General features: G+C 62.6%; 53 protein-coding genes (1 of these 53 cut by a window edge). 32 read left to right on the top strand and 21 right to left on the bottom strand.

Translation table 11 applies throughout. From position 1 onward, the window contains the following. A protein-coding gene (locus ACQ7C1_RS10490) for an alpha/beta fold hydrolase (protein WP_430958224.1) crosses the window boundary here: on the bottom strand, positions 1–141 show its 5' end (the start). Its footprint begins 738 nt before the window's first position; only the first 141 of its 879 coding nucleotides appear in the window; its start codon is at positions 139–141; its stop codon lies off the left edge, out of view. Between the two features lie 213 nt (positions 142–354). On the opposite strand from ACQ7C1_RS10490, the gene ACQ7C1_RS10485 reads away from it, so the two are divergent. Further along, positions 355–909 carry a methyltransferase family protein gene (locus tag ACQ7C1_RS10485; RefSeq protein WP_430958223.1) on the top strand — a complete coding sequence of 185 codons (555 nt, stop codon included), beginning with the start codon at positions 355–357 and terminating at the stop codon, positions 907–909. An 87-nt stretch (positions 910–996) separates the two neighbouring features. Here the strand turns inward: ACQ7C1_RS10485 and ACQ7C1_RS10480 are convergent, their stop codons facing one another. Both ACQ7C1_RS10480 and ACQ7C1_RS10475 read right to left on the bottom strand, forming a co-directional pair. Beyond that, the gene (locus ACQ7C1_RS10480; RefSeq protein ID WP_008524631.1) at positions 997–1,254 is read right to left on the bottom strand and encodes a DUF1150 family protein; all 258 of its coding nucleotides are present in this window, start codon (positions 1,252–1,254) and stop codon (positions 997–999) included. A gap of 47 nt (positions 1,255–1,301) precedes the next feature. Further along, a complete protein-coding gene (locus ACQ7C1_RS10475) occupies positions 1,302–1,727 on the bottom strand; it encodes an Hsp20 family protein (protein WP_221113132.1) in 426 nt (141 codons plus the stop codon). A 281-nt stretch (positions 1,728–2,008) separates the two neighbouring features. Between ACQ7C1_RS10475 and ACQ7C1_RS10470 the strand changes: the two genes are divergently transcribed. After that, positions 2,009–2,953, top strand: coding sequence for a nucleoside hydrolase (locus tag ACQ7C1_RS10470; RefSeq protein WP_097599457.1), 945 nt, complete (start codon positions 2,009–2,011; stop codon positions 2,951–2,953). Positions 2,954–2,986: 33 nt separating this feature from the next. Here ACQ7C1_RS10470 and grpE read toward each other — a convergent pair whose 3' ends face one another. Both grpE and hrcA read right to left on the bottom strand, forming a co-directional pair. After that, on the bottom strand, positions 2,987–3,622 hold the full coding sequence (gene grpE, locus ACQ7C1_RS10465) for a nucleotide exchange factor GrpE (protein WP_085776712.1): 636 nt from the start codon (positions 3,620–3,622) through the stop codon (positions 2,987–2,989). Between the two features lie 110 nt (positions 3,623–3,732). Then, positions 3,733–4,821, bottom strand: a complete 1,089-nt coding sequence (gene hrcA, locus ACQ7C1_RS10460) for a heat-inducible transcriptional repressor HrcA (protein ID WP_085776711.1) — start codon at positions 4,819–4,821, stop codon at positions 3,733–3,735. A 125-nt stretch (positions 4,822–4,946) separates the two neighbouring features. On the opposite strand from hrcA, the gene rph reads away from it, so the two are divergent. Genes rph through hemW form a run of 4 tightly spaced genes read left to right on the top strand, consistent with a single transcriptional unit; the run spans position 4,947 to position 7,945 of the window. Beyond that, positions 4,947–5,666: a ribonuclease PH gene (gene rph, locus ACQ7C1_RS10455; protein ID WP_085776710.1), complete on the top strand. Its 720-nt coding sequence runs from the start codon at positions 4,947–4,949 to the stop codon at positions 5,664–5,666. Continuing rightward, positions 5,663–6,088, top strand: coding sequence for a VOC family protein (locus ACQ7C1_RS10450; protein ID WP_430958222.1), 426 nt, complete (start codon positions 5,663–5,665; stop codon positions 6,086–6,088). Before rph ends, ACQ7C1_RS10450 begins: the two co-directional genes overlap by 4 nt. Then, on the top strand, positions 6,089–6,733 hold the full coding sequence (rdgB, locus tag ACQ7C1_RS10445; protein WP_085776708.1) for an RdgB/HAM1 family non-canonical purine NTP pyrophosphatase: 645 nt from the start codon (positions 6,089–6,091) through the stop codon (positions 6,731–6,733). 9 nt (positions 6,734–6,742) lie between these two features. Further along, complete coding sequence (gene hemW / locus ACQ7C1_RS10440; protein ID WP_430958221.1) at positions 6,743–7,945, top strand: radical SAM family heme chaperone HemW; 1,203 nt, start codon at positions 6,743–6,745, stop codon at positions 7,943–7,945. Between the two features lie 56 nt (positions 7,946–8,001). On the opposite strand, the gene ACQ7C1_RS10435 is transcribed toward hemW, so the two are convergent. The 5 genes from ACQ7C1_RS10435 to mutM all read right to left on the bottom strand — a co-directional run bounded on the left by ACQ7C1_RS10435 (position 8,002) and on the right by mutM (position 13,749). Continuing rightward, the gene (locus ACQ7C1_RS10435) at positions 8,002–9,084 is read right to left on the bottom strand and encodes a saccharopine dehydrogenase C-terminal domain-containing protein (protein WP_430958220.1); all 1,083 of its coding nucleotides are present in this window, start codon (positions 9,082–9,084) and stop codon (positions 8,002–8,004) included. Between the two features lie 122 nt (positions 9,085–9,206). After that, positions 9,207–10,757: a chromosomal replication initiator protein DnaA gene (gene dnaA, locus ACQ7C1_RS10430; RefSeq protein WP_430958280.1), complete on the bottom strand. Its 1,551-nt coding sequence runs from the start codon at positions 10,755–10,757 to the stop codon at positions 9,207–9,209. 838 nt (positions 10,758–11,595) lie between these two features. Beyond that, entirely contained in the window at positions 11,596–11,874 is a 279-nt protein-coding gene (rpsT, locus tag ACQ7C1_RS10425) for a 30S ribosomal protein S20 (protein ID WP_064800423.1), read from the bottom strand. A gap of 191 nt (positions 11,875–12,065) precedes the next feature. Further along, positions 12,066–12,839, bottom strand: coding sequence for an enoyl-CoA hydratase (locus tag ACQ7C1_RS10420; RefSeq protein WP_097599461.1), 774 nt, complete (start codon positions 12,837–12,839; stop codon positions 12,066–12,068). Between the two features lie 19 nt (positions 12,840–12,858). After that, entirely contained in the window at positions 12,859–13,749 is an 891-nt protein-coding gene (gene mutM / locus ACQ7C1_RS10415; protein ID WP_430958219.1) for a bifunctional DNA-formamidopyrimidine glycosylase/DNA-(apurinic or apyrimidinic site) lyase, read from the bottom strand. Positions 13,750–13,896: 147 nt separating this feature from the next. On the opposite strand from mutM, the gene ubiE reads away from it, so the two are divergent. The 10 genes from ubiE to ACQ7C1_RS10365 all read left to right on the top strand — a co-directional run bounded on the left by ubiE (position 13,897) and on the right by ACQ7C1_RS10365 (position 24,580). Next, positions 13,897–14,673 carry a bifunctional demethylmenaquinone methyltransferase/2-methoxy-6-polyprenyl-1,4-benzoquinol methylase UbiE gene (gene ubiE / locus ACQ7C1_RS10410; protein ID WP_430958218.1) on the top strand — a complete coding sequence of 259 codons (777 nt, stop codon included), beginning with the start codon at positions 13,897–13,899 and terminating at the stop codon, positions 14,671–14,673. A 48-nt stretch (positions 14,674–14,721) separates the two neighbouring features. After that, the gene (gene ubiB, locus ACQ7C1_RS10405; protein ID WP_183700551.1) at positions 14,722–16,296 is read left to right on the top strand and encodes a 2-polyprenylphenol 6-hydroxylase; all 1,575 of its coding nucleotides are present in this window, start codon (positions 14,722–14,724) and stop codon (positions 16,294–16,296) included. Positions 16,297–16,384: 88 nt separating this feature from the next. Further along, positions 16,385–17,962 carry an aromatic amino acid lyase gene (locus tag ACQ7C1_RS10400; RefSeq protein ID WP_183700553.1) on the top strand — a complete coding sequence of 526 codons (1,578 nt, stop codon included), beginning with the start codon at positions 16,385–16,387 and terminating at the stop codon, positions 17,960–17,962. A 135-nt stretch (positions 17,963–18,097) separates the two neighbouring features. Further along, a complete protein-coding gene (locus ACQ7C1_RS10395; protein WP_430958217.1) occupies positions 18,098–19,477 on the top strand; it encodes a dihydroorotase in 1,380 nt (459 codons plus the stop codon). Further along, positions 19,474–20,754 (top strand): Zn-dependent hydrolase, encoded by a 1,281-nt coding sequence (locus ACQ7C1_RS10390; protein WP_183700555.1) that lies wholly within the window; start codon positions 19,474–19,476, stop codon positions 20,752–20,754. Before ACQ7C1_RS10395 ends, ACQ7C1_RS10390 begins: the two co-directional genes overlap by 4 nt. Continuing rightward, positions 20,735–21,832, top strand: a complete 1,098-nt coding sequence (locus tag ACQ7C1_RS10385) for a DUF917 domain-containing protein (protein WP_430958216.1) — start codon at positions 20,735–20,737, stop codon at positions 21,830–21,832. Before ACQ7C1_RS10390 ends, ACQ7C1_RS10385 begins: the two co-directional genes overlap by 20 nt. Before the next feature lie 3 nt (positions 21,833–21,835). Beyond that, positions 21,836–22,165, top strand: coding sequence for a TfoX/Sxy family protein (locus ACQ7C1_RS10380; RefSeq protein ID WP_183700561.1), 330 nt, complete (start codon positions 21,836–21,838; stop codon positions 22,163–22,165). Positions 22,166–22,232: 67 nt separating this feature from the next. After that, entirely contained in the window at positions 22,233–23,894 is a 1,662-nt protein-coding gene (locus ACQ7C1_RS10375) for a urocanate hydratase (protein WP_430958215.1), read from the top strand. Between the two features lie 54 nt (positions 23,895–23,948). Continuing rightward, a complete protein-coding gene (locus tag ACQ7C1_RS10370) occupies positions 23,949–24,191 on the top strand; it encodes an antitoxin (protein ID WP_097599470.1) in 243 nt (80 codons plus the stop codon). Next, the gene (locus tag ACQ7C1_RS10365) at positions 24,188–24,580 is read left to right on the top strand and encodes a type II toxin-antitoxin system VapC family toxin (protein WP_430958214.1); all 393 of its coding nucleotides are present in this window, start codon (positions 24,188–24,190) and stop codon (positions 24,578–24,580) included. Before ACQ7C1_RS10370 ends, ACQ7C1_RS10365 begins: the two co-directional genes overlap by 4 nt. Positions 24,581–24,595: 15 nt before the next feature. Here ACQ7C1_RS10365 and ACQ7C1_RS10360 read toward each other — a convergent pair whose 3' ends face one another. Together ACQ7C1_RS10360 and ACQ7C1_RS10355 are read right to left on the bottom strand one after the other, a co-directional pair. Next, positions 24,596–25,834: an MFS transporter gene (locus tag ACQ7C1_RS10360; protein ID WP_430958279.1), complete on the bottom strand. Its 1,239-nt coding sequence runs from the start codon at positions 25,832–25,834 to the stop codon at positions 24,596–24,598. A 33-nt stretch (positions 25,835–25,867) separates the two neighbouring features. Then, positions 25,868–26,773 (bottom strand): LysR family transcriptional regulator, encoded by a 906-nt coding sequence (locus ACQ7C1_RS10355; protein ID WP_183700567.1) that lies wholly within the window; start codon positions 26,771–26,773, stop codon positions 25,868–25,870. Positions 26,774–26,899: 126 nt separating this feature from the next. Between ACQ7C1_RS10355 and ACQ7C1_RS10350 the strand changes: the two genes are divergently transcribed. Further along, on the top strand, positions 26,900–27,664 hold the full coding sequence (locus ACQ7C1_RS10350; RefSeq protein WP_430958212.1) for an SDR family oxidoreductase: 765 nt from the start codon (positions 26,900–26,902) through the stop codon (positions 27,662–27,664). A gap of 287 nt (positions 27,665–27,951) precedes the next feature. Next, positions 27,952–29,160: a bifunctional phosphopantothenoylcysteine decarboxylase/phosphopantothenate--cysteine ligase CoaBC gene (coaBC, locus tag ACQ7C1_RS10345; protein WP_430958211.1), complete on the top strand. Its 1,209-nt coding sequence runs from the start codon at positions 27,952–27,954 to the stop codon at positions 29,158–29,160. Between the two features lie 35 nt (positions 29,161–29,195). Here the strand turns inward: coaBC and ACQ7C1_RS10340 are convergent, their stop codons facing one another. Further along, the gene (locus tag ACQ7C1_RS10340) at positions 29,196–30,008 is read right to left on the bottom strand and encodes a class II glutamine amidotransferase (RefSeq protein WP_430958210.1); all 813 of its coding nucleotides are present in this window, start codon (positions 30,006–30,008) and stop codon (positions 29,196–29,198) included. Positions 30,009–30,513: 505 nt separating this feature from the next. On the opposite strand from ACQ7C1_RS10340, the gene ACQ7C1_RS10335 reads away from it, so the two are divergent. The 7 genes from ACQ7C1_RS10335 (at position 30,514) to ACQ7C1_RS10305 (ending at position 41,864) form a co-directional block, all read left to right on the top strand. Next, on the top strand, positions 30,514–31,191 hold the full coding sequence (locus ACQ7C1_RS10335; protein ID WP_430958209.1) for a FadR/GntR family transcriptional regulator: 678 nt from the start codon (positions 30,514–30,516) through the stop codon (positions 31,189–31,191). Beyond that, positions 31,188–32,477, top strand: coding sequence for a CynX/NimT family MFS transporter (locus ACQ7C1_RS10330; RefSeq protein WP_430958208.1), 1,290 nt, complete (start codon positions 31,188–31,190; stop codon positions 32,475–32,477). Before ACQ7C1_RS10335 ends, ACQ7C1_RS10330 begins: the two co-directional genes overlap by 4 nt. 99 nt (positions 32,478–32,576) lie before the next feature. Next, complete coding sequence (locus tag ACQ7C1_RS10325; RefSeq protein ID WP_430958207.1) at positions 32,577–34,103, top strand: S10 family peptidase; 1,527 nt, start codon at positions 32,577–32,579, stop codon at positions 34,101–34,103. Positions 34,104–34,113: 10 nt separating this feature from the next. After that, positions 34,114–34,539, top strand: a complete 426-nt coding sequence (locus ACQ7C1_RS10320; RefSeq protein WP_430958206.1) for a GFA family protein — start codon at positions 34,114–34,116, stop codon at positions 34,537–34,539. A 601-nt stretch (positions 34,540–35,140) separates the two neighbouring features. Next, entirely contained in the window at positions 35,141–38,701 is a 3,561-nt protein-coding gene (locus tag ACQ7C1_RS10315; protein WP_430958205.1) for a DUF5801 repeats-in-toxin domain-containing protein, read from the top strand. A gap of 82 nt (positions 38,702–38,783) precedes the next feature. Beyond that, the gene (locus ACQ7C1_RS10310) at positions 38,784–40,508 is read left to right on the top strand and encodes a type I secretion system permease/ATPase (protein WP_430958278.1); all 1,725 of its coding nucleotides are present in this window, start codon (positions 38,784–38,786) and stop codon (positions 40,506–40,508) included. Positions 40,509–40,526: 18 nt separating this feature from the next. After that, entirely contained in the window at positions 40,527–41,864 is a 1,338-nt protein-coding gene (locus tag ACQ7C1_RS10305) for an HlyD family type I secretion periplasmic adaptor subunit (protein WP_430958204.1), read from the top strand. A 30-nt stretch (positions 41,865–41,894) separates the two neighbouring features. Here ACQ7C1_RS10305 and ACQ7C1_RS10300 read toward each other — a convergent pair whose 3' ends face one another. Next, on the bottom strand, positions 41,895–43,478 hold the full coding sequence (locus tag ACQ7C1_RS10300; RefSeq protein ID WP_430958203.1) for a peptide chain release factor 3: 1,584 nt from the start codon (positions 43,476–43,478) through the stop codon (positions 41,895–41,897). Positions 43,479–43,568: 90 nt separating this feature from the next. Between ACQ7C1_RS10300 and dut the strand changes: the two genes are divergently transcribed. Beyond that, positions 43,569–44,039 carry a dUTP diphosphatase gene (gene dut, locus ACQ7C1_RS10295; protein WP_430958202.1) on the top strand — a complete coding sequence of 157 codons (471 nt, stop codon included), beginning with the start codon at positions 43,569–43,571 and terminating at the stop codon, positions 44,037–44,039. Next, positions 44,039–44,938, top strand: a complete 900-nt coding sequence (locus ACQ7C1_RS10290) for a GNAT family N-acetyltransferase (protein WP_430958201.1) — start codon at positions 44,039–44,041, stop codon at positions 44,936–44,938. The genes dut and ACQ7C1_RS10290 overlap by 1 nt, the downstream gene beginning before the upstream one ends. A 5-nt stretch (positions 44,939–44,943) precedes the next feature. Here ACQ7C1_RS10290 and ACQ7C1_RS10285 read toward each other — a convergent pair whose 3' ends face one another. Further along, positions 44,944–45,417, bottom strand: a complete 474-nt coding sequence (locus ACQ7C1_RS10285; protein ID WP_430958200.1) for an Lrp/AsnC family transcriptional regulator — start codon at positions 45,415–45,417, stop codon at positions 44,944–44,946. 111 nt (positions 45,418–45,528) lie between these two features. Here ACQ7C1_RS10285 and ACQ7C1_RS10280 point away from each other — a divergent pair, with 111 nt between their 5' ends. From ACQ7C1_RS10280 to cysK, 3 genes are all read left to right on the top strand, one after another. Continuing rightward, positions 45,529–46,428 (top strand): DMT family transporter, encoded by a 900-nt coding sequence (locus ACQ7C1_RS10280; protein WP_183700591.1) that lies wholly within the window; start codon positions 45,529–45,531, stop codon positions 46,426–46,428. Positions 46,429–46,542: 114 nt separating this feature from the next. Continuing rightward, positions 46,543–47,160 carry a LysE family translocator gene (locus ACQ7C1_RS10275; protein WP_085776678.1) on the top strand — a complete coding sequence of 206 codons (618 nt, stop codon included), beginning with the start codon at positions 46,543–46,545 and terminating at the stop codon, positions 47,158–47,160. A 144-nt stretch (positions 47,161–47,304) separates the two neighbouring features. After that, positions 47,305–48,267, top strand: a complete 963-nt coding sequence (gene cysK / locus ACQ7C1_RS10270) for a cysteine synthase A (protein ID WP_430958199.1) — start codon at positions 47,305–47,307, stop codon at positions 48,265–48,267. A gap of 78 nt (positions 48,268–48,345) precedes the next feature. On the opposite strand, the gene ACQ7C1_RS10265 is transcribed toward cysK, so the two are convergent. The 6 genes from ACQ7C1_RS10265 to rsmI form a co-directional block, all read right to left on the bottom strand. Further along, positions 48,346–48,846 carry a hypothetical protein gene (locus tag ACQ7C1_RS10265; RefSeq protein WP_430958198.1) on the bottom strand — a complete coding sequence of 167 codons (501 nt, stop codon included), beginning with the start codon at positions 48,844–48,846 and terminating at the stop codon, positions 48,346–48,348. 391 nt (positions 48,847–49,237) lie between these two features. Further along, on the bottom strand, positions 49,238–50,770 hold the full coding sequence (locus tag ACQ7C1_RS10260; protein WP_430958197.1) for a YifB family Mg chelatase-like AAA ATPase: 1,533 nt from the start codon (positions 50,768–50,770) through the stop codon (positions 49,238–49,240). Between the two features lie 154 nt (positions 50,771–50,924). Then, positions 50,925–51,872: a glutathione synthase gene (gshB, locus tag ACQ7C1_RS10255; RefSeq protein ID WP_085776675.1), complete on the bottom strand. Its 948-nt coding sequence runs from the start codon at positions 51,870–51,872 to the stop codon at positions 50,925–50,927. 87 nt (positions 51,873–51,959) lie between these two features. Next, positions 51,960–52,451, bottom strand: coding sequence for a cupin domain-containing protein (locus ACQ7C1_RS10250; RefSeq protein ID WP_430958277.1), 492 nt, complete (start codon positions 52,449–52,451; stop codon positions 51,960–51,962). 130 nt (positions 52,452–52,581) lie between these two features. After that, positions 52,582–52,950: a YraN family protein gene (locus ACQ7C1_RS10245; RefSeq protein WP_097599490.1), complete on the bottom strand. Its 369-nt coding sequence runs from the start codon at positions 52,948–52,950 to the stop codon at positions 52,582–52,584. Beyond that, positions 52,940–53,857: a 16S rRNA (cytidine(1402)-2'-O)-methyltransferase gene (gene rsmI / locus ACQ7C1_RS10240; RefSeq protein WP_430958196.1), complete on the bottom strand. Its 918-nt coding sequence runs from the start codon at positions 53,855–53,857 to the stop codon at positions 52,940–52,942. Before rsmI ends, ACQ7C1_RS10245 begins: the two co-directional genes overlap by 11 nt. 259 nt (positions 53,858–54,116) lie before the next feature. Between rsmI and dnaN the strand changes: the two genes are divergently transcribed. Together dnaN and ACQ7C1_RS10230 are read left to right on the top strand one after the other, a co-directional pair. Then, positions 54,117–55,235: a DNA polymerase III subunit beta gene (gene dnaN / locus ACQ7C1_RS10235; protein WP_430958195.1), complete on the top strand. Its 1,119-nt coding sequence runs from the start codon at positions 54,117–54,119 to the stop codon at positions 55,233–55,235. A 54-nt stretch (positions 55,236–55,289) separates the two neighbouring features. Beyond that, a complete protein-coding gene (locus tag ACQ7C1_RS10230) occupies positions 55,290–56,195 on the top strand; it encodes a DUF72 domain-containing protein (protein WP_430958194.1) in 906 nt (301 codons plus the stop codon). The last annotated feature ends 67 nt before the right edge of the window (positions 56,196–56,262 follow it).

Genomic DNA, 56,262 nt, shown 5'->3' with positions numbered 1-56,262 from the left:
ATGGCTGTGTAATTGCTGTGAAAAGACCGTCCGTGAGCTGCCCGAACCGTGTATCATAACCAGTGGTGCAGCGCCATCAATAGTGTCACTGATGCGCACAGCGCCGTGGCTGGTGTCGATTGTACAGTGAAACATGTCCATAAACTGCGACCCCTAACGCGCAGCCAAAGTCTTGCACGAAAATATCTATGGCAGGTGCATGATCATCGTAAACCAGATCTGAACCAGGTCGTGCAATCACGACACGTTTCGGGGCGGTTACGCATCAATACACAACCATTTGCCTTGGCGTTGTATACGGGTTAGGTCTGTCGCAGCAGCAATTGCAACCAACCTTTCACGGTGAGCATCACGATGCAATTTATTCTGGACATTGTTATTTCGATCACCAGCCTGAGTGTCGTCGGGTTCTACGCGTGGTCGTTGCGAGGCCACTTCAACTCGCCGAAGATGGAAGCCGGAGCAAAGCTGATCACCGTCGTCGTCATCGCGACGACGGCGTTTTTCCTGTACCTGGTTTGGTCCGAGGCGCAGATGCTATGGGTACAGGTCGTCGGACTGGGATTTGAAATCGGGTCGGCGGTCTTGTTCTGGTGGGCGGTGTCGGCGTCGCGAGAGGCCAGGTTGCGCTTTGTGTTCACCCTCGATCACCCAGATAGTCTTGTCACCGACGGTCCCTATCGCTACCTGCGGCACCCTTTTTACACGTCCTACCTGCTCTTCTGGTCGGGGTGGGCGCTGGCATCTTGGTCGATATGGTCGATCCTGCCGGTCTTATTTTTTACCGTTGTCTACGTGATTGCAGCCCGCAACGAGGAGAGGAAATTCGCCCTATCACCGCTGGCACCCGAATATGAAGCCTATCGGCGCAAGACGGGCTTGCTGACGCCGTGGTTCGATTGGCGATAATGTCGCGAAATCCGTCCGGACGGCAGCGAAATCGAATAGAGCGACCGTGCACCGCAAGCAGTGAAACGTAGCAGACGGTCTTGACGGTCAGTGCAGGCTGACCGTCTTCAATTCGTCCTCGGCCGCTTTGAAGAAGGTGCTGGAACGGTTGTCCGTCAGCAGAATCGGCGTGCCGTCGGCGCCGAAGAGCGCCCAGAGATCGACATTCGGATCGATATCCGGCGCCTCTGGAAAGCACTTGGCGACCTCTTCGGTGCGCATCTTTCTGATGTAGGCAACCTCGCCGTTGCCGATGTGGGCAAGCTCGGATTTGGTCAAGTGAGACGTGGCTTCTTTCATCAACATTCCTGTTCCTCCGGAAGAAGGGACCAACGGTTCGACAAACCGTTGTTCTACTGTGAAACCGAAATGTTAATTTTCTTGACCATGCGGGCGGGTTCGGGTCGAATTAGATCGACGGAGAGCAGACCGTTCTTTAGGCCAGCGCCCAATACCTGCATGCCGTCGGCCAGCACGAAGGTGCGCTGGAACTGGCGGGCGGCGATGCCGCGATAGAGATAATCCCGCTCGCCCTGCTCCACCTGACGGCCGCGGATGACAAGCTGGTTCTCCTCGGTGGAGACATCAAGCTCCTCCTCGCTGAAACCGGCAACGGCAAGGGTGATGCGCAGACGCTCGGGCGCGCCGCTGTCGGCGGCGATGCGTTCGATATTGTAAGGCGGGTATCCGTCGCTCGCCTTGGAAAGGCGCTCCAGCGTCTTTTCCATGGCGTCAAAGCCCAGAAGCAGAGGGCTGGCGAAAGGGGTAATGCGGCTCATCTCTTTTCAAGTCCTTGATGCAAGCGACCATCCCGGACCTAAAAGTGCAGCATCCGGATGCCGCTAATATGGGGGCATGATCACGGCGCTGCAAGGCGCGCGCGCCCTCCCCGATTTAAACATTTGTCACTTTTGGAATGGCGGCTTCTGCCTCCTTGCTTGACAAAGGACCTGCTGCCTCGCATCAAAACATGCCCGCGCGGAATGTGCCGATTTGTGACGGGAAATGAAGAAATGGTGCCCGGCGGGATAAGCGGCGTGGCGAGAACGGGACGATTGGAATGGCAAGCGCGAGAAAGATCATCATCGACACCGATCCCGGCCAGGACGACGCGGCCGCCATCATGCTGGCTTTCGGCAGCCCGGGTGAGCTCGAGGTTCTGGGAATCACGACGGTCGCCGGCAACGTGCCGCTGTCTCTCACCAGCCGCAACGCGCGCATCGTCTGCGAGCTCTGCGGCCGCACGGATGTGAAGGTTTTCGCTGGCGCCGACAAGCCGATCGCCCGCAAGCTGGTGACGGCAGAACATGTGCACGGCAAGACCGGCCTCGACGGCCCTGTTCTGCCCGAACCGACGATGGCGCTGCAACCCGGCCATTCCGTCGATTTCATTATCGAGACGCTGCGCCGCGAGCCGGAAGGCACGGTGACGCTCTGCACGCTCGGGCCGCTCACCAATATCGGCATGGCCTTCCAGAAGGCGCCCGACATCGTTGCTCGCATTCGCGAGCTGGTGATGATGGGCGGCGGCTTCTTCGAGGGCGGCAATATTACGCCGGCCGCCGAATTCAACATCTATGTCGATCCCGAGGCGGCCGATATCGTTTTTCGCTCGGGCGTTCCGATCGTGATGATGCCGCTCGACGTGACCCACCAGCTGCTGACCCGCAAGGACCGGGTCAAACGCATGGCTGAGATCGGCACGGCGCCTGTTAAGGCCATGGTCGAAATGCTGGAATTCTTCGAACGCTTCGATATCGAGAAATACGGCTCAGACGGCGGGCCGTTGCACGACCCGACGGTTGTCGCCTATCTGCTGAAGCCGGAACTTTTCCAGGGCCGGGACTGCAATGTCGAGATCGAGGTCCGGTCCGAACTTACGGCCGGCATGACCGTCGTCGACTGGTGGCATGTGACCGACCGCAAGCGCAACGCCAAGGTGATGCGTTACGTCGATGCGGACGGTTTCTTCGATCTCCTGATCGAGCGCTTCGCCCGCATCTGATTATTCTTTGCTTCTCCGAAGAGCGAAACGACCTCAGGCGTCCTTCTCGTCGAAGACGGAATTGGCTTCGGCCTCGACCGGTTTCGGGCCGCCCTTGGCGACGCCGACCATGGCCGGGCGCAGGACGCGCTCGCCGATGGTGAAGCCGGCCTGCACGACCTGGACGACGGTATTGTTCGGCACTTCGGAGTTCGGCACCTCGAACATTGCTTGATGGAAATTCGGATCGAATTTCTGGCCGACCGGCTCCAGCTTGCGAACGCCGTGTCGCTCCAACGCCGAGAGCATCGAGCGCTCGGTCATTTCCACACCTTCGATCAGCGTGGTGAGGCCGGCGTCGGCCGTGGCTTTGGCCTCGGGAGAGATGGCGTCCAGCGCCCGGCGCAAATTGTCCGAGACGGCGAGCATGTCGCGAGCGAAACCGGCGACGGAATAGGATTTTGCATCCTTCACCTCGCGCTCGGTGCGACGGCGCAGATTATCCATCTCGGCGGCAAGTCGCAGATAACGGTCACGCAGCTCGGCATTCTCGGCCTTCAGAAGCTCGAGCGGATCCGGCTGCTTGGCCTCCTCCTGCTCGACAGTGGCAGTCTCGACGTTGACGGCAGCGTCGGCTGCGGCATCGGCCGCAGTTGCGTCAGGTCCGTTTTTCGTCGTTTCATCGGTCATGACGGTCTCCGGTTGGTATTTTCAGATGCGCCCGATATCGAGGTTTGGCCGGAAAAAATCAAGTCTGCGTGACGAAGAAGCGAAAATTCCGCGCTTCCTCAGTGATGATGTCAAAGCGGATTGCGCGACAGGCGGGAGACGAGCTGAGCGGTGTAATCCACCATCGGCACGATGCGGGAATAATTGAGCCGCGTCGGGCCGATGACGCCGACAGCGCCGACAATCCGGTCATCATCGTCGCGATAGGGCGCGACGATGAGCGACGAGCCGGACAGCGAGAAGAGCTTGTTTTCCGAACCGATGAAGATGCGCACGCCCGAACCGCTTTCGGCCAGGTTGAGAAGCTCGATCAGGCTGTCCTTTTTTTCGAGATCGTCGAACAGCATGCGAAGCCGGTCGAGATCTTCGGCGCCGGCAAGGCCCTCGAGCAGGTTGGCGCGGCCGCGGATGATCAGCTGGGCGGGCTTTCCCTCCTCCGGGCTGCCGGCCCAGACGGCGATGCCGCGCTCGACAAGATCGCGCGAGAGCGCATCGAGTTCGTGGCGGACATCATCCTTCAAACGGCTCAATTGTTTGCGCAGCTCCGGCAGCGTCTGGCCAGACATGTGCGCGTTGAGGAAATTCGCCGCCTCCGTCAACTGCGAGGAGGTGATGCCGGCAGGCAGTTCGATGATACGGTTTTCCACCTGGTCGTGATCGCCGACGAGCACGGCGAGCGCCTTTGTCGGTTCAAGCCGGATGAACTCGACATGTTTCAGCACCGGATCGCTTTTCGAGGTGATGACGAGGCCGGCCCCGCGCGAGATGCCGGAAAGCATGCGGCTCGCCTCGTTCATCATCGATTCCACCGGATTGCCGCCGCTTTCGGCCCGCACTTGGCGGTCGATACTGGCGCGGTCCTCGGCGGAGAGATCGCCGATCTGCATGAAGGCATCGACGAAGAAGCGCAGCCCGATCTGGGTCGGCAGCCGGCCGGCGCTGACATGGGGGGAATAGATGAGACCGAGTTCCTCGAGATCGCTCATGACATTTCGCACCGACGCCGGCGAGAGTGACATCGGCAACAGGCGCGACAGATTGCGCGAGCCGAGCGGCTCGCCGCTTTCGAGATAACCTTCGACGATGCGGCGAAAAATTTCTCTGGAGCGCTCGTCCAGCGCAGCAACGGCATCCGAAACCGACGTCGACCTGATGCCCATGAACCTCTCGAACCCACGCTGATGATGCTCCCGAAAATATAGTCAAACTCGCACGCGTGGCAAAAGGGAATTTGCAAATGAGCGCCGCCAATCGTAGAAGCGGTCAGCAACTCCAGGAGATAAGAATGCGGCCTTCAGGCAGAAAAACCGACCAGATGCGCAAGGTCTCGTTCGAGCGCAATTTTTCCAAGCATGCGGAAGGCTCCTGCCTGGTGAAATTCGGCGATACGCATGTGCTTTGCACCGCAAGCCTCGAGGAAAAGACGCCGCCATGGCTGCGCAACACCGGCAAGGGCTGGGTCACGGCCGAATACGGCATGCTGCCGCGGGCGACCGGCGAGCGCATGAAACGCGAGGCCGCCGCCGGCAAGCAGGGCGGCCGCACGCAGGAAATCCAACGGCTGATCGGCCGGTCGCTGCGCGCCGTCGTCGATCTGCAGGCGCTCGGCGAAAAGCAGATCACGCTCGATTGCGACGTCATCCAGGCCGATGGCGGCACACGGACGGCCTCGATCACCGGCGGCTGGATCGCGCTTTACGATTGCCTGAAATGGATGGAAAGCCGCAACATGATCAAGGTCGACCGGGTCCTGAAGGATCATGTCGCCGCCATCTCCTGCGGCGTTTTCGCCAACCAGCCGGTGATCGACCTCGATTATCTTGAGGATTCCTCTGCCGAGACCGATGCGAACTTCGTCATGACCGGCGCCGGCGGCATCGTCGAAATCCAGGGCACTGCCGAAGGCACGCCGTTCAGCGAAGAGGAATTCAGCTCTCTGATGCGGCTTGCCAAGAACGGCATCAGCGAACTCGTCACCCTGCAGAAAGAGGCGATTGCGGGATGAATGCCATGCTGGAAGGCATGTTGGAAACGGCGCTTTATGCGCGCGATCTCGATCAGGCCGAGACGTTCTACGAGGGCGTTCTCGGGCTTGAAAAGATCTCCCGCGCCGGCAACCGGCATGTCTTCTTCCGCTGTGGGCCAGGCGTTCTCCTCATCTTCAACCCCGAGGAAACGATAAAGCCGCCGGCACCCGACGCGCTGCAGGTGCCGCCGCACGGGGCGACCGGCCAGGGCCATGCCTGTTTTCGTGTGTCCGGCCGCAATATCGATGCCATGGCCGAACGGCTGAAGGCGGCTGATGTCGCGATCGAATCCGAGGTGCACTGGCCAAATGGCGGCCGCTCGATCTATTTCCGCGACCCTGCCGGCAACAGCCTGGAATGCGCGGAGGCAAAAATCTGGGGCCTCGAACAGGATATCTGAATGCGCAAGCTCGAAACCAAAACAATCGTCGTCGCCAGCCACAATGCCGGCAAGATCCGCGAGATCCAGGAATTGATCGGGCCGCTTGGCTTCACCGCCAAATCCGCGGCCGAACTGAATTTCGTCGAACCTGACGAGACCGGCACGAGCTTCGAGGAGAATGCGACGATCAAGGCGGTGGCCTCGGCCAATGCCGCCGGCATGCCGGCGCTTTCGGACGATTCCGGGCTGGTGGTCGACGCGCTCGGTGGCGATCCCGGCGTCTACACCGCCAACTGGGCGGAGACCGCAGACGGCACGCGCGATTTCGACATGGCGATGGCCAAGGTGGAAAAGGCGCTGCAGGATGCCGGCGCAACGACGCCTGAACAGCGCGGGGCGCGTTTCGTCAGCGTGCTCTGCCTTGCCTGGCCGGACGGGCATACCGAGCTTTTCCGCGGCGAGGTCGAAGGCCATGTCGTCTGGCCGCCGCGCGGCACGCAAGGCTTCGGCTACGATCCGGTCTTTCAGCCCGAGGGTTATGACGTCACCTTCGGCGAAATGAGCGGCGAGGAGAAGCACGGCTGGAACCTCGGCAAGCCGCAGGCGCTGTCGCACCGGGCCCGTGCCTTCAAACTTTTCGTCGAAACCTGCCTGGAGGCATAAGGTCTGTTCGTGGGCAATTTCGATACGCCAAGCCTCTCGCGCGACGCCGCGCTGCTGCCCGATACCGGCGAGCCCGGCTTCGGCGTCTATGTGCATTGGCCCTTCTGCGCGGCGAAGTGTCCCTATTGCGACTTCAACAGCCATGTACGCCATCAGCCGGTGGACCAGGAGCGCTTTGCATCGGCCTTTCTGAAGGAGATGGCGGCAGTTCGGGCAATGAGCGGGCCGAAGACGGTGACCAGCATCTTCCTCGGCGGCGGCACGCCATCGCTGATGAAGCCGGAAACGGTCGATGCCATTCTCGACGGCATCGCGCGGCACTGGCATGTGCCCGCCGGCATCGAAATCACCATGGAAGCCAATCCGTCGAGCGTCGAGGCCGAACGGTTCCGCGGCTACCGCGCGGCCGGCGTCAACCGTGTCTCGCTCGGCGTACAGGCGCTGAACGACCGCGATCTGAAATTCCTCGGCCGGCTGCATGACGTCGCCGACGCGCTGAAGGCGATCCGGCTGGCGCGCGAGATCTTCCCGCGCATGTCCTTCGACCTCATCTATGCCCGGCCGGAGCAGACAGTCGAGGAATGGGAGAAGGAACTGAAGGAAGCGATCTCCTATGCGGTCGACCATCTGTCGCTCTATCAGCTGACCATCGAGGAAGGCACGCCCTTCTTCGGTCTGCATAAATCAGGCAAGCTGATCGTGCCGGACGGCGAGCAATCGGCCCTGCTCTACGAGGCGACGCAGGAGATCACGACGCGTGAGGGCATGCCCGCCTACGAGGTTTCCAATCATGCCCGGCCGGGTGCCGAAAGCCGCCATAACCTGACCTACTGGCGTTACGGCGACTATGCCGGCATCGGTCCGGGCGCGCACGGCCGCCTGACGCGTGGGCATGAGAAGCTCGCGACGGCGACCGAGCGCAAGCCGGAAGCCTGGCTCGAGATGGTCGAGCGCGACGGCCACGGCATTCTCGATGAGGAGCGGCTCGGTTTCGACGAACAGTCGGACGAACTGCTGTTGATGGGACTGCGGCTCAGGGAAGGCGTCGATCTCGCCCGCTGGCAGCAGCTTTCGGGCCGTGAGCTCGACCCGAAACGCGAGGAATTCCTGCTCGAACATAAATTCGTCGAGCGGATCGGCAATTCGCGGCTGCGCTGCACGCCATCGGGCATGCTGATCCTCGATTCCGTCGTCGCCGATCTCGCCTGCTGACACCCATAAGAGTTCCGGCGCGGTAATGATATTGCTGCCCGCGCCGAAAAACCTTCTCAGCCGTGGCTGGTGGCGCCCGCCTTGAAGAGGCTGCCGGTCGGCGTTTTCAGGAACATCTCCAGCGGAATGTGTTCCTGGTGCAGGAAGCCGGTCGCCGGCAGGAGACCATCGCGGACCATCTCGATGACGGCGACGACCGAGGCCGACGTCGTCCAGGCGATCGCTGTGCGGCGGGCGCCGGCGATCTCGATCGGGTAATAAGCGCGCACGAATTCCTTGCGACGCAGGCTGCCGTTCTCCGTGCCTTCCGCGGCCACGTGCACGTAGACGACATCGTCTTCGACAGGCGGCTTGGCATTGGTCAGGATCTCGCCGGCGAGCTTGCGCTTGTCGCGCATCAAGAGCTCATGGAAGAAGAAGTTCATCAGCTCCATATGGCCGGGATAACGCATGGTCTTGTAGTCGAGATTGTCAACCGTGCCGAGCATGGTGTCGCACATGGTGCCGAGGCCGCCCGATGTCGTGAAGGCTTCGAGCTTGACACCACCGACATAGATGGTCTCGTGCCACTCCATCGGCGAGACGAGCTTGCGCACGCCGCCCTCGATGACCTCGCAATCATTCAGATATTCGTTGACGACGCCTTCCGGCGACCAGTTGAAGGCATAGCCGAGAAGACCCGTCGGATGCTGCGGAAGGGCGCCGACGCGCATGCGGATCGATCGGCAGCGATCGAAGCCGTCGGCCAGGCTTGCGCCGACGATGCCGACGAAACCGGGCGCCAGGCCGCATTGCGGCGCCATCAGTCCGCGGGCGGTCTTCGACAGTTCGATGATGAAATTGGTGGTTGGGACGTCTTCCGTCAGATCGAAGTAATGAATGCCGGCAAGATGGGCAGCGCGAGCCAGCTCGATGTTCAGGTGATAGGGCAAGCAAGACAGCACCGCCTCAACGTTCGAGAGCAGTTCGCCGATCACCTGCGGATCGGATATGTCGCCTGCGCGGCATGTAAAGGGCAGCTCGCCCAGGGGCAGCTGCGCATCGACACCAATGACCTTGAAGCCGCCTTCATGCAAAAGCGTTGCCGCCAGCCGCCCGACCTTGCCGAGGCCGAGAACGGCGATCTTTTCGAAACTCATTCATTCCCTCCCATGCGCCGTTCGGCGCTCTTCTTGGACGTGGGGAGGTATAGAATAAAAGGCTTATAAAGGAAAACGGCTGGAATCGCTTCCAGCCGTCAAATTCCCGACAGGTCCGCCGATTACTCGTTGATCAGCCGCTTCAGCAGCTCGATTTCGTGCGAAAGCTTGGTGTCACCTGATATCAGCTCCTCGATCTTGCGCACGGCATGCAGCACGGTCGTGTGATCGCGCCCGCCGAAGCGGCGGCCGATTTCCGGAAAGGAGCGCGGCGTCAGCGTCTTCGACAGATACATGGCGATCTGGCGCGGCTTGACGATGACGCGGGTGCGCCGATTGGAGACCAGTTCCTGGCGCGAGACGTTGTAATGCCTGGCGACGATGCGCTGGATATCCTCGATGCGTACACGGCGCGGTTCGCCCGAACCGACGAGATGGGCGAGCAATTCGTCGACGCGCTCGATCGACAGGTTCGGCTCGAAGGAGCGGCGGAAGATCAGCTGGTTGAAGGCGCCTTCGAGTTCGCGGCCGCTGGCCGTGATATTGCGGGCGACGTGCTGAAGCAGATCTGCCGGAATTTCGAGCGAAGGATCCTCGAGCCGGGCCGCGGCCAGACGCCTCTTGAGGATTTCGAGGCGCATTTCATAATCCGGCGCGTCGAGTTCGATGGCGACGCCGCCCTGCAGGCGCGAGCGGACGCGCGGATCGAGAGACTCCAGCTCCCATGGCGCGCGGTCGGCGGCGACGACGACCTGCTTGGCGCTGTCGAGCAGCATATTCAGAAGATGGCAGAATTCATGCTGGATCATCTTGCCCTGCAGGAACTGCATGTCGTCGATGATCAAGAGGTCGATGTTGCGCAACGAGTCTTTCAGCGTCAGCGCGTCATTGTCGCGGATCGCCGTGGCGAAGCGCCACATGAAATATTCGGCCGTCAGATAGACGACACGCAGGGCCCGCGGGTTCTGGACCGCCGCATTGGCGATCGCCTGCAAGAGATGAGTCTTGCCGAGCCCGACCGTCGAATGGACAAAGAGCGGATTGAACCGTACGGCGCCGGAGCCGACTTCCGCGATCGTCTTGGCAGCCGCAAGCGCGACGCGGTTCGAGCTGCCTTCCACGAAGGTATCGAAGGTGAAACGGCTGTCAAGCGGCGAGCCGAACAGCGGGGTACCGAGGCTTGCGGGCCTTGCGGCGGCAACGGCCGAAACTGCCTGCTGGACGGCTTGACCGGCCGGCTGGGCGCTCGGCGGACGGCGCATCTGCGCGGGAGCAGCCGGCTCGGGCTGGACCACCTCGTCGACGGCCTTCATGCCGCTGCGCGTTGCGGTGCGCACCAGGATTTCGACTTTCAGGATTTCCGGTTCTTCGGCCTGGAACAGACCGGTGATGAGATCGAGATAACGATTGTTGATCCACGACTTCAGGAAGGTCGTGGGAACCGAAAGGCGAACAACGCTCTTCGAGACCGAATGCAGCTTCAACCTGGCAAACCAGCTGGCATAGACGTCAGGACCGACCTGGGCCTTCAAGCGCGCGCTGACGCGCTCAAACAAAATGCTCTGCTTCATTTCCGCCTTAGCTTCACCCACTTCCTGGCGCATGGAGCCGAACGCTTGCGGTGCCGCATCCCCATTGTCGAGCCCGCCTGCCATCATCGTATTCATCTGCATAATGCCGCCTTTCAATTCCACCGGGCGACCTCCGCTAAAACAGCCGCCCGATCATTCCCCGCTTTGACGGGCTGGCGGCATCCTCATGAAGCCACTCGCCTGCCGGTTCACTCAAACACGACACAGAAGTCCGTTGCAGGTACCGCATTCATGCGGCGCCTTCATCGGCTTTCCGTGCCAGGCTGTCGGTCAATCCTCGTTTTCGGCCGACCAGCCCGAACGCAATATTACTATCCCTATCCGGCAGCCTCACGTTAAACGTGTGGTTGCCATAGGCACAAAACATCCCTGCCCCGTAACAGCCACGTTACGGCCCAAATCCGTCAAGTGCTTGAAAAAACGGAAGCGCAAGGCTCCGTAACAGATGGCACAAATTCATCGCCCTGCCGACGTGGCAGTTAAGACCGAACTCTGCAGGTGATGTCCGCGCCCTCTGTTGGACGCCATTTAGGCAGGATCAAATGGCAAGATCAACGATGAATTTTACGCAAAATTAAGATGCGGCCATTGACTCCGGCCGCCCTTTTCGGGCGTCACACCAGCGTCAAAAAAGAATCGCAGTTGAATCAAAGAGATTCCCCATTCGGGCTATTTTGACACGCAAAGAAAGAAAAAAAATAAAAATCTTCTTGACTCGCCCGTGATCCGCAAAGGTTGGGCCAGAGTCGCGCAACGGGAAAGCATCCTTGCGCAAGTACTTGTTTTTAAAGTATTTTTCATGTCATGGCACTGACACGAAACAGTCGTGAGATTTACCATGCAGAGGTTGTTCGGCGGAATCGAAAAAGCCCGGTAAAATTACCGGGCTAATCATAACGAGGAGGTCGTTAATGGATTATTACGCGGTCGTGGAGACCGACAGAGCCTTCACGCGAGCGGCCAAGCGAGAGACCTTACGCGATGCCGTGTTGGAGTGCAGCACGCCCTTGCTGGCGGCGCGGGCGAGTTCCGGCTGAGCGGCCAGGAAAGCTGCCTTCGCCTTGTCGGCGTCACCGGATGCGATGGCCTCTTCGACCTGGCGAACGAAAGTACGCACGCGCGAGCGACGAGCCTTATTGACGTCGGTACGGCGGGCGATCTTGCGGGTCGCTTTTTTCGCCGAAGTTGTATTGGCCATGGATGCCTCTCTCAAGAATTCGAACAAACTCCGCCATTACCGCGGGCCCTGCGGCCACCAAATCCAGCAATACGGGAGCAATCGCGGAAAACCAGAGCGGCTTTCCGAACCGTGGGCGGGCATATAACCCTAAAGCCGGCCCACGTCAACGCGGATTTTCAAGCTTTCCGGCAGCAAGCGCCGAAAAGGATTCAACGGTGCTTGAAGGCAGGTTTGCGCTTCTCGATGAAGGCGGCCATGCCTTCTTTCTGATCGTCCGTGGCAAAGAGACTATGAAACAGGCGGCGTTCGAACCGCAACCCTTCCTCTAGCGTCGTCTCGAAGGCGCGGTTGACCGCCTCCTTGGCCATCATGACCGAGGGCTGTGAAAGCGAGGCGATCTTTTCGGCCGCGGCCAAAGCCTCGTCGATGAGACGCTCGGGCGCCACCACACGCGAAACGAGTCCGGATCGTTCCGCCTCGGCCGCATCCATCACGCGGCCGGTCAGGATCAGGTCCATGGCCTTCGCCTTGCCTACGGCGCGCGTCAGCCGCTGCGAGCCGCCCATGCCGGGAATGACGCCAAGGGTGATCTCCGGCTGGCCGAATTTCGCGGTCTCCGAGGCGATAATGAAATCGCACATCATGGCAAGTTCGCAGCCACCGCCGAGGGCAAAACCACTGACGGCAGCGATGACAGGCTTGCGCGCCTTGGCGACGTCATCCCAGCCGCTGATGAAATCACTCTTATAGATATCGGCGAACTGAAGCGACTGCATCTCCTTGATGTCGGCGCCGGCGGCAAAAGCGCGTTCGGAGCCGGTGAGCACGATCGCACCGACGGCATCGTCTTCATGGAAAGCGGCATAGGCCCGCTTCAGTTCCCTCAGCACAGTGGAGTTCAGCGCGTTCAGCGCCTGCGGGCGGTTCAGCGTGACGAGGCCGACAGTGCCTCGGGTTTCGACGATCAAGGTCTCGTAAGCCATGCTGTTCTCCCGGTTTCTGTTACTTCTGACAGGCGGCGCAATAGAAGGTGGAGCGGCCCGCCTGCACGATGCGACCGACCGTACCGCCGCAGCCGGGCGTGCCGCAAGCCTCACCTTCGCGATCATAGACGGAGAAGGAATGCTGGAAATAGCCGAGCGATCCGTCGGCCTGGATATGGTCTCGCAGCGACGACCCGCCGGCGGCGATCGCATCGGCGATGACGTCGCGGATCGAGGCGACCAGCAGGTCGAGCCGCTGCTTCGGCCGGCCGCCGGGCGTCACCAGCGTGCCGGCGGCACGCAGCGGCGACAAATGCGCGCGCCACAGCGCCTCGCATACATATATATTGCCGAGACCGGCAATGTTCTTCTGGTCGAGTAGCGCGCTCTTCAGCGGCTGCGCCTTGTCCTGGAAGCGTTCGGCCAGATAAGCAGCGCCGAGTTCGTTTCCCGTCGGCTCCGGGCCGAGATCGCGGAAGAAGGGATGGGCGGCAAGATCGGCGCGTCCGATCATATCCATGAAGCCGAAGCGGCGCGGGTCGTTGTAGATGACGCGGCGAACCCCGTCCGGACCCTGCAGATGAAAAACGACGTGATCGTGTTTCTCGTCCTTCGAACGTGCGTGGTGGAATTGCCCCGGCGTTGCGGAGGCGGCGCCCTCTTCGATGCGAAAGGAACCGGACATGCCGAGATGGGAAATCAGCGTGTTGCCGTCGTCGAGATCGACCAGCAAATATTTTGCGCGGCGGCCGAGACCGACGATGGTGCGTCCGGAAACCCTGTCCGCCAAGGCATCGGGAAAGGGGAAGCGCAAATCCTTGCGCCGCAGTTCCAGCCTGGCAACCAGAGCGCCTTCCATCGCCGGCGCCAGGCCGCGTTTGACGGTTTCGACTTCTGGCAATTCCGGCATCTTAACCCATCTCTATCGAACGTGTTTCAACCGAGGACGATGTGCGCTATAGCGCCATGTGCCGCGGAGAGCGCGGTCCAGTGATAACGTCGCGCGCGGTCTTTCGCTACGGTCGCCGCGCCGATCTTCAAGGAACGGAGCAGCCTGATGTCAGAAAGCCGCACTTCCGCCGATGGCGGCATGGAGACCTCTTACGGCTTCCGCGAGGTGCCGGGCGGCGAGAAACAGGGTCTGGTCAACCAGGTATTCCACAAGGTCGCCAAGCGCTACGACATCATGAACGACGTCATGTCGATGTGCATGCACCGGGTCTGGAAAGATGCGATGATCTCGGCGTTGAACCCGCGCAAGGAGCCGGGCTACAAGGTGCTCGACGTTGCCGGCGGCACCGGCGACATCGCCTTTCGCATCATCGAGGCCTCAGGTCGGCAGGCACATGCGACGGTGCTCGATATCAACGGCTCGATGCTTGGCGTCGGCGCCGAACGGGCGGCAAAGAAGAAGCTTTCCGACAATCTCACCTTCATTGAGGCGAATGCCGAGGAACTGCCGTTTGAGGCCGCCAGCTTCGATGCCTATACGATCGCCTTCGGCATCCGCAACGTGCCGAGAATCGACAAGGCGCTGTCCGAGGCCTATCGCGTGTTGAAACGCGGCGGTCGGCTGCTGGTCCTGGAGTTTTCGGAAGTCGACATGCCGCTTCTCGACAAGATTTATGACGCCTGGTCGTTCAACGCCATTCCGCAATTCGGCAAGGCGATTACCGGCGATGCCGAACCCTACCAGTATCTGGTGGAATCGATCCGCAAGTTTCCGAACCAGGAGAATTTTTCGGCGATGATCCGCCAGGCTGGTTTTTCGCGCGTCACCTATACCAATTATACCGGCGGCATCGCCGCGCTCCATTCCGGCTGGAAGCTCTGAGGGAATGAAGGAAAAAAAGACGAACCTCCCTCGGCGGGGCACTTCAGCATGAGCACTTTCGGAGCCTATTTTCGCCTTTGGCGCGTCGGCTGGGTGCTCGTGCGCGAAGGCGTCGTGTCGGCCCTGCCGTCAGAAGGCCTGCCGCCTTCGGTCGCACTTGCCAAATCCTTCGTCACGATTTTCGAGCGCGGCAGGGCGCGGTATCAGAAGCGCAGCGATCGGCTGGCAAAGGCCGTCGAGCGGCTCGGCCCCTCCTATGTCAAGATCGGTCAGTTCCTGGCGACGCGGCCTGACGTCGTCGGCGTCGAATTCGCCAACGACCTGTCTCAGTTACAGGACCGGATGGCCTTCTTTCCCTCGGCGGCCGCAAAGGCGAATATCGAAGGATCGCTCGGGCGGCCGGTCGATGAACTCTATGCGAGCTTCGGCGAGCCGATCGCCGCCGCCTCGATCGCGCAGGTGCACCCCGCCGAAGTCGAAACGACAGAAGGCCGAAGGAAGGTCGCCGTCAAGGTCGTCCGACCGGGCGTGCGCCAGCGTTTTGTCCATGACATCGAGGCAATGTACCTGGTCGCTCATATGCAGGAGCGCTTCATGCCCTCCAGCCGGCGGCTGCGGCCGGTCGAGGTAACGAAGACGCTGGAACAGACGACGAAGGTGGAGATGGATCTTCGCCTTGAGGCCGCAGCGCTTTCGGAGATTGCCGAAAACACCGACAGCGATCCCGGCTTTCGCGTGCCGAAGGTCGACTGGGAGCGCACGGGCCGCGACGTCATCACCATGGAATGGATCGACGGCACAAGAATGTCTGACGTCGAGGGGCTGCGCGCGGCCGGCCATGACCTCAACCTGCTCGCCGACACGCTGATCCAGTCCTTCCTGCGCCACACGCTGCGCGACGGTTTCTTCCACGCGGACATGCATCCCGGCAATCTCTTCGTCGATGCCGGCGGCATGATCGTCGCGGTCGACATGGGAATTGTCGGGCGGCTCGGCAAGAAGGAGCGGCGGTTCCTCGCCGAAATCCTCTATGGCTTCATCACCCGCGATTACATCCGTGTCGCAGAGGTGCATTTCGAGGCCGGCTACGTGCCCGGCCACCACAATGTCGAAAGCTTCGCCCAGGCGATCCGGGCGATCGGCGAGCCGATCCATGGGCAGCCGGCCGAAACGATCTCGATGGGCAAGCTGCTGACGCTGCTGTTCGAAGTGACCGAACTCTTCGACATGGCGACACGGCCGGAGTTGGTGATGCTGCAGAAGACCATGGTCGTGGTCGAAGGCGTGTCGCGCATGCTCAACCCGCGTTTCAACATGTGGAAGGCCTCCGAGCCCGTCGTCGGCGACTGGATCCGCACCAATCTCGGCCCGAAACGGATCGTCACCGATCTCAAGGATGGGCTGAAGGCGGCGGTCAAGCTCGCCGAAGCCGCGCCCGAAATCGCAGCAAAAACCGAGAAATTCCACCATCAGCTGCTGCATATGAGCGAACACGGCCTGCGTTTCGACGATCAGACGGCCGAGGCGATCGGCAAGGCCGAGGCGCGGCACAACCGCTCGGGCAGGATCGCGCTCTGGGTGATCGCATTGACGCTCCTCTATATTGCCTGGATGTTGAGCTGACCGCTCCGACAACATGCTGTGTTCAGCATTTAGGATATCCCATGTGACGGAGGGCTGGCTTAGTCTCGCAGTTTAGGAGATACGGCACATGCAGCACGAACGCCTTGGCATCGAACTTTCCGGACGGCCGCTCGGTTTTGCCGAGATGGTGACGATTGGTGCCGGCAAGGCGAGGATTTCGGCTTCACCAACCGGCATGGCCCGCATCGCGATTGCCCGCGAAATCGTCGAGGACGCGATTGCCGCCGGCACGCCCGTCTATGGCTCGACGACCGGCGTCGGCGCCATGAAAGACGTGGAGTGGTCGGCCGACGAACTCGACACCTTCAATCTCGGCCTGGTGCGCGCCCATCATTTCGGCACCGGCACGCCCTTTTCCTGCAATGTCGTGCGTAACGCCATGGCGATCCGCATCAACACGGCGCTGACCGGCCAGGTCGGCTGCACGCCGGAGCTGATCGACGCCTATATCAGGATGCTCGAGGCCGATCTCATCCCGGTCGTGCGCCGCACCGGCTCGATCGGCTGCGCCGATATCGGCCTGATGGGGCAGATCGGTGCTGTGTTGACCGGTGTCGGCGAAGCGGTCTATCGCGGCAGCCGGATGCAGGCGGCCGACGCTTTCCGGGCTGCGGGGCTGGAACCGGTGCGGATGGCGCCGCGCGACAGCCTCGCTTCGCTCAGCGTCAATGCAGTGAGCTTTGCGGCTGCGGCGGAAACGACGCGCAATGCCGCGGCCTCGATCCGCATTCTGCTCGCCACCGGGATGATGGCATCGGGTGCGCTCGGCGCCTCCCGTGATCCCTGGAAGGCGGTCCGCCATGTCGGCACTGCGCGTGAGGCACTGATCGGCGCCTGGCTCTGCAACGCGTCGGACGAATGGGACTGGCCGGTTGCAACGCATGTGCAGGATCCGCTAAGCCTGCGCATGATCGCCCAGGTATTCGGCGCCGTCATCGAAAATCTGCTTTCGACCGGTCACAAGATTCTCGCCGCCACCGGACGCTCGGACGACAATCCCGTCGTCGTCGAGGGGCGGGTGATGACATCAGGCGGTTCGCTTCCGCTCGATGTGACGATCCTGCTCGAATCGGCCGCACTCTGCATGGCGCATGCGGCGCGCAACGCCTTCAACCGCTGCGTCATTCTCGGCAACGGGCAACGGCGCGACCTGCCGGTCAACCTCGTGCCGTCGGGACGGATTGCCACCGGCTTCGGGCCGATCATCAAGCTTGCCGGCGAAATCTTCTCGCGCGTCCTGTCGATGTCCGGCCCCGTTTCGGCGCAGTCGCTGGTGGTTGCAGCCGGCCTGGAGGATGAGGCCGCCTTCTTGCCGCTGGTCATCGAGCGCTTCGAGCGGCAGATGCAGGCGCTGAAGCGCCTCGCGGCGCTCGAGGCGCTGCTGTCTGCCCAGGCGATCGACATTCTCGGCGATGAGCCGAAGGGCGTGGCCGGCATGCTCTACGACGTCGTTCGCAAACATGCGGCCTTTTATACCGTCGACCGGCCGCTATCGGCCGAAGTGGAGGCGATCGAGGAAGAGCTCGGATCGGACGACTTTCTCGCGAAACTGACCGAGCAGGTTCCGATCGCCTCCTTCGACGATTTCTTCGCACTCGGCTCGCCGGAGCCCATTGAAGGGCGCTTGGCAAGCCGAGCAGGATGATTGCGGGCCGAGGCCCAAAATCTCAACCTGCTCTACATTAACCCATCGATGCGTGATGCAGTCCGAAAGACGTTCAAACTTTGGCATCACGTTTCGGCCGACAGCGGTTCCGACGTCAGTCTAGGAGGAAGCGGCATGGACTTCGATCTCGTTCTGCAGGGCACGGTGGTGCTGCCGGACCGCATCGTCGAAGCGGGTTATGTCGCCGTGCACGCCGGCAAGATCGCCGAGGTCGGCCGCGGCGTCCCGCCTGCGGCGCGCGAACGGCATCTGCTCGGAAGAGCGTTGATCCTGCCAGGCGCCATCGACGCGCAGGTGCATTCGCTTTCGCAGAAGGATCAGGAGGATTTCGTCTGGTCGACGCGGTCGGCAGCGGCCGGCGGCGTGACTACGATTGTCGACATGCCTTATGACGAGGGCGATCTCGTCTGCTCGGCGGCGGCGGTCAAGCGGAAGATCGACCATGCCGCCCCGCAGGCGCGCGTCGATTTTGCCCTCTACGGCACCATCGATCCGCAAGAAGGCCCGGCGCGAATCCCGGAGATGGTTGAGGCCGGCGTCGCCGCCTTCAAGTTTTCGACCTTCGGCACCGATCCCAAACGTTTTCCGCGCATTCCCCTCGCCCTGCTCGACGCCTGCTTTGCCGCAATCGCGCCGACCGGGCTAACGGCAGGCGTGCATAACGAGGATGACGAGGCGGTGCGCAGCTATATGGAACAGGTGAAAGCGAGCGGCATCACCGACTGGCGGGCGCATGGTCTGTCACGGCCGCCAATCACCGAGCTCCTGGCGATGCACACGATCTTCGAGACCGGCGCCAATACCGGCTGCCCCGCGCATGTGGTGCATTGCTCGCTCGGGCGCGGCTACGATATCGCCCGCGCCTATCGCCGCGATGGTTTTGCCGCGACAGTCGAATGCTGCATCCATTACCTGACGCTCGACGAGGAAAACGATGTGAGGCGCCTCGGCGGCAAGGCGAAAATCAACCCGCCGGTGCGGCCGCGCGCCGAGGTGGAGAGGCTCTGGCGGAAGGTGGCCGAAGGCGATGTCTGGTTGGTCTCGACCGACCACGTCAGCTGGTCGGAGAACCGCAAGACCGATCCCGACATGCTCGCCAACGCATCCGGCGTTCCCGGTCTCGAGGTGATGGTGCCGCTTTTCGTCAAAGGCGCTCTCGAGCGCGGCATTCCCCTGACCTGGGCCGCGCGGCTGATGGCCGAGAACCCGGCGAAACATTTCCGGCTCGACCATATTAAAGGGGCGCTGACCCCAGGCAAGGACGCCGACATCACCGTGCTGGAGCCGCGCGGAAGCGTCTACGATGCGTCTGCGAGCGGCAACAACGTCGTCGGCTGGAGCCCCTATAACGGCATCCGCCTGCCCTGGACCGTTTCCGCCACCTATTTGCGCGGCGAAAAGATCGCCGAGGGCGGGAAGGTATTGGCCGAGCCTGGCAGTGGCCGGTTTATCCGGCCGCCGCCGCGCCAAGTCATTTCGGGAGCCGCCGCATGAGCCGCAATCTTCCCGTCAATGCCGACCGGATCGCTGAAGATATCCAGGCGCTTGCCGATATCACGGAGCCGGGGCGCTCCTGGACACGTCGGGCTTTCACGCCGCTCTTTCTGGAAGGCCGGGCCTATATCGAGACACGAATGAAGGCGGCAGGGCTGGAAACACGGATCGATGCCGCCGGCAATCTGATCGGCCGCCGCACCGGCAGGAAGCCCTGGCTCGGCACGATCATGATCGGCTCGCACTCCGACACGGTGCCGGAGGGTGGCCGCTTCGACGGCATTGCAGGCGTGGTTGCGGCGCTCGAGGTGGCGCGGGCGCTGCATGACCACGGCCTGGAACTCGACCATGATCTTGAGATCGTCGATTTCCTTGCCGAAGAGGTCAGCATCTTCGGCGTCTCCTGCATCGGCAGCCGCGGCATGACCGGACAGTTGCCGGAGGCCTGGCTGTCGCGGACAAGCGGCGGGCTCGATCTTGCCGGCGGCATCGCCCAAGTGGGCGGCGAGCCGGGCGTGCTGGGACAGCAGAAGCGACCGGATCTGGCAGGCTTCCTGGAGCTCCATATCGAACAGGGGCCAGTGCTCGAAGCCGAAAGGGAGGATATCGGCATCGTCACGGCAATCTCCGGCATTACCCGCATCGAGATCACCGTCGAGGGGCGGGCCGACCATGCCGGCACGACGCCGATGGACAGGCGGGCGGATGCTCTGGTCGCGGCCTCGCAGCTGGTGCTCGACATCCGAAATGCCGCCGCCGAGCTTGCCAAGACGCCGGGGCATTTCGCCGCGACGGTCGGCGAGTTCAGGATCGAGCCGAATGCCGCCAATGTCGTGCCGTCGAAGGTCGTGCTGCTGATCGACGGTCGTGCGGAAATCCGCGCCGACATGGAGGCCTTCTGCCGCTGGCTCGAGGGCCATGTCGAAAAGCTGGCAACCGCCTATGGCGTTACGATCGAGCCGCCGAATCGGGTTTCCGACAATCTGCCGACGCCAAGCGATGCCGCGCTGCTTTCGACGCTGGAGACCGCCTGCGACCGCGTCGGCGCAAAATACCGGCGCATGGCCTCCGGCGCAGGGCACGATACCGCCTGGATCGCCAAGGTGGCGCCGGCGGCAATGATCTTCGTGCCCTGCCGGGAAGGCCGCAGCCATTGCCCCGACGAATGGGCCGACAATGACGATATCGCGCTCGGCGCCGCCGTGCTTTTCCAAGCGGTGCGCGAGATGGACAAGGATTCGAAGCGGGAGAAGGCCGATGGGACGCATACTGGTTGAGAAGGACGTGGAAGCCGCCGTCAAAGGCGGCTCCGTCTATGCCGCCGGCGGTGGCGGCTGGGCTGAGCACGGGCGGATGCTCGGGCATGCGGCCATCACCATCGGCAAACCGGAGCTGGTCTCGATCGACGAGTTGAAGGATGACGACTGGGTCGCCACGGCGGCCGCGATCGGCGCGCCGGCTTCCACCACGCCGTGGGAAATGCAGGGCGTCGATTATGTGAAGGCGGTGCAATTGCTGCAGGAGGCGCTCGGCGAAAGGCTTTCCGGACTGATCATCGGCCAGAACGGCAAATCCTCGACGCTGAACGGCTGGCTGCCATCGGCGATCCTCGGCACCAAGGTAGTCGATGCCGTCGGCGACATCCGCGCGCACCCGACCGGCGACATGGGCTCGATCGGCATGGCCGCCTCACCCGAGCCGATGATCCAGACCGCCGTCGGCGGCAACAGGGCCGAGAATCGTTACATCGAGCTGGTGGTGAAGGGCGCGACGGCGAAGATCTCGCCGGTGCTGCGCGCCGCCGCCGATCAGTCCGGCGGTTTCATCGCCAGCTGCCGCAATCCGCTCCGGGCTTCCTATGTCCGGGCGCATGCGGCCCTCGGCGGCATCTCGATGGCGCTTGCGCTCGGCGAAGCGATCATCGCGGCGGAGAAGCGCGGCGGGCCAGCGGTCATCGATGCGATCTGCAAAACGACGGGCGGGCATATCCTTGCCGAAGGCGTCATCACCCGGAAGGACGTCGTCTATACCAAGGAGGCCTTTGATATCGGCACCATCGCCGTCGGCTTGGGCGATAAGTCGGTGACGCTGCATGTGATGAACGAATATATGGCCGTTGACGATGCGGGTGGCGGGCGGCTTGCGACCTTCCCCGCCGTGATCACCACGCTGTCGCCGGAGGGCGAGCCGCTGAGCGTCGGCCAGTTGCAGGAAGGCATGCACGTCTTCATCCTGCATGTGCCGATGGAGATCATTCCGCTCTCGGCCAGCGTGCTCGATCCGACAGTTTATCCCGTCGTCGAAAAGGCGATGGGTATCGAGATCGCGCGTTATGCGCTGGCGGCGAAGGCCTGAGCCATGGCACGCGATCCCGGCCTTGAAGAACTGCTGCGCGAGGAACTCGACGATCGTCCTGGCCTCAGCGAAAAATCCATGTTCGGCGGCCGCGCCTTCCTGCTGAACGGCAATCTTCTCTGCGGCGCGCGCAGTGACGGCATGCTGATCCGTCTCGGCAAGGGCAATGATGATTGGGCGCTGGCGCTGCCGGGCGTAACCCGGATGGTGATGGGCGAGCGAGTCATGCACGGCTGGCTGCGCGCCTCCGCCGAGGCTTACGGCGACGATGCTCTGAGACGGCGTCTGCTCGATGCGGCGCTTGCCTATGTGGAATCGCTGCCGGGCAAGTGACCAACTAGCTTTCGCCCTTCTCTCCAGCGGGGAGAAGGGAAAAGCAGAGAAAAACGAGGAACCCACAATGCCGAAGGCCAATCCACGCCATCCGAAATTTCCCATTCCCGGCGGACCGGAGTTGCGCGCCAAGGGCTGGCGGCAGGAGGCGCTGCTGCGGCTGCTCGAAAACGTGCTGGCCGTCGGCGAGGATCCCGACAATCTGATCGTCTATGCCGCGCTCGGCAAGGCCGCCCGCAACTGGGCGGCGCATAAGGGCATCGTCAAGGCGCTGACTGAGATGGATGAGGACCAGACGCTGCTCATCCAGTCCGGCAAGCCGATCGGGCTCGTAAAGACCCATGCCAGGGCGCCCCTCGTCATCATGGCGAACTGCAACATCGTCGGGCAATGGGCAAAGGCCGAAGTGTTCTACGAGCTGCAGCGCAAAGGGCTGATCTGCTGGGGTGGGCTGACGGCCGGGGCCTGGCAATATATCGGCAGCCAGGGCGTCATCCAGGGCACCTATGAAATCTTCATGCGCATCGCCGAGCGGCGTTTCGGCGGCGACCTTCACGGCCGCTTCGTGCTGACGGCCGGACTCGGCGGCATGGGCGGGGCCCAGCCACTCGCCGGCCGCATGGCGGGCGCTGCGATCCTCTGCGTCGACATCGATCCGGAGCGAGCGCGCAAACGCCAGCAGATCGGCTATCTCCAGGAGATCGCGCCGGATCTCGATACCGCCCTTGAGATGATCGACGCAGCTGTAAAGGCGAAGCGGGCGCTGTCCGTCGGCCTCGTCGGCAATGCGGCGGAGGTCTATCCCGAGATTGCGCGGCGCGGCATCGTGCCAGATATCGTCACCGATCAGACCTCGGCGCATGACCTCGTCTATGGCTATGTGCCGAAAGGCATGAGCCTCGATCAGGTGAGAGACCTGCGCGACGATGGCCAGGGGCAATTGATGGCGGCAAGCCGCGCCTCGATCGTCGAACATGTCGGCGCGATGCTGGAATTCCAGAAACGCGGGTCCGAAGTCTTCGACAACGGCAATCTGATCCGCACCCAGGCCAAAGAGGGCGGCGTCACCAACGCCTTCGACATTCCAATCTTCACCGAAGCCTATCTCAGACCGCTGTTTGCCCGGGCAATCGGCCCGTTCCGCTGGATGGCTCTCTCAGGCGAGGAGAGCGATATCGCCCGCATCGACGATCTGCTGCTCGAGATGTTTCCCGACAACAAGATCATCACCAACTGGATCCGGCTGGCGCGCGAGCATGTTCCCTTCGAGGGACTGCCGGCGCGCATCGCCTGGCTCGGCCATGGCGAACGCACCGCACTCGCACGACGTGTCAACATGCTGGTGGGAAGCGGCGACCTAAAGGGCCCGGTCGCCTTCTCCCGCGACCATCTCGATGCCGGCGCCATGGCGCATCCGAATATCATGACCGAGCGGATGAAGGACGGCTCCGATGCGATCGCCGACTGGCCGCTGATCGATGCAATGATGCTCTGCTCGTCGATGGCCGATCTCGTCGTCATCCATTCCGGCGGCGGTGGCTATGCCGGCTACATGACGAGCTGCGGCGTCACCGTGATTGCCGACGGCACCGATGCCGCCGACGAACGCCTCGACCACGCGCTGACCAACGACACGGCGCTCGGAGTCATGCGTTATGCCGATGCCGGATATGAAGAGGCCCTTGATGAGGTGGCGAAGAAGGACGTTCCCTATCTCAGGCTTGGTTGAAACGGACAGAGGATTGCTATATATCATTGCCATATCTCATCCGGAGCGAATGACATGGAAACAGCTAAAATCTTCTGGTCGGGGCGCTCCCAAGCCGTCCGGCTGCCTAAGGAATTTCGCTTCGACGGCGATATCGTCGCCATTCGGCGGCAGGGGCGTGCGGTCATTCTCGAACCGATTTCCGACGATTGGGGATGGCTTGCCGATGTAATCGGTCCTGTTGACGCCGACTTTGCGACGGCGGCGGAAGAGCAGCCTGCACAGCAGGAACGTCCCGAACTCGACTTCTTCAAATGAAATACTTGCTCGATGCGAATGCCGTGATTGCCCTGATGAAAAGCAACGAGGGCCTGATTGCCGAACTGAGCAAACACCTGCCCCGCGACTTCGCCGTGCCCGCAATCGTTGCGCATGAACTGTTTTACGGCGCCTATAAAAGCCTTCGCATTCACGAAAACTTAGCGCGGATCGATGCACTGCAGTTTTCAATACTGGAATTCGACCGGAACGATGCACGCAAAGCGGGGGAAATCCGCGCCGCGCTGCATGCATCGGGAACGCCGATCGGACCCTACGACGTGTTGATTGCGGCCCAGGCTGTCGCACGCCACCTCATCCTGATCACCCGAAACCTGCGGGAGTTCGAACGTGTGGCAGAGTTGCGGGTGGAGAATTGGGAGCGTTAGCTCTCGCGCTCCAAATTATCGGGCATTCTTTGCGAAATGCTGAGCGACACAGGCTGACATAAAGGCAAGGGCCAGCATGGCAAGGGTGAAGACAACGACAGCTGCCCAGCCCTCGACCGCGAAGAACCAGCCACCGGCCGAGCCCATCAGGCTGGAGCCGACGTAATAGGCCAGCATGTAGATGGAAGAAGCGTGCCCCTTGTTGCCAAAGGCAAGCTTGCCGACAAGGCCGCTGGCGATGGAATGGCTCATGAAGAAGCCGGCGGTCAGCACGATGATACCGAGGATGATCGACGGCAGCGCGGCTAAGAGCGTCAATGCGCTACCGGCAGCCGTCAGCGCGAAGCCGAAGAGCAGCACGGGAAAGTGACCGATCCGGTCTCCCAGCAGCCCGCCGATCGAGGCGGCGCCGATGCCGAAGACATAGACGGTGAAGATCAAGCCGAGTTCGGTCTGATTGAGCCGATAAGGCGGCGCCACGAGGCGGTAACCGGCGTAATTGTAGATTGTCACGAAGGAGCCCATCGCCAGGAAGGCGATGGCGAAGAGGAAGGGTAGCGCCGGATTTCTAAGATGGCTAAGCCAGGCTTTCGCGTGGAAACGCGGATCGAAACCCGGCCGGCGAACGAAATTCCTTGAGGGCGGCAGAAGGGCGATGAAGCCGATCGCCGCGGCAAGACCGATGGCGCCGACGAGGAAGAGCGCCGGGCGCCAGCCAAAATATTCGGCGAAGATGCCGGTGAGCACGCGGCCCGACATGCCGCCGAAAGCCGTGCCGCCGACATAGAGGCCCATGGTGGCACCAAGGCCGCGCGGATCGATTTCTTCGGCAAGATAGGCCATGGCGACGGCCGGCACGCCGCCGAGGACGAGGCCCTGCAGGGCGCGGATGACGAGCAGCAGGTGCCAATTCGAGGCGAAAGCCGTGGCAATTGTCAGTACTGCCGCGCCAACCAGCGATATCGACATCAGGCTGCGGCGGCCCAGCCCCTCCGCAACGGCGGCGGCACAGACAATGGCAAGCGCGAGAAAGCCGGTGGAAAGCGACAGCGACAGCGAGCTTTCGACCGGGCTGACGGAAAACTCCTGCGAGAAGACCGGCAGCAGCGGCTGCACACAGTAGAGCAGCGAGAAGGTGGAAAAACCGGAGAGAAAGAGCGCCAGGCTGGCGCGGCGATAAGCGCCTGTGCCGCGCGTCAGGTAATGCTTTTCTCGTGCGATCACGGTCTTCACGCTTTGCGCTGCCGGCGGCATATCTTCATCCTGGCGGGTCTTCGAACTCATGTGTTAACCCGCCGGATCCCAATAGGGCGGATCGCCGAAGCTCTTCCTCAAGTGATCGGCGATGGCGCGAAGCTTGGCGGATGGATTTCGACCTTCCGGATGGGCCATATAGATGAATTCGGCCTCCGGCCTGTGACCGACATCGATTTCGGCAAGCCGGCCCTCGCGGATGGCCGGGCCGGCGATGAAGGCCGGCAGCAGCGCGATGCCGAGACCGGCAATCGCGGCATCGCGCATCATGTCGCCATTGTTGATGCCGAGCGCCAGTTTGGCGCGGACGGCGACCGCCCCCTCCGGCGTCTGGAAGCGCCAATCGGCGACGCCGCGGTTGGTGTAGAAGACGCCGCGATGGCGGTTCAGGTCGGCAAGCGACGATGGCGTTCCCTCGCGGGCGAGATAATCCGGCGAAGCGCAGAGAAGACGGCGGCTGCGGGTGAGCTTCCAGGCGATCAGCCTGCTGTCGGCGATCGGGCCATTGCGGATGATGGCGTCGTAGCCGTCCGAGGCCGCATCGACGCGGCGGTCATCGATGTCGAGCGTCAACTCGATATCGGGATGATCGGCAAGAAAGGGGTAGAGCGCCGGGCCGAGATGCATGCGGCCGAACGTGACCGGGGCGGCGATGCGGATCGGGCCGGACAGCGTGCCGCGCCGCTCGGCCATATCGGCGGCGGCCTCGTCAATTTCACGCACGATGCGCGCGGCGCGCCGCAGAAATGCAGCTCCGTCCTCCGTCAAGGTGAGCTTGCGTGTCGTTCGGTGCAGCAGGACGCCGCCCAAGGACTTCTCCAATTCCGCCAATCTTTCGCTGACGACGGATTTGGAGAGCCGCAGCCGCCTGGCCGCCTCGCTGACCGAGCCTGCCTCCGTCACGGCGACGAAAGCCGCGATGCCTTCTATCCTGATCATCGTTCGGTATTTCCGAATTCCAGTTCCTCAATCTGGAGACTAATCCGAACGAAAAGAAAATGCCACCTTCTGATCAACGAAACGGACGGCAAGGGCCGCCTCGGATCAACCACAGGAGATGCAACCATGAACCGCTTGAATAACAAGGTCGCAATCGTTACCGGCGCAAGCTCCGGCATCGGCCGCGTCACGGCAAAGCTCTTTGCCGCCGAAGGTGCCAAGGTCGTCGTCGGCGCGCGCCGCGAGCGCGAACTCGACAGCCTCGTCGCAGAGATCGAGGCCGAGGGCGGCAAGGCTATTGCCGTTGCCGGCGACGTCCGCTCGGAAGATTATCATAAAGCGCTGGTGGCCGCCGCGATGACGAATTACGGCAAGCTCGACATCGCCTTCAACAACGCGGGCATCATCGGCGAAGCCGGTCCGAGCACCGGTGTCTCGGAAGCAGGCTTCAGCGAGGCGCTGGCCGTCAATCTCACAGCATCCTTTCTCGCTGCCAAACATCAGATCGGCGCGATGGCAGAAAATGGCGGCGGCTCGGTGATCTTCACCTCGACCTTCGTCGGCTACAGCTTCGCCTTTCCCGGCGTTGCCGCCTATGCCGCCAGCAAATCCGGCCTGATCGGGCTGATGCTGGCTCTCGCCGCCGAGTTCGGACCGCAGGGCGTGCGCGTCAACGCCATTCTGCCGGGCGCCGTCGATACCGACATGTACCGCGATGTGAACGATACAGCAGACAAGCAGGCTGCCATCACCGCTATGCATGCGCTGAAGCGCGTCGCGACACCTGATGAAGTCGCACGCTCGGTTCTCTACCTCGCCTCCGATGATGCGAGCTTCGTCACCGGCACGGCCTCGCTGGTCGACGGCGGCATTTCGATCACTCGCACCTGAGATGGTGGGGCGATTATTCGCTGCGGCTACACAGCGTTTGATTGCCGAGACCAGCCCCTCATCCGGCTGCCGCCACCTTCTCCCCGCTCGCGGGGCGAAGGGACATGCCGCACCCCGTTCCCACCTCGCTCTCACAGGGCACGTCCCCTCGCCCCGTTTACGGGGAGAGGGTTAGGGTGAGGGGCATCGGCGCAACCGGTCAGCGATGCGCAACCCGCGCGATTGCATGTTCTGCGCCAAAGGCTTAGGGTCAAGATCAATCAGAAAAGGGCGACGGGTAGAAGGCCATGGCTCTCAGCGGCAAACGCATCCTCCTCATCATCTCGGGCGGCATCGCCGCCTATAAGAGCCTGGATCTGATCCGCCGGCTGCGGGAGCGCGGCGCAAGCGTGCGTCCGATCATGACCAAAGGCGCGCAGGAATTCGTCACGCCGCTGGCCGTCGGGGCACTAGCGGCTGACCATGTCTTTGTCGATCTGTTTTCGCGCCAGGACGAACAGGATGTCGGCCATATCAGGCTGGCGCGCGACTGCGATCTCGTGCTGATTGCCCCCGCCAGCGCCGATCTGATGGCGAAAATGGCGAACGGTCTTGCCGACGATCTCGCCTCGACCGTGCTACTGGCGACGGACAGGCCGGTGCTGGCCGCGCCGGCGATGAACCCTCGCATGTGGGCGCATCCCGCGACGCGGCGCAATGCGGCGACGCTGAGAGCCGACGGCGTGCGTTTCATCGGGCCAATGGCCGGCGAGATGGCGGAGAGCCGCGAGGCCGGGCTCGGCCGGATGGCGGAGCCGCTGGAGATCGTCGCGGCCGCCGAAACCCTGCTCGACGACGGAGAAAAGCCGCTGAAAGGACACAAGGCGATCGTCACATCAGGACCGACCCATGAGCCGATCGACCCGGTGCGCTACATCGCCAACCGTTCCTCCGGCCGGCAGGGACACTCGATCGCCGCAGCGCTGGCGAGGCTCGGGGCCGACGTGACGCTCGTCTCCGGGCCGGTGACGATCGCCGATCCGGTCGGCGTCAATGTCGTCCATGTCGAGCGGGCGGAGGAAATGCGCGATGCCGTGCTGGCGGCGCTGCCGGCCGATATCGCCGTGATGGTGGCGGCGGTGGCGGACTGGCGCGTGGCCTCCGCCGCCGACCAGAAACTGAAGAAACATCCGGGCGAATCCATTCCGACGCTGGCGCTGACCGAGAACCCCGACATATTGAAAACGCTGGGACATCACACGATGCGGCCGAGGCTGGTGATCGGCTTTGCCGCCGAGACCCAGGACGTGGAAAGCAATGCCAAGGCGAAGCTCGAGCGAAAGGGCGCCGACCTGATCGTCGCCAATGACGTTTCTGCTGCGACGGGCATCATGGGCGGCAGCCGCAACAGGGTCAAACTCATTCGCCACGACGGTGTCGAGCAATGGCCAGACCTGACGAAGGAAGAGGTCGCCGAAAGGCTGGCGGCGCTGATCGCCCAACGCTTCCACGCATAGTCCCCTCGAAAATCGATCCCGTTTTTCGGAAGGGATTATGCCGAGATAGCCATGCGTTGCGATTTGGTCTTGCTCGGCTTTTCCGGCCGAAATTCCGCGACATTGATACCGTCTCTGCCGACGATGACGGCGCTGCCGTCGGGAATCTCCGCCCAGGCGTCGACGTCGTCGTTCAAGGGTTCCGAGACGAGGCAGTAGCCGGCACCGACGGGCGAGGCGTAGAGCGTCGGCGCCTTGCGATCCGTGGCATAGCGGATCGCATAGAGCGACTTGCCGTCGGAGAAGGCGGCGGTAAAGCGCAGCAGGATCGAGCCGGTGATGCTTTCGGCGAGATCTTCGACGAAGCCGATCATATCAGCCATCGCGGCGACCGGCGCCTCGCGCAGGCCGAACTGCAGCGCCAGCAGGAACATCAGCTCGGAATCGGTCGTGCCGCTGCGGGCATTGAACAGTTCGTCATCAAGCATCGCCTCCATCGGCCGACGCAGACGCTCGAAGCCCGATATCTGGCCGTTGTGCATGAATGACCAGGTCTCATGCGTGAAGGGATGGCAATTGTCGCGGCGGGTGCCGCCGCCGGTGGCGGCACGGACATGGGCGAGGAAGAGCGGCGAGCGGATCTGCCGCGCCAGGCTCTTCAGATTGCAATCCGACCAAGCCGGCAGGATGTCGCGGTAGCGGCCGGGCTCCGGCCTGTCGCCATACCAGGCGATGCCAAAGCCGTCGCCATTGGTCGCGGTCTTGGCACGAGTGGCGCAATGGGACTGCTCGATCAGCGAATGGGCCGGCGAGGATACCAGCTCCTCGAGGTAGAGAGGGTCTCCGCGATAGGCTGCCCAGCGACACATGGCTCTTTTGCTCCGGAACCCGCGGCATCGGCGGGCATGCTCTAAATTGTCGAACGCCACGGCTAATAACAGCTTAACGCGCGACTGATTTGCAGGCCGATCATGACGGTTTGGTGACCGAGTGGAACTTCAAATTCGGCGAAAACCTGTGTTCTTTTGTGAACGCGGGTCCGCCCCGAGTGGATGTCTCGAGTGCAATTTCTTCTTGCATCTGGCGCGAATCGTCCTACCTTTTCCCTATCAGCAACAGAAAGAAAGGAAGGTGATCCAATGTCTAATGAGATTTCGGACCTCGTATCGGGCATGGAAGAGGTGATGAAAGCGAGGCAGCCCTCGCTCTAAGACCCGCCTTCCTGGGGCTGCTTTGACAGTCCAGGCCAGTTCGAGGCCAAACTCATGGAAAGGGTCGCCGAGGCGGCCCTTTTTTATTGCCCGCCTCCCAACATTGACAAAAGACGGCAATTCTTCTACTCATAAAGTCATCTGATGACTTTATGAGTAGAAGATGCAGGCGCTCAGCAAGACCAATCTCGCCGATGGAGCGATCGAGGCAATTCGCAGCGACATTGTCGGCAAGCGCTGGGCGGTCGGCGACAAGCTGCCGAACGAGGCATCGCTGTCGGCCACGCTCTCCGTCAGCCGCGGCACGGTGCGCGAGGCGGTGCGGGTGCTTGTCTCCCAAGGTTATCTCGAAACGCGGCAGGGATCAGGCACCTATGTGCGCTCGACCAGCGACGCCGGCCGGCCGCTGACCATGGCGCGGCGCGCCAGCCTGCGCGATCAGTTCGAAGCGCGCTGCGCCCTCGATGTCGAGGCGGCACGACTGACGGCGATGCGCAAGACGCCGGAGGTGATAGCCGAGCTGCGCCGGCTGCTGAACGAACGCGGCAGTTACGCCGGCGGCGATGAAACCGCCTTCATCGAACGGGACCTCGCCTTTCACAAGGCGGTCATCGCTGCTTCCGGCAATTGGGCGATGATCGAAATCTACGATTTCTTCTCGGCCTCGATCGCCGACACCATTGCGGCGACGCTCGGCAAGGATATTCCCGAACCCGACATGCAGGCGCATGTCGATATTGTCGATGCGATCGAAACCGGCGATCCCGATCAGGCGGATGCGGCGGTGCGCCGCTTCATGGCCCCCGTTCTTGCCGCACTCGATCGAATGATCCTGTCATGAGCACGCCTGCTAACAATGCCGCCGTCACGCTTGACGTGGCCGACGAATTGCTGATCGATGCCGAGGCTGCCAGCCTTCCCGCCCTAGAGGCGACGCCGGTGCGGGATGGAGCAGCCAGTTTGCTGCTCGGCGCGAGCCTCGTGCTCATCGCTTTCAACCTGCGCCCAGTCTTTTCGAGCGCCTCGGCACTCCTGCCTGAGATCCGTACCGAGCTCGGCTTGAGCGCGCTCGGCGCCAGCCTGCTGACGACGCTGCCGGTCGTCTGCCTCGGCGTCTTCTCGCCGCTTGCGCCGCGTCTTGCCCAGCGCATCGGTTCGGAGCGCACACTGCTCGGCGTTCTCCTATTGCTCGCCCTCGGCACCGCCTTACGTGGGCTTTCCTCCTTGCCGCTGCTCTTCATCGGCACGGCCCTTGCCGGTGCCTGCATCGCCGTCGGCAACGTGCTGCTGCCGGGACTGGTGAAGCGGGACTTCCCCACGCGCGCCGCGCTGATGACCGGCTTTTATACGATGGCGCTCTGCGCAGGTGCTGCCAGTGCGGCGGGGCTGACGCTGCCGATCGAGCATGCGCTCGGCGGCTCTCTGAACGGCGCGCTCGCTGCCTGGGCGCTGCCGGCGCTCGCCGTCGGCCTGATCTGGCTGCCGCAGGTCCTTCGCGGCGGCGCCGGAGGAAGGCGAAACGGCTTTCGCGTCAAAGGCCTCTGGCGGGACCGGCTCGCCTGGCAGGTCACGCTGTTCATGGGGCTGCAATCGGCTCTGGCCTATTGCGTCTTCGGCTGGCTCGTTCCGATCCTGCGCGAACGCGGCCTCGACGGCGTCACGGCCGGAGCGATCGTTTCGCTCTCGGTCATGGTGCAGGCGGCGTCCTGCCTTGTCGTGCCGCATGTCGCCGTGCGCGGCCGGGATCAGCGATGGATCAATGCCGGCCTCTGCGGCGTCGCCGTCATCGCCCTGCTCGGGCTGCTCTTTGCCCCGCTTTCGAGCGTCTGGCTGTGGGCGGTGCTGCAAGGCATCGGCCAGGGCGGGCTGATCGCGGCCGCCATGACTACGATCGTGTTGCGCTCGCGCGATCCCGATGTTGCCGCCCATCTCTCCGGCATGGCGCAATGCGTCGGCTATCTCCTCGCCGCCATCGGGCCGCTGATCGTCGGCCTGATCCGCAGCTGGACCGGCAGCTTTTCCTGGTGTGCGGCTCTCTTCATCGCACTCGGGCTCGGGGCCTCGATCAACGGCTGGAAGGCCGGCCGGGCGCTGGAAGTGAATGTGCACGCGGTCGAGAAACTCTGAGCGGCCCTGCACCTCACCGGCCCATCACCATCTCTTGATGCCGGTCGTCAGACGCGGATGCTGCGCTATCTCAGCCTGCATTCGCGGGAGGACAAAACGTTGCGCCTACGAACCCTGATTCTGCTGACCGCCCTCGTGCCATCGCTCTGGCCTGCCCTTTCCCCGGCGCAGGAAAGCGGCGGGCGCCAGGCCAATGTCGAGCGCAGCGCGCGCGACGGCGTGCTGAAGCTGCTGCCGGCCGACTCCGTCACCGAGCACGAGCTGACGGTCGACGGCCGGAAGATCGCCTATACGGCGACCGCCGGCACGCTCGATCTGTTCGGTCAGGACGGAGCACAGACCGGCGCGATCTTCTACACCGCCTATGTTGCCAGGGGCGGCGGGCCGGATCGGCCGCTGACCTTTGTCTTCAACGGCGGGCCGGGCGCGGCCTCCGCCTTTCTGCATCTCGGGCTGGTCGGGCCCAAAGTGCTCGATTTCGGGCTTCAGGCACGCGACGGCGCCCATGCGAAACTCGCCGATAACGAGCATAGCTGGCTCGACTTTACCGATCTCGTGCTGATCGATCCGATCGGCACCGGCTGGAGCCGGACGGCGAAGGCCGACGATGCCGCCAACTATTACAACGTCAACTCGGATGCCCAGAGCATCGCCAAGGCGATCGCGCTCTATGTCGCGCATAACAACCGTTCCAACTCGCCGAAATATCTGCTCGGCGAAAGCTACGGCGGCTTTCGCGCCGCCAAGGTCGCCTCCACCCTGCAGGAAAGCCAGGGCATTGTCGTTGCCGGCGCCGTGATGCTCTCGCCGCTGCTGGAAGGGCAGCTGATGTTCGATGCCGACCAGTTCGCGCTCGGTGCGGCACTCGAGCTGCCGTCGTTGGCTGCGGCCGAACTCGACCGGCAAAATGGCTTTACCGAGGAGAAGCAGAGGGAAGCGGAGCGTTTCGCGCTTGGCGATTATTTGACGACGCTCGCCGGCCCGCCGCCGACCGGCGCCGATGCTGCAGCCTTCTATGGCAGGATCGCCGGGCTAACCGGCATTCCGCAGGATATCATCGCCCGCAACCGCGGCTTCCCAGGCAATTCCTTCGTCAAGCACTCGGACGACGGTGGTCAGGTGACAAGCCCCTACGATGCGTCCTTCGCGGCGCCCGATCCCTATCCGGAATCGGATTACGATCGCGGCGACGACGCCATCCTGGACGGCTTCACCCGCGCCTATGGCGGCGCCTTCGCCGATTATGCCCGCAACGAGCTCGGCTTCAAAACCGAAATGACCTATTCGCTGCTTGACAGCGACATCAGCCGGCGCTGGGAATGGGGCGGCGGCCGCGGCGGATCACCCTTCCAGGCAAGCGCCACCGACGACATCAGGCAACTGCTCGCCTCGAACGCGGCCTTCCATCTGCTGATCGCGCATGGCTACAGCGATCTGGTGACACCGTACAGCGTCAGCCGCTATGTGGTCGACCACCTGCCGCCGTCGCTCGCAGGTGGCCGCGTCGGGCTGAAGCTCTATCATGGCGGCCATATGTTCTACACGCAAGCCGATCAACGGGCCGCCTTCACGGCCGATGCCAAGGCCTTCTATGCCGCACGCCCGGCCGCACAGCCGGCGGATTGAGGAGTTGCCGATGCATATAACGGGAGGATGTCATTGCGGCGCAATCCGCTATCAGGCGGAGATCGATCCGGAACGCATCTCGATCTGCCACTGCACCGATTGCCAGCGATTGACGGGCTCGGCCTATCGCGTCACCGCGGCGGCGCAACCGGAAAGCTTCACGCTCATTTCCGGCGAGCCGCACATGTATACGAAACATGGCGACAGCGGCGCCCTCAGCCGGCAATTCTTCTGTCCGAATTGCGGATCGCCACTCTACCGCACGGATGGCGAAGGCCGCGCGATCGGCATCCGCGTCGGTAGCATCGACCAGCGGCGAGACCTGACGCCGAAGAAACAGATATGGTGCCGGTCGGCTCTGCCGTGGGTGGCGAATATCGAGCCGCTGCCGCGGTTCGACAGCGAGGCTAACGGAGCCAAGATCCTTAGGACCTGACTAATGGAGGGGGTTAGGCCGCATTCGGTCATCGGCCGCTTTGTCAGCGCGTTGAGTTGCCGGGCCGCCATGTTGATGGGCCGCCTGTGGCGACGGCGCAAGCCAAAGACCACCCCGGTCGAGCGCCGTCAATTGACTTCCACTGGGCATCCCAGAACTGGGTGGCGCCAATTCCAGTGTTGCGCGAACACCCAAAAAGAGAACCCGTCAATATTGCTGTGATCTTAGCTCGAACTGGCTAAGTGCATCTAAGATCAATTTATAGTATATGGAAGATGAGGGGATAATCGCGCATACGGCGCGGAAGGTTGCCACAGTACTCAGTGGATTTCCTCTGAATTTTACATCCTCGTATTGCATTTTTTTGGACGTAGGCTTCAGAGAAGCTATCATAGCAGCCTTAGATGCGGACTTTAGTCGTAACGCGTATAGGGACTTTAGTCTTAATACCCTCCAACTGTGAATGAGCTAGTTCTCTCGATCGACCACAATCGCAGTCGATCGAGAGCTCTAGGTTCAATACGCAAGAGGGTGGGTCCGGGGATGCAGTTCGGCATCCGGGCTCTGTGACCCTCTGCGAGCTAGCCGAGGGAGAAGCTCCATGGCACTCGATATCACAACTCAAGATCTCATCATCGACGAAACCGCTGGTTTGCAGGACGACGACGTCAACCCGGCACTTCCGCCACACGACAATGCGACGGTGCAATATCTATTGAGCCGCGACGCTGCCGGCGGGCTGACCACGCCGGAGGTCGCCTACCAGAGCAATTTCGTCGTGGCCTCGGCGAACGCCGGGGAAACCATCAGCGCGGTCGTTCTCACCCAGAACTCTTCCGGGACCCCATACTCCACCACGGTCGGGGTCAACAGCAACATTCGCACCGTCGATGGCAATTATGTCTGGCTGTTCCAGGATCCGAACCATGCAAACGTCGTAATCGGCGTCATCGGCACCACCAACCCGCTCACTGCGCCCGCCGCAACCGGGCCGCTCGCCTTCTCGCTGGCGCTCCTCAGCACCAGCGCCACCAATGCCGACCTCTACACGGTCCAGTACGTGCCGTTGCTCCATCCCGATGCGACCAATGCCGACGACCGCATCGATCTGACCAACAAGGTGTTTGCGTCGGTTACGGCAACCTCGGTGGTCAATTTCAGCCAGCTTGGCGACGCTCCGTCCGGGCATAACAACTGGTATATTCTCGACGCCGACGCAGCCAGCCCGCAGAAGATCCTCGTCACCGCTCACGACGGTGGCGTGCAGGCGGAAGTCAACGTCAGCACGCAGGGCCTCGGTGTCGCATCGCAGGACGTGCGGTTCGGCCGCGAGCTCCAGATCGACCTGATCACCGGCGGCACCCAGAGCGCGGGCAAGGATTTCACCAACACGCCAACCGCGCCCGACTACGGCTCTCACATCGAGAACGTCTTCAGCGCCGGCTTCTCGGTCTCGCAGTCGACGCCAACCGGCACCGTCGCCGACATCGAGATCCACGCTTATAACAATGACGACAATGTCGAAGGCGCTGCCTTCCCCACAGACGATAACGATACCGAGATCAACATCACCGGCGTGACATTCAAGCTGAACGGCGTCACAAAAACAGCCGCTGAGCTCGGTATCACGGTCAATCTCAGCGGAACCGGACTGATCCTCGAGAATGTCGGAGAGGGCGTGACGGTCGATTTCACGACCGCGGGCGGAGCTGGCGGAACCTTCGACCGATTTACCATCAAGAATATCGACACCGAGAAAGACTTCTTCGATGTGAAGGAGGTGCACTTCAGCGGTGCTGTGGGCAACGCCTACAATGAAGAAGTCGGGTCGTTCATCAACTTCGACGATGATGGGCCCAGCATCACGGCAACCGGCACCCCGCCGCAACTGACAGTCGACGAGACCACCCTGGCGGATAATGCCAGCGCCGACTTCTCGACCTTCTTCACCTCGAATGCCGGGGCCGACGGGGGCGCCGCCACCGCCATCACTTATGCGCTTGGCATCAATCAGGGCAACAGCGGCCTCACCGATACCGCAACCGGTCAAGCCGTGCTGCTCTCCCTCGAAAGCGGCAACGTGGTCGGGCGCGCCGGTGTCGGTGGACCTGTCGTCTTCATCGTCAGCGTCAGCGCTGCCGGCATCGTCACCCTCGACCAGCAACGGGCAATCGTCCATACCAATACCAGCAATCCGGACGACAGCACCACCCTGGCGGCCGCTAACCTCGTCACCCTGACCGCCACCATCACCGACCGTGACGGCGATCACGTGCCGGCCACCCACAATATCGGCCAGAACCTCACCTTCAAGGATGACGGACCGACGATCACGGCAGCCGCCACTGCACCGCAAGTGACAGTCGACGAGACCGATCTGGGGACGAACGGCACCGGCAACTTCGCCACCGCCTTCACCTCGAGTGCCGGCGCCGACGGGGGTGCAATCGGCGGAGCCATCTCCTATACGCTCGACATCAACGTGAACAACAATGTCAGCGGCCTTACCGACACCGAAACCGGCGCGTCCGTGCTGCTCTTCAAGGACGGCAGCAATGTAGTCGGGCGCGCCGGTGTCGGCGGTCCTGTCGTCTTCACTGTCAGCGTCAGCGCTGCCGGCGTCGTCACCCTCGACCAGGACAGGGCGGTCATCCATGACAATGCTAGCAACCCGGACGACAGCCGAACCCTTGCGGCCGCCGATCTCGTCACCCTGACCGCCACCATCACCGACGGTGACGGCGATCACGCCCTGGCAACCCGCAATATCGGCCAGAACCTCAATTTCGAGGATGACGGGCCGACAATCACCAAGCCGTTCGACGGCAACCCAGCTCTGGCAGGCATTCAGCATGAGACCCTGGCCAACACGCTCAACGCATCGGCCAGCGGTGACTTCGGCTACAATATCGGCGCGGATGTCCACCCGGCCGCGTTCTATGCAACCGGCTCCGACTTCGTCGACCAGGATAGCGTGACGAACGGCGTCCAGATCGGACTGACCGGCACCATCACCGGCGGCGGCGGCGGCAGCCTCCTCAGCTCGAATGTGACGCTCGCCTCGGAGAGCCTGACCTCCGCGACGTTCAACTTCACCTTCACCTATGACAAGGATCCGGCGGCCGGCAACCAGGTTGGCACGGCGGGCGGCACTCTCGTTTTCGACAAGGCGCTCGACACGTATACAATACAACTGACGGACCCGCTCGAAGGCTTCAGCTTCGACGTGCTCCACACCAGTGAGCTCCTGTCCAAGGAGCCAACGGGCAATACCGGCCACCCGCAGATCGTATTGGAACGGCTGCAGGCGGATGACGCGAACACGCCGGCTGACGAAGACTTCTACGTGCAGTTCACCGGCAACCTGATCGACAGGTCGCATCCGTTCAGCCTGACCACCAATGGCGAGGGGTCATCCAATGACTCCACCTTCACCCCCGACGCTCACGAGATGGTCAGCAACACCAACGAAACCTGGGTCTCAGCAACACAGAGCACCAACGGTGTTGCCGGCGACACGATCCAGAAAGACGAACTGCTCACCTTGCGGTTCTTCAACAGCAATGTGGGCATTGCCAACGAGGACCTCGCCCTCACCCCGACGGCGACCGCCGGCGCGATGGCCATCAAGTTTGACGGCATCGGCAACAGCGAAGACCTGATGTTGATCCTCAACCTGATCGACACGAACGGCGCCGACAATATCGCAGGCAACGGCGACGACAATGCGACGATCACCCGGGCCATGTATGTGTCGAACGCCGACATCTACAAGACCGGCCAGGTCCCAGCGCCCTATAATACCGAGTTCACGCTCGACAATAATGACGGCCTCGTGATCGTCGAGCAGAACGACTACAACGCCGCCGGTGAAGACTACGTGTTGCAGGGTGCGCAAATCATGCAGTCGGGCAATGGGATCACCGGCACCGCTGCGGCGATCGACCTCAACAGGGTGACTGGCGCCAATGGCGGCAGCAATGCGACGTCAAGTCTGGTCGACTTCGACGCCACCGATAACGACGTGCTGAAGATCACCGATATCGGCTTTACCTCGACCGTGACCCAGACACCGGATGCCAATCTCGACTTCGCCTTCAATGTGGTGGACGCCGATGGCGATCAGACAGCGATGCAGCACATCCTAGTCGACATCGCCTGATAACTGACGAGGAGGGGGCAGCCATGGCTGCCCCCCACTGTCTTTGCATGCTCATGGAATCTCGTAGGCCAGAGACATGATGATGAAAACAAATCAGCAGCCCCCTGCCCTGCAGGTGGTGATGAAAGAGGCCAGACGCGCCATTCGGCCGCTTCTCTGGTTCAGCGGGAGCATCAACGTGCTGATGCTGACCGGAGCGCTTTACATGCTCCAGGTCTACCACCGCGTGCTGTCCAGCCACAGCCTGGAGACATTGGCGATGCTTTCGTTGATGGCGGCCGGCGCGCTTGTGGCAATGGCGGGGCTGGAGGTGGTGCGCGGGCGTCTTCTGGCAAAGGTCGGATCCTGGATGAACGCACGCCTGGCGCCGGTGCTGCTGACCGCATCGGTGGAATATGCCGCCTCGGCGCCCGGCCAGGCCAACGCCCGACCGTTGCGTGACCTCGATCAGGTGCGCAACTTCTTCACCAGCCCAAGCATCTTCCCGATCCTCGACGCGCCTTGGGCGCCCTTGTTTTTCGCCGCTATCTTCTTCATGCACCCCTGGCTGGGCTGGCTGGCCCTCTGCGGCGGCGGAGTGCTGTTCGTGTTGGCCCTGCTCAACGAATGGCTCACACGCAAGCCGTTGACCGAGGCTGCCGGCGCGCAGTCGCGCGCCTATGTCCAGGCGGAGGCGGCGATCCGCAATGCGGAGGTCGTCCAGGCGATGGGCATGTTGAAACCCTTGCTCGAGGGCTGGAAGCTGCAGCAGGACGAAGCCAACAAAGGTCAGGTCGTTGCCGCCAACCGCGGCGGCATCATTTCCGCCATCGCCCGCTGTCACCGGCTGGCCCTGCAAATGGGCATATTGGGGCTTGGAGCCTATCTCGTTCTCCGCAACGAAGCTTCCCCCGGCATCATGGTCGCCGCCTCGATCCTGATGGGTCGTGCGTTGTCGCCGGTCGAACAGGCGATCGGCACATGGAAGGCGACGGTCGGCGCGCGGGCCGCTTACCGGCGCCTCACCGCCGTTGCAGGCCAGCACCCCGAGGCAACCCCGGTTCTGGCGCTGCCGCGGCCGACGGGGAGGTTCGAGGCCGACAATATCGTGCTTTCCCGGCAGGGTGGCGAACATATCCTGAAAGGGATCAGCTTCCATCTCGAGCCGGGTGAATCCATGGCCCTGATCGGCCAGAGTGCGGCCGGCAAGACCAGCCTGGCGCGCATTTTGGCCGGCGCCTGGCGCCCTTCCGGCGGGCGGGCGCTGCTTGACGGCATGGATGTCGCCCAATGGGCGGCGGAGGACCGTGGCCATCATGTCGGTTACCTCCCCCAGGATATCGAACTCTTCGCGGGGACGGTTTCCGAAAATATCTGCCGCTTCGCCAAACTCAGCCCGGTGATCTTCGACAAGGTCGTCAAGGCCGCGCAGCTGGCGGGCGTTCACGAACTGATCAAAGGACTGCCGAAAGGTTATCTCACCGAAATCGGCGAATCCGGCGCGGTGCTGTCCGGCGGGCAGCGCCAGCGCATCGGCTTGGCGCGGGCTCTCTACGGCGACCCGGCGCTCGTCATCCTGGACGAGCCCAATTCCAACCTGGACCGTGACGGTGAGGAGGCATTGATATCAGCCCTCGGCACGATCAAGGCGGCGGGCACGACCGTCATCCTGATCGCCCATCGACCGAACATCATGGAGACGGTCGACAAGATCCTTGTCCTCAATCGTGGCCAACAGGATCTCTTCGGCCCACGCGACTATGTCTTCAATGAACTCGCTGCGCGCGTGCGCAAGGTCGCTCAAATGCCGACGATCGTGGCGAAGTAGCAAGGGAACGAAACCGCCATGAAAAAGGATCTGAAGGTGGTTCCGTTACCCGTTTCGCCGTCCCCGGCACCGGTCCCGCTGCGTCTCACGGGCCTAACTTTCACCGGCTTTGCGATCATGTTCCTGTTCTTCGGCATGGCCGGAGGCTGGGCGACGCTGGCACCGTTGGACAGCGCCGCAGTGGCGCCCGGCCTTGTCAAGGTCGCCGGTGACCGCAAGCTCATCCAGCACCTCGAGGGCGGGATCATTGCAGGATTGACCGCCGCCAACGGCGACATCGTCAAGGCCGGCAAGGTCCTCCTCCAACTCGATGACACGCAGGCGAGGGCAAGGCTTGATCTGGTCCAGAACCGGATCGCAACGCGCGAGGCGCTGGCCGCTCGCCTGAGGGCAGAGCGCGACGGCAAAGCCGAGATCGAGTTCGACCCGGCGCTGCTTGCAAACCCCACCAAATCGGCAAGGGACGCGGTGGCCGCCCAACGTGACGTGTTTTCGGCCAAGCACCACAATCTGAAGGACGAGCGAGAGATTCTCAGCCAGCGCCGCCGCCAGACCGAGGAAGAGATAACGGGGCTGCAGGAGCTCATCGTTACCGAGGACAAGCAGATCGAGGTGTTCGAGGGCGAAACCAGAGATCTCGAGAGCCTCGTCAAGCGCGGCTTGGTCACCCGCGAGCGTTGGCTGCTGCTCAGACGGCAGCAGCGGGAAGTCGAAGGGGAGCGCGCGACCAATGTCGCAGCCATCGCTCGCGCCAAGAGCGCCATGGCCGAGATCGACATGCAGATCGTCAACCTCAACACCTTGCAGCTGAACCAGGCCGTCGAGGAGCTGAGCAAAGTCGAGGCGGAAATGTTCGACCTCAGGCAGGAGGAACGGTCCGCCAAAGACGTGCTCGCCCGCACCAATGTCGTCGCGCCGGTCGACGGCATCATCATGGACCTGAAGGTCCATACGACCGGGGGCGTGGTGAAACCCGGCGAGACGCTGATGACGATCGTGCCGATGGGACAGCAGCTCGTCATCGAGGCGATGGTCAGACCTGAGGACGTCGAGACGATCGCTCCCGGACAGCCGGCGCGCGTCAGTTTCCCGGCCTTTGCCCGCTACAACCTGCCGCCGCTCGACGGCGTCGTGGAGATCGTATCGGCCGACAGGATGGTGGAGGAACGCAGCGGCGCGCCTTATTTCGCGGCGACCGTTGTGATCGACCAGAGCGAGCTTGCCAAGCTGGAGGGCCGCAAGCTGCTGCCCGGCATGTCGAGCGAGACGATGATCCGGACGGGTGCCCGCACCGTGCTTTCTTACCTCGCCGAGCCGATCACACAGAACTTCCGCCGGGCGATGCGGGAAAAATAGCCGCAGCCCCCACGCTTCCAGGAACCCCGATCACGCCGCCTTGGCGGCGTGATATTCCTTGATGGCGACCATCTTGATCGCCGGATAACGCTCCGCCTCGTAACGCAGCGAGAATGCATCCTGGGCGAGGAAGACGGGATCGCCGTCGAGATCGCGGGCAATATCGCCGCGTTTGACGGTGAGAAATTTGTCCAGATCGGCCGGCTGATCGGCCGAGATCCAGCGGCAGACGGAGAAACGCGACATTTCGAAAGAGACCGGCAGGCCGTATTCGGCCATCAGCCGCTCCTTCAACACGTCGAGCTGCAGGGCGCCGACCACGCCGACGATCGCCGGCGAACCGTCTTCCGGCGAAAACAGCTGGACGACGCCTTCCTCGGCCATCTGCTGCAGCGCTTCCTTGAGCTTCTTCGCCTTCATCGCATCTTCGAGCCGCACGCGGCGCAGAATTTCCGGCGAGAAGTTCGGCACGCCCTGGAAGACCAGCGCTTCGCCTTCGGTCAGCGTATCGCCGATCCGGAGCGTGCCGTGGTTGGGAATGCCGACGACGTCGCCGGCATAGGCGGTGTCGGCGAGCTGGCGCTGCGAGGCGAAGAAGAATTGCGGCGCCGTCAGGCCGAGCTGCTTGCCGGTGCGGGCAAGCCTTGCCTTCATGCCGCGCTCAAGCTTGCCCGAGCAGATGCGGGCAAAGGCGATGCGGTCGCGGTGGTTCGGATCCATGTTGGCCTGGATCTTGAAAACGAAGGCCGTCATCTTGTCGTCGGTCGCGTGCACGGTCCTGGTATCGGCGACCTGGTCACGCGGCGGCGGCGCAAACTCGCCAAGCGCGTTGATGAGGTCGCGAACGCCGTAGTTGCGCAGCGCCGAACCGAAGAAAACCGGCGTCATATGGCCTTCGAGGAAAGAATCACGGTCGAAGGGGCGACAGGCCTCGATCGCAAGCTCAGTTTCGTCGATGAAGGCCTGGCGTTCGTTTTCCGGCAGCCTGTCGGCGACGGCCTGCGGGCCGTTGACCGGCGTGGTCTCGACTTCGGTGTCGGAACCGCGAGCGGTGCTGTTGGCGAGATGATAGGAGCCGCAGAAGGTCTTCGAACGGCCGATCGGCCAGGTGATCGGCGCCGTATCGAGCGCCAGCTTCTCTTCGACCTCGTCGAGGATTTCGAAGGGATCGCGGCTTTCCCTATCCATCTTGTTGATGAAGGTGATGATCGGGATGTCGCGCATGCGACAGACTTCGAAGAGCTTCAGCGTGCGCGGCTCGATGCCCTTGGCGGCATCGATGACCATGACGGCGGCGTCGACGGCCGTCAGCGTGCGATAGGTGTCATCGGCGAAATCCTCGTGGCCGGGTGTGTCGAGGATGTTGAAGACATTGTCGTTATACTCGAAGGTCATCACGGAGGTGACGACCGAGATGCCGCGTTCGCGCTCGATCTTCATCCAGTCGGAGCGCGTCTGCATGCGGTCCTTCTTCGCCTTGACTTCGCCGGCAAGCTGGATGGCGCCGCCGAACAGCAGCAGCTTTTCGGTGAGCGTCGTCTTACCCGCATCCGGGTGGGCGATAATAGCGAATGTGCGGCGGCGGGAGACCGCCTCGGCGAGACTTTCGGCCATAGTGTGAATCCTGTGGAATTGCGGCTTACCTAGCGATTAAAGCCCGGCAATGCAATTGACCTTACCCTTTGAGGCGCAAAGTAATGGGTCATGACCATTCACCAAGACCTCAGCCCGACGCTGAACCTCATCCGCCTGGCCAATGGCGAAGGCCTCGATCTGCCCGCCTATGAAAGCAAGGGGGCAGCCGGCATGGACCTGCGCGCCGCCGTCGCCGACGGCGAAGCGCTGACGCTCTCGCCCGGCAAGCGGGCGCTGGTGCCGACGGGCTTCATCTTTGAAATCCCGGAAGGTTTCGAGGGGCAGGTACGGCCGCGCTCCGGCCTTGCCTTCAAACACGGCATCACCTGCCTGAATTCGCCCGGCACCGTCGACAGCGACTATCGCGGCGAGGTGAAGGTGCTGCTCGCCAATCTCGGCGAGGAAGCCTTCGTCATCGAGCGCGGCATGCGCATCGCCCAGATGGTGATCGCGCCGGTGGCCCAGGCGCGGATTGCCGAGATCACCGAGACGAGCGAGACGGCACGTGGCGCGGGCGGCTTCGGTTCCACCGGCGTTTGATGGCAAAGCGCCTCGACAGCACGGGCCTGACCTTCCGACAAGATTATTTCGGCGACCCCACTGGTTGGGCAGCGCTGGTGCGCCTGCTTCAGGATATTTTCGGCATTGACATCGGCCCGCTGCAGCATCTCGGCGGACCCGACCCCACCAGCATGCCCTTCGGCTGGTTCGATGCCACAGGCGAGCTTGCTGCCAATATCTCCGCCTTTGCGCTGCCCTTCGTCATCAATGGCAGGGTCGTTCATGCCGCCGGCCTGCAATCCGGCGCGGTGCGGCCGCAGTGGCGCGGCTGCGGGCTCTATCGCGACCTGACGGTGAAAGCGCTCGACTGGTGCGAGCAGCAGGGTTTCGAGGCTGTCATCCTCTATACCGACAAGCCATCGCTCTACGAACCCTACGGTTTCCGCTCGATACCGCTGCACCGGTACGAAGGGGCGGCCCCTGCTCCGTCGACACCCACAGCACCGGCCCTGCCGCTTTCGCCGACGAATGCGGACGATCTTGCCCTGCTGCAAGCGCTGCTGAAAACGCGCAGCCCCATTTCGACGACGCTCTCGGTGACTACAAATGCGGCGATGTTTCTCATCAATACGCAGATCGATCCCGAGATCCGTGTCAGCTTCCTCGAAGACCAGCAAGCAGTCATCGCCTGGAAAATGGATGCGGCGGGTCGCTTCAGCCTTCTCGACGTCGTCGCGAGCGAGATCCCATCACTTGCCGCTATCCTCGGCGGACTCGACATCGCCTCCGCCGCCATTGACGTGTTTTTCGGTCCGGAGAAGCTGGGCTGGGTGGGTACTCCACAGCCGTTGGAAGGCACCACGACACTGATGCTGCGTGGGCTCGGCGATGTCACCCCGCATTTTCCGGCCATGCTCTCGCCACTGGCGGATTTCTGACCGTTTCAGCGATCCTGTTTCCCGCGTGAGAGCGGCGGCAGGCGACGTTTGACAGGCGACGATTTGATCATCGAGGTGTTGGTTTCCGCCCGTTCGGCGACCTTGTCCAGAATGCCGTCGAGCTCCGCCATCGAGCGCACCACGAGGCGAGCGATAAAACAATCCTCGCCCGTCACCTTGTCGCATTCGACGATTTCGGGAATGTCCTGGATGATGCGCTCGACAATGTGCAGCTGTCCCGGCAGCGGCCGCACCCGCACGATCGCCTGCAGGGGATAGCCGACGGCGGCTGGGTCGAGATCGATGGTGAAGGCTTTGATGACGCCGCGCTCCTCCAGCCGGCGCAGACGCTCGGCAGCGCTCGGCGAGGACAGCCCGACCTGCTGCGCCAGCTCCTTCAGTGACATCCTGGCATTGCCGGCCAGCGCCTCCAGAAGGGACTGATCGATATCATCGAGCTCCAGCACACCATTAGGCATGGTAATTATTTTTCCTTCAATGATTAGGCAAATGCCGCTTTGATCCTTCATATTTCTATATGAAACCAGCTGTTGACGCAATATTATTGTGCGAGCAAAACGGAGGCTACCATGAGCGGCGATATCAAAAGAGGTTCGGTGGAAATGACGGCAGCGATGCTGATCTCGGGGACGATCGGCTGGTTCGTCGTCATGTCGGGCCAGCCGGTCAGCGGTGTGGTTTTCTGGCGCTGCCTGTTCGGCGCGCTGACCCTGCTCGTCATCTGCGGCGCCCTCGGACTGCTGCGGCCCGGCATCATCACGCTGCGCGCCTTTGGCATCGCCGTCATCGGCGGCGTCGCCATCGTCGTCAACTGGCTGCTGCTCTTCGCCTCCTATTCGCATGCGACGATTTCGATCGCCACGACGGTCTACAACACCCAGCCCTTCATGCTGCTGGTGCTCGGGGCGCTGTTCCTCGGCGAGAAGATCACCGCCGCGAAACTGTTCTGGCTGACGCTCGCCTTTGCCGGCATGGCGGCGATCGTCGAGGCGAAACCTCAGGCCGGCGGGGGAACGGATGGCTACGGCCTCGGCATTCTGATGGCGCTCGGCGCGGCCTTCTTCTACGCGCTGGCAGCTCTTGCCGCGAAATGGCTGAAAGGCACGCCGCCGCATCTGATCGCGCTGATCCAGGTCACAACCGGCATGCTGATGCTGGCGCCGATGACGGAGTTTTCGCAACTGCCCGGCGATGCCGGCGGCTGGGCTATCCTGGTGACGATCGGAGTCGTCCATACCGGGCTGATGTATGTGCTGCTCTACGGTGCGATCCAGCGGCTGCCGACGCATCTGACCGGGGCGCTCTCCTTCCTCTATCCGATCGCCGCGATCCTCGTCGACCGGCTGGCCTTCGGCCACGCGCTGCAGCCGATGCAGATCGCGGGCGCTGCAATCATCCTGCTGGCCGCCGCCGGCATGAATCTCGGCTGGAGCCCAAGATGGCTGCGGCCGAGGGCGCTTCAGGGCTGAGGTATCGGCAGGCACGCGGCGGCAGGCATTCCTTCTGGTGATGCATCCATCAGCGCCGGCGGATTGATGGCACGGCCTGCCTGACATAAAACACCGGAAAGAGGGAGCCGCCACATGAGCCTTGCCGCCTTGCTTGCCTATGCCGGAGCGTTGTTTATCGCCGCAGCCATTCCCGGACCCGGCATAACCGCCATCGTCGCCCGTGCGCTCGGCTCGAATTTCCGCGAGACCTTCTTCATGGGTCTCGGCCTGGTGCTCGGCGATATGACCTATCTCACCGCGGTCATTCTGGGCTTGGCTTTCGTGGCGCAGACTTTCACGGAAGTCTTCCTCATCATCAAGATCGCCGGCGCCCTTTATCTCGGCTACATCGCCTGGAAACTCTGGACGGCAGGGCTGCTGCCGCAGGATATTGCCGCAAAAAAATCCGGCAATGTCGGCCTTTCCTTCCTCTCGGGCCTGCTGGTGACGCTCGGCAACCCGAAGACGATGCTGTTTTATGTCGCGCTGGCGCCGACGCTGATCGATATCGGCAATATCACCCTGCGCGACTATGCGCTTCTGCTCGCCGTCACCTTCGTGGTGCTGATCACCGTGCTGGTGCCCTATATGCTGCTTGCCGCGCGCGCCCGCACCATGCTGAAACAGCCGCGCGCCCTGCAGGCGCTGAACCGGGTTGCAGCCGGCATTCTCGCGGGCACGGCAGCCTTCATCGCCACGCGGGCTGCGTGAAATAAACATCCGTCAAGAAGCGGTTTTCAAAGCTTATTTTCTCTCCGGCACCCCCGCCCGGGGCGAGCGGGCTCTGGTCTCATTCCGTCTTTGACCCTATTCTCCTCCTCGATTTCAGGGACCGAAGTCCAAAGGGAGAGCACCATGTCGCACAAACCCGGCCGCGGCCGCATTTATTCCTCGATCACCGAGACCATCGGCGACACGCCGCTGGTGCGCTTCGACAAGCTGGCGCGGGAAAAGGGCGTGGTGGCAAACCTGATCGGCAAGCTCGAATTCTTCAATCCGATTGCTTCCGTCAAGGACCGCATCGGTGTGGCAATGATCGAGAGCCTGGAATCGCAGGGCAAAATCACATCCGGCAAGACGGTGCTGATCGAGCCGACGTCAGGCAATACCGGCATCGCACTCGCCTTTGCCGCCGCCGCCAAGGGGTATCGGCTGATCCTCACCATGCCGGAAACCATGTCGGTCGAACGGCGCAAGATGCTGGCGCTGCTCGGCGCCGAGCTGGTGCTGACCGAAGGCGCGAAAGGCATGAAGGGCGCGATCGCCAAGGCGGAGGAGCTGGCAGCGTCGCTTCCCGACGCCATCATTCCCCAGCAGTTCGAAAACCCGGCCAACCCCGAGATCCACCGCAAGACGACGGCCGAGGAAATCTGGAACGATACCGAGGGCAAGGTCGACATCGTCGTCTCGGGCATCGGCACCGGCGGCACGATCACCGGCGTCGGCCAGGTGCTGAAGAGCCACAAACCCGAGATCCAGATCATCGCCGTCGAACCCGCCGATTCGCCGGTGCTCTCAGGCGGCAATCCCGGCCCGCACAAGATCCAGGGCATCGGCGCCGGCTTCGCGCCGAAGATCCTCGATACCGGCATCTATGACGAGGTCGTCACCGTGACCAATGACGAGGCCTTCGAACAGGCCCGCCTCATCGCCCGGCTCGAAGGCGTGCCGGTCGGCATCTCCTCAGGCGCGGCTCTGACTGCCGCGATCAAGGTCGGCAGCCGGCCGGAAAATGCCGGCAAGAACATCGTCATCATCATCCCGTCCTTTGCGGAGCGGTATTTGTCGACGGCATTGTTTGAAGGGTTGGGGAGCTAAAGTTGGTTGTGGCGGGCCTTTTCTCTCGCAATTTGTCTTGCATAATATCGGGGCGCTTCGGCGTCCCTTTTTGTGCCGTCACCTGCATCCCAATCGAAGCGGGACGAAAGTTCTGTGGTAGTCCGTAACGATGGTCGATGTCCGGCCTGAGCTAGTTGAGTGCAAATGTTTGCCCACCTTCGCCATCACCTCCTTCAGCGTCGCGGTCAAACGATTCAACTCGGTGTGCTCGCTCGCCCGCTCCGGTGCATAGCGCGAGATGAGGTACTCACGCTTTGCAGTCATTGCCTCTAGATGCAGAGCAGTCCTTTTTCTCAGTTGAAGTTTAGCAACGAACATCGGCTCAGCGAGGTTGTGCATCCGTCCTCGTATTTCTTCTGGAGCAACGCCTTCATGGCGCAGGAAGGCATTTAAATAGAGTTCAATAGCATGAATGGCGCACATTCGAGCCGGTGCGATCGATAGTGCAACCTGCTTCTGGCCCTCGCTGAATAGGAGGATCGAAGCGCGAGAGTAGGCATTCGCCAAGTCAAAAACTTCCCTGGGTTTGGCGTTTGAGCCCGGATATTCGTTCCTCATGAGCATCCCCGGCGACAGGCCTTCCTATCCGTCACCTCCGATCGACTATGTCGAACGGACCGACATCCCTTTCGAAATTTTTCAGCCGAAGCTAATATTGTAAAGAGGGACGAATTGAGGAGAGATTCCTACCCCTAATGGATAATCAATACAGAGGGACGCTTATATCGGCGCCTTAGCCAGGTTCGGTACCGCGTTCGACAAACCAGCCCCGGCCAAGACCATTCGCGCCGACCGCTGCCGGCAGCGCGCCGCTATAGCCGGACGGCCATATAATTCATAATCTGCAGCGCTCAGTGGCGATTTTGCTGCGTGGCAGCCATCAGCGCAACGCGATCGGCGAATTGGTGGGCAGTCTGACGACTCATACTCCGCGCGTCCGTCCTTCTTCTCACGCCGCCGCCGTTAATCTTTCCCCGGCGATCCGATAAGAGATCGCTTCGGCGAGATGCAAACGGCCCACTGACGGTTTGTCGTCGAGATCGGCCAGCGTGCGGGCAACCTTGAGGACGCGGTGGTAGCCGCGGGCGGAGAATTTCATTTTTTCGGCGGCGTCGCGCAGGAGCTGCAGGCCGCTAGCATCGGGTTCGGCGAGTTTTTCGATCATCGCGGTGGTGCAGCGGGCATTGGTGCCGATATCCCCAGCGCCGGCGCGCTGGAAGCGCTCCTGCTGGATTTCGCGGGCGCGAGCCACGCGGCGGGCGACGGCGGCGCTGGCCTCGGCCGCCATCGGCCGGATCAGATCGGCGGCGGAGACGGCGGGCACGTCGATGCGGATATCGATGCGGTCCATCAGCGGTCCGGAGATGCGCGCCTGATAATCGCTCATGCAGCGCGGGCCGCGGGCGCAGGTATGACCCGGCTCACCGGCCATGCCGCAGCGGCAGGGGTTCATCGCCGCGATCAGCTGGAATTTCGCCGGATAGGAGACGCGGTGATTGGCGCGGGCGATGACGCATTCGCCGCCTTCGAGCGGCTGGCGCAGCGCATCGAGCGCCTGCGGCGTGAACTCGGGAAACTCGTCGAGGAAGAGCACGCCGTGATGGGCAAGCGAGGCCTCGCCCGGCCGAGCACGCAGCCCGCCGCCGACGAGCGCGGCCATGGTGGCGGAATGATGTGGGGTGCGGAAGGGCCGGCGGTCGGACAGCTTGCCACCGGTGAGCTGGCCGGCGATCGAATGAACCATCGACACTTCAAGCAGTTCGGCCGGCGAAAGCGGCGGCAGGATCGAGGGCAGGCGCGACGCCAGCATCGATTTGCCGGAGCCTGGAGGCCCGACCATCAGGAGATTGTGGCCGCCGGCAGCCGCCACCTCGAGCGCGCGTTTGGCGCTTTCCTGGCCCTTGATCTCGGCAAGGTCGGGCAAGTTGGCGGCATTGGCGCGGATCGACGGTTCCGGCCTAGACAGTACCTGCGTGCCGCGGAAATGATTGGCAAGGGCAATCAGGCTGCGCGGGGCGAGAATATCGACCTCGGCGCCGGCCCAGGCGGCTTCCGCGCCGCTTTCGGCCGGGCAGATCAGCCCCTTGCCGAGCGCATTGGCGCCGATCGCGGCCGGCAGCGCGCCGGCGATTGCGGCGATCGTGCCATCGAGATTGAGTTCGCCGACGACGACATAATCGGTCAGCGCATCGGCAGGAATGGCGCCGAGGGCCGCCATCAGTGCCAGCGCGATCGGCAGATCGAAGTGTGAGCCTTCCTTCGGCAGATCGGCGGGGGCTAGGTTGACGGTCACCCGCTTGCCCGGCAGAGCCAGGCCGGAGGCATGAAGGGCGGCCTGCACGCGCTCACGGCTTTCGGCCACCGCTTTGTCGGGCAGGCCGACGATCTGCATGCCGACCTTGCCGGGCGCGATCATGACCTGAACCTCGACCGGCACGCCTTCGATGCCCTGGAATGCCACTGTACTGACACGCGCGACCATATGCCCACCCTTGTCCCGCAAACTCTTAGAGACGCCCCTGTGGCCGTTAAAAGCCAGCGGTTGCAATCTTGCACGGAAGCGGGACTAAAACAAGAACAATAAAAGAACGCAGGCAGATAATCGGTGGCGGACGCGGTTGTACCCGATCGCGGCCTCAGCCGCGCTTGCGCTCGATCGCGTCCCAGAGCAGGCTTGCTATATCGGCGCCGCCGAACTTCCTGACCTCGCGGATGCCTGTCGGCGAGGTTACGTTGATCTCGGTCATGTAATCTCCGATTACGTCAATTCCGACGAGCAGGAACCCGCGTTCCCTCAGCGCGGGGCCAATGCGGGCGCAGATTTCCTTCTCGCGCGGCGTCAATTCGGTCGCCTCGGCGCGGCCGCCGACATGCATGTTGGAGCGGCTGTCATGTTCGGCCGGCACGCGATTGATCGCGCCGGCGAACTCGCCGTCGACCAAGATGATGCGCTTGTCGCCCTTGCGCACGTCGGGCAGATATTGCTGGGCGATGAAGGGCTCGCGGAAAAGCTGGCCGAACATTTCCAAGAGCGAGGAAAGATTGCGGTCATCGCGGGTGGAATGGAAGACGCCGGCGCCGCCATTGCCATAGAGCGGCTTCAGGATGATGTCGCCCATCTCATCGCGGAAGCGGCGGATTTCGGCCGGATCCTTGGTGATCAGCGTCTTCGGCATCAGATCGGAGAATTCGGTGACGAAGATCTTCTCCGGCGAATTGCGAACCCAGGCCGGATCGTTGACAACGAGCGTCTTCGGGTGGATGCGCTCGAGCAGATGCGTCGAGGTGATATAGGCCATGTCGAAGGGTGGATCCTGGCGCAGCAGCACCACGTCCATGGTCGAGAGATCGACGCGCTCGGGCGCGCCAAGCTCGAAGTGATCGCCCTTGACGTCGCGCAGCACCATGGGCTCGACGCTCGCAAAGAGCTTGCCGTCGCGAAAGCTCAGGCGCTCGGGGGTGTAATGGAAGAGCCTGTAGCCGCGCGCCTGCGCTTCCAGGCTCATGGCGAAGGTGGAGTCACCCGCGATATTGATGCCGGCGACATGATCCATCTGGACCGCTACATTGGTGATCTTGGCCATTTCCGTCCCTCGCTGAATGCCGGACAGATGTAGGTCGGCCCGGCATCAAACGCAACGGTCATCGAAGGCTTGCGCCGGACGCAATTTTCAGGCGGCAATGCCCTGGCTACCGCCATTGCGCAGCATGTTGCGCAGACGGTAGGCGATCGCCAAAGGCTTGGGGAAAGGCTTGCGCAGGAAGGCAACCTTGCGGACGTAAGTGTCGACCCGCCAGCTCGCCCAGGTTCCACCGGCGAAAAAGGCGACGTCGCCGGTGCGCAAGGTCCGTTCCGTGCCGTCCTCGGCGGTGATATGGACCTCGCCTTCGAGGATCATCACGGTCTCGTCCCAGCCGAAATACCAGCGGAATTCGCCCGCCGTGCAGTCCCAGATCGCTGTCAGCGACGCCTCGTCATGGCCGCGCGAATGTTCGGCGGTGCGCGCCTGCGGATTTCCGCTGATGATCCAGTCGGGGTTGATCGGCGTCGATTTCAGCGGCAGGTGAGCGCTCGCATGCGCGACGAAGGATTTCCCGGCCGGCTTCAGCGCGATATACGGCACCGAGCGCGCCGCCATGGCGACCGCACTTGCAAGCAGCATCTTCAAGGCCACGCAACATCCCCCAAATCTCAACCCTACCGCGACGGTGGGTAGCAGAAAGTCGTAAGGAGCTCGTTCAACCGGGGACTAAAATTTTAACAATCCGGCAACTCGACAGCGCCGCAGGTCCTCAGAAGGCGTCGGGAAAGTGCCGTGGCAGCCGGCCGGGCATGACCGCGACGATATCGTAGCGCTGGGAAAGGCGGGCCTGATCCGCCTGGCGGGCGAGCCACAGATCGCTTGCCGCCCGGATGCGCTTCTGAGCGGCGACAGAGACGGCGTCGATCGCCGCAGCCTCGCCATGGCGGGCCTTGACCTCGACGAAGACGGCGAGATCGCCCTTGCGGGCGACGATATCGATCTCGCCGAGCCTGGTGCGGTGGCGCAGCGCCAGGATACGGTATCCCTTCAGCATCAGGAAGGCGGCGGCGACATATTCCGACATGCGGCCGCGGCGTAGCGCCTTCCGTTTGATGGCGGTAAGCTCCTTATCTCCCATTGCCGCCCTTCATCTCCAGCAGGCGCTGGTAGAGCGCCTTGCGCGGCAGGCCGGTGAGACGGGCGGCCTCGGTCGCAGCCTTTGCCGTCGGCATCGACATCGAGAGGTCGGCAAGCACGGCTTCGACATCGGCCTCGGATGTTTCGGCTGGCTGCGGCGGACCCACGACGAGGACGATCTCGCCCCTGACGTTTTCCACCTGCTGGTAATGGGCGGCGAGTTCGGCAAGCGTGCCGCGGCGGAATTCTTCATAGGTCTTGGTCAATTCACGGCAGACGCAAGCCGGCCGGGCCGGGCCGAGCACATCGGCGGCGGCAAGAAGCGTGGCAGCGATGCGATGGGGCGATTCAAAAAAGATCAGCGTCGCCGGGGCTGCGGCAAATTCACCGAGACGATCGCGGCGGGCCTTGTCCTTGGCCGGCAGAAAGCCGGCGAAGAGGAAGGCGTCGTTCGGCAGGCCGGAACCAACAAGGGCGGCGAGCGGCGCCGAGGCGCCTGGAATGGGAATGACACGGTAACCGGCGGCTATCGCCTGCCGGGCCAGCCGGTAGCCGGGATCGGAGACGAGCGGCGTGCCGGCATCGGACACCAGCGCCACCGAGCGCCCGGCTTCGAGCGCCTGGATGAGCCGCGGGCCGGCTTCGTCGGCATTGTGCTCATGATACGCGAAGGGGCGGTTCTGGATGCCGTAGCGGTCGAGTAGAACGCGGGTGACACGCGTATCCTCGCAGGCCAGCACGTCGGCGCCGGCCAGCGTTTCCAATGCGCGCAGCGTGATGTCGCCGAGATTGCCGATCGGGGTGGCGACCAGATAGAGCGCCGGCTCCAGCGGCCGCGCCGGCACCGCCATGTTGTGCAGGCGGAAGCTTCGCCTCGCGGCCTCCTCGCCTGTGGTTTGCTCGTTCATGCCCTTTGCCTTCGTGCCGCCGGCGCCTTGCCGGTTCATCGGCCTTTATGGGCGAGCGCTGCGGCTTCGGCAAGGGTTGGGATTTCTGTGAGCATTGCTCCGGAAAACCTGAAATGCGAGGGCTCGGCCGTCCATGCCTCTTGCCATCCAATGCTGAAGTCTGCCATTTTGCCCCTCCACTCCCCCGACCTAAATCGGGAAAGCATTCTTCGGGCCTTCGATGCGCCCGGGCAGTCACGGTCGAAAGCGGCAGCATCCCATGCGTATTACTATTGAGCGGTCAAACCTTCTGAAATCGCTGAACCACGTCCACCGTGTGGTCGAACGTCGCAACACGATCCCGATCCTGTCCAACGTACTTCTCAAGGCCGATGGCCAGAACCTCGACATGAAGGCGACGGACCTCGACCTCGAAATCACCGAGGCGACGCCGGCAAGCGTCGAGCAGGCTGGCGCCACCACCGTTCCCGCCCATCTTCTTTACGATATCGTGCGCAAGCTTCCAGATGGCGCCGAAGTGCTGCTGGCGACCAGCACCGACGGCGGCTCCATGACCGTCCAGTCCGGACGCTCGAAGTTCTCGCTGCAGTGCCTGCCGGAATCCGATTTCCCGGATCTGACCGCCGGCACCTTCACGCATTCCTTCAAGCTGAAGGCGACCGATCTGAAGATGCTGATCGACCGCACCCAGTTCGCGATCTCGACGGAAGAAACGCGTTATTATCTGAACGGCATCTTCTTCCACACGATCGAGAGCAATGGTGAGCTGAAGCTCAGGGCGGTCGCGACCGACGGCCACCGGCTGGCCCGCGCCGATGTCGACGCGCCGTCGGGCTCCGAGGGCATGCCCGGCATCATCATTCCACGCAAGACGGTCGGGGAACTGCAGAAGCTGGTCGACAATCCGGAAGCGATCGTCACCGTCGAGGTTTCCGACGCCAAGATCCGCATGACGATCGGCTCGATCGTCCTGACCTCGAAACTGATCGACGGCACATTCCCGGATTACCAGCGCGTCATCCCCACCGGCAACGACAAGGAAATGCGCGTCGATTGCACGACCTTCGCCCAGGCCGTCGACCGCGTCTCAACGATCTCCTCCGAGCGCGGGCGCGCGGTGAAGCTCGCGCTGTCCGAAGGGCAGCTGATGCTGACCGTCAACAACCCGGATTCCGGCAGTGCAACGGAAGAAGTCGCCGTCGGCTACGACACGGATGCGATGGAAATCGGCTTCAACGCCAAATATCTGCTCGACATCACCGCGCAGCTTTCCGGCGAGGAAGCGATCTTCCTGCTGGCCGACGCCGGCTCGCCAACACTGATCCGCGACACCGCCGGTGACGACGCGCTCTACGTCTTGATGCCGATGCGCGTCTGACGGAACGAAGGCGGCCGCTTTCGGTTTTCCTCCTGTCGAACAGGAGGTCCCAGGATGAAAAAGACGGGAGCGGTGCGAATCGGCATTTCGGGCTGGACCTATGCGCCCTGGCGCGGGCAATTCTATCCGGAGGGACTGCCGCAGAAGCAGGAGCTTTCCTACGCCGCCCGTCACTTTCGTTCGATCGAGATCAACGGCACCTTCTACGGATTGCAGAGACCCGAAAGCTTCGGCCGCTGGCGGGACGAAACGCCTGATGATTTCGTCTTTGCGGTCAAGGGGCCGCGCTTCCTCACCCATGTGCGGCGACTGAAGGAGATCGAGGCGCCGCTTGCCAATTTCTTTGCCTCGGGTCTGCTGAGGCTCGGCCCCAAGCTCGGGCCGATCCTCTGGCAATTCCCAGCCAACATGGCCTTCGATCCCGATCGTTTCGACAATTTCCTGTCGCTGCTGCCGCATGATCACGATGCGGCGATAGCGCTCGCCAAGCGGCATGACGAGCGCCTCAAACAGGCTTGGCTCACAAGCGACGGACACCAGCCGATCCGCCATGCGTTCGAAATCCGTAACGACAGCTTCCGCTCAGTTGAGTTCATCGAGATGCTCCGGCGACACAAGGCCGCGCTGGTCTGCGCCGATACGGTGAAATGGCCGCTGCTGATGGATATCACCGCCGACTTCATCTATTGCCGCCTGCATGGATCTGAGCAGCTCTATGTGAGCGGCTATGAAGACGAAGCGCTCGATCTATGGGCCGAGCGCATCCGCGCCTGGGCACAGGGCGGAGAACCAGAGAATGCGACGCGGATCCTTGCGCCGCTGCCGGCGAGAGCCAAGGGCCGCGACGTCTATCTTTATTTCGACAACACCGATAAGAAACTTCGCGCCCCTGTTGACGCCGGCCATTTGAGCGAAAGACTTGCCGACCTCATGCCTGATTCCCACCGAAAGGCCGCATGAGCTGTTGATGCCGATGTTCTTGTTGCGAAAATCCTTGTCCAAGCAGCGACAAGCGGCATATTAAGAC

This window comes from Rhizobium sp. Nf11,1 (assembly GCF_050587665.1).
Taxonomy (GTDB): Bacteria; Pseudomonadota; Alphaproteobacteria; order Rhizobiales; family Rhizobiaceae; genus Rhizobium.
This window is presented reverse-complemented; position numbering and strand designations above follow the sequence as displayed.

Excerpts from the sequence above, each read along its gene's own strand:
- mutM (WP_430958219.1), bottom strand. The coding sequence starts at position 13,749 with ATGCCGGAATTGCCAGAAGTCGAAACCGTCAAACGCGGCCTGGCGCCG.
- ACQ7C1_RS10285 (WP_430958200.1), bottom strand. The coding sequence starts at position 45,417 with ATGCCTAATGGTGTGCTGGAGCTCGATGATATCGATCAGTCCCTTCTG.
- hrcA (WP_085776711.1), bottom strand. The coding sequence starts at position 4,821 with ATGGGCATCAGGTCGACGTCGGTTTCGGATGCCGTTGCTGCGCTGGAC.
- ACQ7C1_RS10395 (WP_430958217.1), top strand. The coding sequence starts at position 18,098 with ATGGACTTCGATCTCGTTCTGCAGGGCACGGTGGTGCTGCCGGACCGC.
- ACQ7C1_RS10480 (WP_008524631.1), bottom strand. The coding sequence starts at position 1,254 with ATGTTGATGAAAGAAGCCACGTCTCACTTGACCAAATCCGAGCTTGCC.
- ACQ7C1_RS10335 (WP_430958209.1), top strand. The coding sequence starts at position 30,514 with ATGCAGGCGCTCAGCAAGACCAATCTCGCCGATGGAGCGATCGAGGCA.
- dnaA (WP_430958280.1), bottom strand. The coding sequence starts at position 10,757 with ATGCAGATGAATACGATGATGGCAGGCGGGCTCGACAATGGGGATGCG.
- ACQ7C1_RS10230 (WP_430958194.1), top strand. The coding sequence starts at position 55,290 with ATGAAAAAGACGGGAGCGGTGCGAATCGGCATTTCGGGCTGGACCTAT.
- ACQ7C1_RS10485 (WP_430958223.1), top strand. The coding sequence starts at position 355 with ATGCAATTTATTCTGGACATTGTTATTTCGATCACCAGCCTGAGTGTC.
- ACQ7C1_RS10305 (WP_430958204.1), top strand. The coding sequence starts at position 40,527 with ATGAAAAAGGATCTGAAGGTGGTTCCGTTACCCGTTTCGCCGTCCCCG.
- ubiB (WP_183700551.1), top strand. The coding sequence starts at position 14,722 with ATGAGCACTTTCGGAGCCTATTTTCGCCTTTGGCGCGTCGGCTGGGTG.
- ACQ7C1_RS10310 (WP_430958278.1), top strand. The coding sequence starts at position 38,784 with ATGAAAACAAATCAGCAGCCCCCTGCCCTGCAGGTGGTGATGAAAGAG.
- ACQ7C1_RS10390 (WP_183700555.1), top strand. The coding sequence starts at position 19,474 with ATGAGCCGCAATCTTCCCGTCAATGCCGACCGGATCGCTGAAGATATC.
- ACQ7C1_RS10365 (WP_430958214.1), top strand. The coding sequence starts at position 24,188 with ATGAAATACTTGCTCGATGCGAATGCCGTGATTGCCCTGATGAAAAGC.
- cysK (WP_430958199.1), top strand. The coding sequence starts at position 47,305 with ATGTCGCACAAACCCGGCCGCGGCCGCATTTATTCCTCGATCACCGAG.
- ACQ7C1_RS10350 (WP_430958212.1), top strand. The coding sequence starts at position 26,900 with ATGAACCGCTTGAATAACAAGGTCGCAATCGTTACCGGCGCAAGCTCC.
- ACQ7C1_RS10370 (WP_097599470.1), top strand. The coding sequence starts at position 23,949 with ATGGAAACAGCTAAAATCTTCTGGTCGGGGCGCTCCCAAGCCGTCCGG.
- ACQ7C1_RS10245 (WP_097599490.1), bottom strand. The coding sequence starts at position 52,950 with ATGGGAGATAAGGAGCTTACCGCCATCAAACGGAAGGCGCTACGCCGC.
- coaBC (WP_430958211.1), top strand. The coding sequence starts at position 27,952 with ATGGCTCTCAGCGGCAAACGCATCCTCCTCATCATCTCGGGCGGCATC.
- rdgB (WP_085776708.1), top strand. The coding sequence starts at position 6,089 with ATGCGCAAGCTCGAAACCAAAACAATCGTCGTCGCCAGCCACAATGCC.
- grpE (WP_085776712.1), bottom strand. The coding sequence starts at position 3,622 with ATGACCGATGAAACGACGAAAAACGGACCTGACGCAACTGCGGCCGAT.
- ACQ7C1_RS10265 (WP_430958198.1), bottom strand. The coding sequence starts at position 48,846 with ATGAGGAACGAATATCCGGGCTCAAACGCCAAACCCAGGGAAGTTTTT.
- ACQ7C1_RS10300 (WP_430958203.1), bottom strand. The coding sequence starts at position 43,478 with ATGGCCGAAAGTCTCGCCGAGGCGGTCTCCCGCCGCCGCACATTCGCT.
- ACQ7C1_RS10315 (WP_430958205.1), top strand. The coding sequence starts at position 35,141 with ATGGCACTCGATATCACAACTCAAGATCTCATCATCGACGAAACCGCT.
- ACQ7C1_RS10290 (WP_430958201.1), top strand. The coding sequence starts at position 44,039 with ATGGCAAAGCGCCTCGACAGCACGGGCCTGACCTTCCGACAAGATTAT.
- ACQ7C1_RS10330 (WP_430958208.1), top strand. The coding sequence starts at position 31,188 with ATGAGCACGCCTGCTAACAATGCCGCCGTCACGCTTGACGTGGCCGAC.
- gshB (WP_085776675.1), bottom strand. The coding sequence starts at position 51,872 with ATGGCCAAGATCACCAATGTAGCGGTCCAGATGGATCATGTCGCCGGC.
- ACQ7C1_RS10420 (WP_097599461.1), bottom strand. The coding sequence starts at position 12,839 with ATGGCTTACGAGACCTTGATCGTCGAAACCCGAGGCACTGTCGGCCTC.
- ubiE (WP_430958218.1), top strand. The coding sequence starts at position 13,897 with ATGTCAGAAAGCCGCACTTCCGCCGATGGCGGCATGGAGACCTCTTAC.
- ACQ7C1_RS10450 (WP_430958222.1), top strand. The coding sequence starts at position 5,663 with ATGAATGCCATGCTGGAAGGCATGTTGGAAACGGCGCTTTATGCGCGC.
- ACQ7C1_RS10355 (WP_183700567.1), bottom strand. The coding sequence starts at position 26,773 with ATGATCAGGATAGAAGGCATCGCGGCTTTCGTCGCCGTGACGGAGGCA.
- ACQ7C1_RS10375 (WP_430958215.1), top strand. The coding sequence starts at position 22,233 with ATGCCGAAGGCCAATCCACGCCATCCGAAATTTCCCATTCCCGGCGGA.
- ACQ7C1_RS10380 (WP_183700561.1), top strand. The coding sequence starts at position 21,836 with ATGGCACGCGATCCCGGCCTTGAAGAACTGCTGCGCGAGGAACTCGAC.
- rsmI (WP_430958196.1), bottom strand. The coding sequence starts at position 53,857 with ATGAACGAGCAAACCACAGGCGAGGAGGCCGCGAGGCGAAGCTTCCGC.
- ACQ7C1_RS10400 (WP_183700553.1), top strand. The coding sequence starts at position 16,385 with ATGCAGCACGAACGCCTTGGCATCGAACTTTCCGGACGGCCGCTCGGT.
- rpsT (WP_064800423.1), bottom strand. The coding sequence starts at position 11,874 with ATGGCCAATACAACTTCGGCGAAAAAAGCGACCCGCAAGATCGCCCGC.
- ACQ7C1_RS10340 (WP_430958210.1), bottom strand. The coding sequence starts at position 30,008 with ATGTGTCGCTGGGCAGCCTATCGCGGAGACCCTCTCTACCTCGAGGAG.
- ACQ7C1_RS10275 (WP_085776678.1), top strand. The coding sequence starts at position 46,543 with ATGAGCCTTGCCGCCTTGCTTGCCTATGCCGGAGCGTTGTTTATCGCC.
- dnaN (WP_430958195.1), top strand. The coding sequence starts at position 54,117 with ATGCGTATTACTATTGAGCGGTCAAACCTTCTGAAATCGCTGAACCAC.
- ACQ7C1_RS10475 (WP_221113132.1), bottom strand. The coding sequence starts at position 1,727 with ATGAGCCGCATTACCCCTTTCGCCAGCCCTCTGCTTCTGGGCTTTGAC.
- ACQ7C1_RS10360 (WP_430958279.1), bottom strand. The coding sequence starts at position 25,834 with ATGCCGCCGGCAGCGCAAAGCGTGAAGACCGTGATCGCACGAGAAAAG.
- ACQ7C1_RS10320 (WP_430958206.1), top strand. The coding sequence starts at position 34,114 with ATGCATATAACGGGAGGATGTCATTGCGGCGCAATCCGCTATCAGGCG.
- ACQ7C1_RS10280 (WP_183700591.1), top strand. The coding sequence starts at position 45,529 with ATGAGCGGCGATATCAAAAGAGGTTCGGTGGAAATGACGGCAGCGATG.
- ACQ7C1_RS10250 (WP_430958277.1), bottom strand. The coding sequence starts at position 52,451 with ATGCTGCTTGCAAGTGCGGTCGCCATGGCGGCGCGCTCGGTGCCGTAT.
- ACQ7C1_RS10385 (WP_430958216.1), top strand. The coding sequence starts at position 20,735 with ATGGGACGCATACTGGTTGAGAAGGACGTGGAAGCCGCCGTCAAAGGC.
- ACQ7C1_RS10260 (WP_430958197.1), bottom strand. The coding sequence starts at position 50,770 with ATGGTCGCGCGTGTCAGTACAGTGGCATTCCAGGGCATCGAAGGCGTG.
- ACQ7C1_RS10470 (WP_097599457.1), top strand. The coding sequence starts at position 2,009 with ATGGCAAGCGCGAGAAAGATCATCATCGACACCGATCCCGGCCAGGAC.
- rph (WP_085776710.1), top strand. The coding sequence starts at position 4,947 with ATGCGGCCTTCAGGCAGAAAAACCGACCAGATGCGCAAGGTCTCGTTC.
- dut (WP_430958202.1), top strand. The coding sequence starts at position 43,569 with ATGACCATTCACCAAGACCTCAGCCCGACGCTGAACCTCATCCGCCTG.
- ACQ7C1_RS10435 (WP_430958220.1), bottom strand. The coding sequence starts at position 9,084 with ATGAGTTTCGAAAAGATCGCCGTTCTCGGCCTCGGCAAGGTCGGGCGG.